This is a genomic window from Pseudomonas sp. OV226 (genome assembly GCF_003148705.1).
Lineage (GTDB): Bacteria > Pseudomonadota > Gammaproteobacteria > Pseudomonadales > Pseudomonadaceae > Aquipseudomonas.
In genome coordinates this window covers 115,344-160,432 of record NZ_QGGS01000012.1, presented here as the reverse complement: position 1 = coordinate 160,432, position 45,089 = coordinate 115,344, and the positions used below count along the sequence as shown (strand labels likewise).

41 protein-coding genes and 2 pseudogenes (1 of these 43 only partly in view) are annotated in these 45,089 nt (G+C 58.8%); 18 read left to right on the top strand and 25 right to left on the bottom strand.

Annotated elements, in window-relative coordinates; genetic code table 11:
* A pseudogene (locus tag C7534_RS19790) lies at positions 1–114 on the top strand (dipeptide ABC transporter ATP-binding protein); the annotation flags it as partial.
* Positions 115–682: 568 nt separating this feature from the next.
* On the opposite strand, the pseudogene C7534_RS32865 reads toward C7534_RS19790, so the two are convergent.
* The 5 genes and pseudogenes from C7534_RS32865 to C7534_RS19765 form a co-directional block, all read right to left on the bottom strand.
* Positions 683–1,139, bottom strand: a pseudogene (locus C7534_RS32865) (transposase); the annotation flags it as partial.
* Between the two features lie 185 nt (positions 1,140–1,324).
* A complete protein-coding gene (locus C7534_RS19780; RefSeq protein ID WP_077431894.1) occupies positions 1,325–2,668 on the bottom strand; it encodes an OprD family outer membrane porin in 1,344 nt (447 codons plus the stop codon).
* 141 nt (positions 2,669–2,809) lie between these two features.
* Positions 2,810–4,078, bottom strand: coding sequence for an MFS transporter (locus tag C7534_RS19775; RefSeq protein ID WP_223524962.1), 1,269 nt, complete (start codon positions 4,076–4,078; stop codon positions 2,810–2,812).
* A 119-nt stretch (positions 4,079–4,197) separates the two neighbouring features.
* Positions 4,198–5,271, bottom strand: coding sequence for a M14 family metallopeptidase (locus C7534_RS19770; protein WP_223524964.1), 1,074 nt, complete (start codon positions 5,269–5,271; stop codon positions 4,198–4,200).
* On the bottom strand, positions 5,268–6,092 hold the full coding sequence (locus tag C7534_RS19765; protein WP_077431897.1) for a gamma-glutamyl-gamma-aminobutyrate hydrolase family protein: 825 nt from the start codon (positions 6,090–6,092) through the stop codon (positions 5,268–5,270). The genes C7534_RS19770 and C7534_RS19765 overlap by 4 nt, the downstream gene beginning before the upstream one ends.
* Before the next feature lie 108 nt (positions 6,093–6,200).
* On the opposite strand from C7534_RS19765, the gene C7534_RS19760 reads away from it, so the two are divergent.
* Positions 6,201–7,130, top strand: a complete 930-nt coding sequence (locus C7534_RS19760) for a LysR family transcriptional regulator (RefSeq protein WP_158283928.1) — start codon at positions 6,201–6,203, stop codon at positions 7,128–7,130.
* 135 nt (positions 7,131–7,265) lie between these two features.
* A complete protein-coding gene (locus tag C7534_RS19755) occupies positions 7,266–7,514 on the top strand; it encodes a DUF2790 domain-containing protein (protein ID WP_223524968.1) in 249 nt (82 codons plus the stop codon).
* 302 nt (positions 7,515–7,816) lie between these two features.
* On the opposite strand, the gene C7534_RS19750 is transcribed toward C7534_RS19755, so the two are convergent.
* From C7534_RS19750 to C7534_RS19725, 6 genes are all read right to left on the bottom strand, one after another.
* Complete coding sequence (locus C7534_RS19750) at positions 7,817–9,376, bottom strand: amino acid permease (RefSeq protein WP_046030566.1); 1,560 nt, start codon at positions 9,374–9,376, stop codon at positions 7,817–7,819.
* Positions 9,377–9,515: 139 nt separating this feature from the next.
* Entirely contained in the window at positions 9,516–10,676 is a 1,161-nt protein-coding gene (locus C7534_RS19745) for an iron-containing alcohol dehydrogenase (RefSeq protein WP_109786758.1), read from the bottom strand.
* Between the two features lie 3 nt (positions 10,677–10,679).
* Entirely contained in the window at positions 10,680–12,071 is a 1,392-nt protein-coding gene (locus C7534_RS19740; protein ID WP_109786757.1) for an aldehyde dehydrogenase family protein, read from the bottom strand.
* Positions 12,072–12,078: 7 nt separating this feature from the next.
* Positions 12,079–13,452 (bottom strand): glutamine synthetase family protein, encoded by a 1,374-nt coding sequence (locus C7534_RS19735; RefSeq protein WP_046030559.1) that lies wholly within the window; start codon positions 13,450–13,452, stop codon positions 12,079–12,081.
* Positions 13,453–13,567: 115 nt separating this feature from the next.
* Positions 13,568–14,092 carry a G/U mismatch-specific DNA glycosylase gene (gene mug, locus C7534_RS19730; RefSeq protein WP_046030556.1) on the bottom strand — a complete coding sequence of 175 codons (525 nt, stop codon included), beginning with the start codon at positions 14,090–14,092 and terminating at the stop codon, positions 13,568–13,570.
* An 8-nt stretch (positions 14,093–14,100) separates the two neighbouring features.
* Entirely contained in the window at positions 14,101–14,724 is a 624-nt protein-coding gene (locus C7534_RS19725; RefSeq protein WP_046030553.1) for a TetR/AcrR family transcriptional regulator, read from the bottom strand.
* 228 nt (positions 14,725–14,952) lie between these two features.
* Between C7534_RS19725 and C7534_RS19720 the strand changes: the two genes are divergently transcribed.
* The 5 genes from C7534_RS19720 (at position 14,953) to C7534_RS19700 (ending at position 21,063) form a co-directional block, all read left to right on the top strand.
* A complete protein-coding gene (locus C7534_RS19720; protein WP_109786756.1) occupies positions 14,953–16,089 on the top strand; it encodes an HlyD family secretion protein in 1,137 nt (378 codons plus the stop codon).
* A complete protein-coding gene (locus C7534_RS19715) occupies positions 16,089–17,573 on the top strand; it encodes a DHA2 family efflux MFS transporter permease subunit (RefSeq protein WP_109786755.1) in 1,485 nt (494 codons plus the stop codon). Before C7534_RS19720 ends, C7534_RS19715 begins: the two co-directional genes overlap by 1 nt.
* 19 nt (positions 17,574–17,592) lie before the next feature.
* Positions 17,593–19,065 carry an efflux transporter outer membrane subunit gene (locus C7534_RS19710; RefSeq protein ID WP_109786754.1) on the top strand — a complete coding sequence of 491 codons (1,473 nt, stop codon included), beginning with the start codon at positions 17,593–17,595 and terminating at the stop codon, positions 19,063–19,065.
* A gap of 31 nt (positions 19,066–19,096) precedes the next feature.
* Positions 19,097–20,047 carry an aldo/keto reductase gene (locus C7534_RS19705; RefSeq protein WP_109786753.1) on the top strand — a complete coding sequence of 317 codons (951 nt, stop codon included), beginning with the start codon at positions 19,097–19,099 and terminating at the stop codon, positions 20,045–20,047.
* 77 nt (positions 20,048–20,124) lie between these two features.
* The gene (locus C7534_RS19700; protein ID WP_109786752.1) at positions 20,125–21,063 is read left to right on the top strand and encodes a LysR family transcriptional regulator; all 939 of its coding nucleotides are present in this window, start codon (positions 20,125–20,127) and stop codon (positions 21,061–21,063) included.
* A 51-nt stretch (positions 21,064–21,114) separates the two neighbouring features.
* On the opposite strand, the gene C7534_RS19695 is transcribed toward C7534_RS19700, so the two are convergent.
* Positions 21,115–21,378 carry a DUF2790 domain-containing protein gene (locus tag C7534_RS19695; protein ID WP_077431903.1) on the bottom strand — a complete coding sequence of 88 codons (264 nt, stop codon included), beginning with the start codon at positions 21,376–21,378 and terminating at the stop codon, positions 21,115–21,117.
* Between the two features lie 226 nt (positions 21,379–21,604).
* On the opposite strand from C7534_RS19695, the gene C7534_RS19690 reads away from it, so the two are divergent.
* The 3 genes from C7534_RS19690 to C7534_RS19680 all read left to right on the top strand — a co-directional run bounded on the left by C7534_RS19690 (position 21,605) and on the right by C7534_RS19680 (position 26,303).
* Positions 21,605–22,615: a helix-turn-helix transcriptional regulator gene (locus tag C7534_RS19690; RefSeq protein WP_046030534.1), complete on the top strand. Its 1,011-nt coding sequence runs from the start codon at positions 21,605–21,607 to the stop codon at positions 22,613–22,615.
* Positions 22,616–22,769: 154 nt separating this feature from the next.
* A complete protein-coding gene (locus C7534_RS19685; protein ID WP_109786751.1) occupies positions 22,770–24,617 on the top strand; it encodes an amidohydrolase in 1,848 nt (615 codons plus the stop codon).
* Positions 24,618–24,890: 273 nt separating this feature from the next.
* Positions 24,891–26,303: a purine-cytosine permease family protein gene (locus tag C7534_RS19680; RefSeq protein WP_109786750.1), complete on the top strand. Its 1,413-nt coding sequence runs from the start codon at positions 24,891–24,893 to the stop codon at positions 26,301–26,303.
* Positions 26,304–26,399: 96 nt separating this feature from the next.
* Here the strand turns inward: C7534_RS19680 and C7534_RS19675 are convergent, their stop codons facing one another.
* From C7534_RS19675 to C7534_RS19665, 3 genes are all read right to left on the bottom strand, one after another.
* A complete protein-coding gene (locus C7534_RS19675; protein WP_077431906.1) occupies positions 26,400–26,801 on the bottom strand; it encodes a GFA family protein in 402 nt (133 codons plus the stop codon).
* A 161-nt stretch (positions 26,802–26,962) separates the two neighbouring features.
* The gene (locus C7534_RS19670) at positions 26,963–27,820 is read right to left on the bottom strand and encodes a TauD/TfdA dioxygenase family protein (RefSeq protein WP_109786749.1); all 858 of its coding nucleotides are present in this window, start codon (positions 27,818–27,820) and stop codon (positions 26,963–26,965) included.
* A gap of 249 nt (positions 27,821–28,069) precedes the next feature.
* Positions 28,070–29,095 (bottom strand): AraC family transcriptional regulator, encoded by a 1,026-nt coding sequence (locus tag C7534_RS19665; protein ID WP_077431908.1) that lies wholly within the window; start codon positions 29,093–29,095, stop codon positions 28,070–28,072.
* A 109-nt stretch (positions 29,096–29,204) separates the two neighbouring features.
* Here C7534_RS19665 and C7534_RS19660 point away from each other — a divergent pair, with 109 nt between their 5' ends.
* Complete coding sequence (locus C7534_RS19660; RefSeq protein WP_218278080.1) at positions 29,205–30,242, top strand: alpha/beta fold hydrolase; 1,038 nt, start codon at positions 29,205–29,207, stop codon at positions 30,240–30,242.
* A 63-nt stretch (positions 30,243–30,305) separates the two neighbouring features.
* Here C7534_RS19660 and C7534_RS19655 read toward each other — a convergent pair whose 3' ends face one another.
* Both C7534_RS19655 and C7534_RS19650 read right to left on the bottom strand, forming a co-directional pair.
* The gene (locus tag C7534_RS19655; protein WP_046030525.1) at positions 30,306–30,785 is read right to left on the bottom strand and encodes a 2,4'-dihydroxyacetophenone dioxygenase family protein; all 480 of its coding nucleotides are present in this window, start codon (positions 30,783–30,785) and stop codon (positions 30,306–30,308) included.
* Between the two features lie 107 nt (positions 30,786–30,892).
* Positions 30,893–31,765, bottom strand: a complete 873-nt coding sequence (locus C7534_RS19650; RefSeq protein WP_218278082.1) for a TauD/TfdA dioxygenase family protein — start codon at positions 31,763–31,765, stop codon at positions 30,893–30,895.
* 502 nt (positions 31,766–32,267) lie between these two features.
* Here C7534_RS19650 and C7534_RS19645 point away from each other — a divergent pair.
* The 3 genes from C7534_RS19645 to C7534_RS19635 all read left to right on the top strand — a co-directional run bounded on the left by C7534_RS19645 (position 32,268) and on the right by C7534_RS19635 (position 35,261).
* The gene (locus C7534_RS19645) at positions 32,268–32,927 is read left to right on the top strand and encodes a hypothetical protein (protein WP_046030522.1); all 660 of its coding nucleotides are present in this window, start codon (positions 32,268–32,270) and stop codon (positions 32,925–32,927) included.
* A 77-nt stretch (positions 32,928–33,004) separates the two neighbouring features.
* Positions 33,005–34,795: a SulP family inorganic anion transporter gene (locus C7534_RS19640; protein ID WP_109786747.1), complete on the top strand. Its 1,791-nt coding sequence runs from the start codon at positions 33,005–33,007 to the stop codon at positions 34,793–34,795.
* A gap of 202 nt (positions 34,796–34,997) precedes the next feature.
* Complete coding sequence (locus tag C7534_RS19635) at positions 34,998–35,261, top strand: hypothetical protein (protein ID WP_052961888.1); 264 nt, start codon at positions 34,998–35,000, stop codon at positions 35,259–35,261.
* 128 nt (positions 35,262–35,389) lie between these two features.
* Here C7534_RS19635 and C7534_RS19630 read toward each other — a convergent pair whose 3' ends face one another.
* The 3 genes from C7534_RS19630 to C7534_RS19620 all read right to left on the bottom strand — a co-directional run bounded on the left by C7534_RS19630 (position 35,390) and on the right by C7534_RS19620 (position 38,643).
* Positions 35,390–36,685, bottom strand: coding sequence for an OprD family porin (locus C7534_RS19630; protein ID WP_109786746.1), 1,296 nt, complete (start codon positions 36,683–36,685; stop codon positions 35,390–35,392).
* Between the two features lie 146 nt (positions 36,686–36,831).
* Entirely contained in the window at positions 36,832–37,272 is a 441-nt protein-coding gene (locus C7534_RS19625; RefSeq protein ID WP_109786745.1) for a type II 3-dehydroquinate dehydratase, read from the bottom strand.
* 15 nt (positions 37,273–37,287) lie between these two features.
* A complete protein-coding gene (locus C7534_RS19620; RefSeq protein WP_046030518.1) occupies positions 37,288–38,643 on the bottom strand; it encodes an MFS transporter in 1,356 nt (451 codons plus the stop codon).
* A gap of 166 nt (positions 38,644–38,809) precedes the next feature.
* Here C7534_RS19620 and C7534_RS19615 point away from each other — a divergent pair, with 166 nt between their 5' ends.
* Positions 38,810–39,694, top strand: coding sequence for a LysR family transcriptional regulator (locus C7534_RS19615; protein WP_046030516.1), 885 nt, complete (start codon positions 38,810–38,812; stop codon positions 39,692–39,694).
* A gap of 82 nt (positions 39,695–39,776) precedes the next feature.
* A complete protein-coding gene (locus C7534_RS19610) occupies positions 39,777–41,168 on the top strand; it encodes an MFS transporter (RefSeq protein WP_109786744.1) in 1,392 nt (463 codons plus the stop codon).
* A gap of 57 nt (positions 41,169–41,225) precedes the next feature.
* Here C7534_RS19610 and pcaG read toward each other — a convergent pair whose 3' ends face one another.
* The 4 genes from pcaG to C7534_RS19590 form a co-directional block, all read right to left on the bottom strand.
* On the bottom strand, positions 41,226–41,828 hold the full coding sequence (gene pcaG, locus C7534_RS19605; RefSeq protein WP_077431911.1) for a protocatechuate 3,4-dioxygenase subunit alpha: 603 nt from the start codon (positions 41,826–41,828) through the stop codon (positions 41,226–41,228).
* Positions 41,829–41,840: 12 nt separating this feature from the next.
* On the bottom strand, positions 41,841–42,560 hold the full coding sequence (gene pcaH / locus C7534_RS19600) for a protocatechuate 3,4-dioxygenase subunit beta (protein ID WP_046030504.1): 720 nt from the start codon (positions 42,558–42,560) through the stop codon (positions 41,841–41,843).
* 122 nt (positions 42,561–42,682) lie between these two features.
* Complete coding sequence (gene pcaQ, locus C7534_RS19595; RefSeq protein ID WP_109786743.1) at positions 42,683–43,612, bottom strand: pca operon transcription factor PcaQ; 930 nt, start codon at positions 43,610–43,612, stop codon at positions 42,683–42,685.
* A gap of 91 nt (positions 43,613–43,703) precedes the next feature.
* Positions 43,704–43,967, bottom strand: coding sequence for a hypothetical protein (locus C7534_RS19590; RefSeq protein WP_046030602.1), 264 nt, complete (start codon positions 43,965–43,967; stop codon positions 43,704–43,706).
* Between the two features lie 258 nt (positions 43,968–44,225).
* Between C7534_RS19590 and C7534_RS19585 the strand changes: the two genes are divergently transcribed.
* A complete protein-coding gene (locus tag C7534_RS19585) occupies positions 44,226–44,567 on the top strand; it encodes a hypothetical protein (RefSeq protein WP_046030500.1) in 342 nt (113 codons plus the stop codon).
* Positions 44,568–44,813: 246 nt separating this feature from the next.
* Here C7534_RS19585 and C7534_RS19580 read toward each other — a convergent pair whose 3' ends face one another.
* Positions 44,814–45,089: the final stretch of a MarC family protein gene (locus tag C7534_RS19580; protein ID WP_046030499.1), read on the bottom strand. Its footprint extends 384 nt past the window's final position; the window shows 276 of its 660 coding nt (coding positions 385–660); the start codon falls outside the window, past its right edge — the gene reads right to left on this strand; the stop codon is at positions 44,814–44,816.

The following is a 45,089-nucleotide window of genomic DNA, read 5'->3' as shown; positions in this document are numbered from 1 at the left end:
TTCCACAAGCGCTGCCCGTATGCCACCGAGCGCTGCAGCACCGAAGAGCCAGCCCTGCGCCCTCTCGATAACCGCCAGGTGGCTTGCCACTACGCGGAAGACATCAGCGACTGAGCCACCGGGGTTGACAGGCCGCGTCCTTGTCCACCCCCCCACGCCAGCCGACGGACTGAGCGCCCCGGGTTTCCTGGACAAATCTGACGGACAACCCTGCGAAAGGAGACCTCCGTCAACGTCCGCTATTGGCCCAGAGTGTGTAAAAACGCTCATGGCCTCATCGCTTTCGATCATCGACGTTCGTTGGCTGAGCGATTGCGCAGTCAACGCCGTGGGTCGCATAAGTCTCGACCTAGAACACGTCAACGCTGTTTTTACAGCCTCAGGGATGGGCCAAAACCAGCCTTTTTTATGCCAACAGCACCTTCATCAAACCGTGAGTACCGTTGATTTTCATGACCCGTTTCAGGTTGTAGGCGAGCACATTCAAACTCATCACCGCGCTCACCCCGGCCCGTTTTCGGGTCAGGGAGTGCGCCGCACCAGATCAGCGCCTCTCCAGCCGGGCAGATGTATTGGTTTTTCCCGCGTCATAGATGAACGCATCGTTATTAAAACGCCCGTCAGCCTTGGCTCCAGAGATCATCGGTTTGGGCACATAGGCGGTGATGCCGGCATCGTGACAAGCGACCAGATTTTCTCCGAACAGTCCCAACTGCTGACACAGCACAACGAACTGGCGACAGAAGCCTCGGATGGCCTTGCTGTTGTCTTTTCGGAAGTTGGCGATGGTCTTGAAATCGGGTGCAAAACGCCCGATCAGCCACATTGGTTCGACGTTGCGCTGGGCTTCTCGCTCCAAACGTCGGCATCGACTGGATGCGGTTGAGATAGCCATAGATGTAGATCTTCAGCATGATCGCGGGGTGGTAAGCGGGCCGGCCAGTATCGGCTGGAACGGCACCTTCAAAACCCAGATTGACCAGATCAAGTTCGTCGACAAAGACGTCGACTACGCGCACCGGATTGGTATCGCTGATGTAGTCGTCGAGGCTCTCTGGAAGTAAGGTGCCTTGGCCTCGATGTTCACCTCGGATAACGCGCTCATGGGCGATCCCTGCGATGAAATCCTCAGAAATCATAGCAAGGGTTCGCGAAGGCGTTTTGACACACTCTGGGCCGATTGCTGCCCTTGGCGAGAGACAGAAAACGGCCAAAAGCAGTGAGTGCTTTTGAATCAAAAGCTACCCTGTTTATACAAAACCAGAATAAGTCCGTACGCGCCTTATTCTCCTCCAGTATTGCTGATTACTGGCATTTGCTCGGGTTACAGAATTTTGAAGGGAACGTTGATAATCAAGCGGAACTCTTCGATATTGTTTTCCAGCTGGAGTGGGCTGGACCGGTGCCAGACATAGCCGCTCATCACACTCGCACCCTTGAAATTACCAGACTGCAAGGTGTAGCTGGCCAGCGTGCCGACTTCATACTCGTTTTCGTTGTCCTGTTTTTTAAAGTCGGCATACATTCCGTTTGAGCCACCATTGTAGTGGGTAGCATCGATGCCCCAGCCCTTGATGTACCAAATAGAGGTCTTCAAGCCTGGCAGGCCGTAAGCGGCAAAGTCGGTCATATAATTAACCTGGAACGACTTTTCGTTTGGCCCGTTATAGTTCGAGAGCCCGAGGTTGGGCAGGTTGATCGCATTCGACTCACCGACAAAGTCGAAGAATTCGTCGCCATCGATTTTCTGCAGTCCAAACTTCAGCGTATGGTTTTTCCAGGTCGGGGCGACGCTCAGGCCGTAGGCCTGCTGGTCGATATAACCCCCTTTCTCGGCTCCACTCGACTGAGTGTTATAGACATCCAACTGCATGTCGGTACTGATCGGGCCCCACTGGTATTTCTTGCCCAGACCGAAGTATTCACGGTCCCAGATATCGTCGAAGCGCGACAGGTAGGCACTGGCGCGCCATCCGCCTTTGGTCACGTAGTCTGCGCCACCGTAGGCAATGAAATCGCCGGTGACGTGCCTGTACGTATAGGTCGGGGTCAGATCCTGAGTGCCCGCGCCGGTCCTGGGGGATGCTCTGTCAAAGTACCCGGACTTGACCGTCAGACCGTCGATATCATGGCTTTCCAGCGAAACACCGTCGAAGGAAGCAGGCAGAGTCCGGGTGTCTGCGTAACCCATGACCGGCGTTCTGGACATCTGCTGCCGACCGACTTTGAGCGTTGTCTGCGCGAGTTTTACCTTCAACGCCGCCACGCCGATTTTGCTCCAGTCGTCGACCACATTGCCGTCCTTGTCCACCAGCACGCGGTTGCTGCCGCCAGCCGTTGCCAGCTGGCTGCGCTCCAGCGCCACTGCCGAATAGGTTGAGACGTCGAGACCAAACCCCAGGGGGCCTTGAGTGAAACCGGATATGTAATCCAGCTTGAAACCCTGCACCCAGGCAGTACGGTCTCGCACCGCGCGGGGGCCTTCATTGGTCTGTGCGCGGAAGTGCACAGCCTTGCTGCCGATTTCATGGGAATACCACTGACGGGTATTGAGCGTCAGGGTGCTGTCTTTGGCAAACCCATGTTCCTCTGCATAAACCGGCGACGCTGAAATAACAGCCGCGAGCATACCCGCCGACCATACTGGCAACTTTTCTGTGCGGTACATTGACTGTGCCTATAACTGTGGTGTTAACAGACAAACGTCTGAAATTATTGTTATTGTTTTATAGGGAGGCCGAAGGCGCTTTTTGAGCGCTTTTCAAACTCCCTCTTCGCAAAAATTCAATCTTCCACGGGGTGCCAGCGGTTATTCCTGAACGTTGGTGTCACGTGATTCAGGCAGCATCCGCATGGCAATAAGGCTAACTATGCTGATACCGACCAAGTACCAGGCGGGGGCCATGGGGCTGCCGGTTGCAGCAATTAGCCAAGTGACGATGAATTGGGTACTGCCACCAAATATCGCGGCACCAATGGCATAGGTAATTGACAGGCCGGTGCTGCGCACAGCGATCGGCAACAGCTCCGGTACCTGGACGATACCCGCCGCGCCAAACATGGCAGTCAGGGCTGCAAGTACCGCATTAACGGTTAGCAACGTGACCAGGCTTGGTGAACCCGTGAGCCACAGGAACAGCGGGACGATCAGCAAGGTCAGCGCGACCCGAGGCAAAATGTTGGTCAGGCGCCGTCCGTAACGATCACTCAGGTGCCCACCAATCAGGGAAAAGGCAAAGGTCACAATCCCACCGATCAGTACACTGCTTTGAGCAACCGCTGCCGGCAGCTTCAGGACCTGTACCGCGTAGCTCACCATGTAGTTGCCAATCTGCGATGCGACCGCGATCGAGGCGAACAGCATCATGCCGAGGATCAAAATCTTTTTGTGGTTACGCAGCACCTCGCCGACTATCGCGCTACCGCTGCGTTCTTGCGTGTCCTGATGGGTTTCGGGCAGGGACTTGCGCATGTACACCACCAGAGGGATCAGCACCAGGCTCAGCAGGAACGGAATCCGCCAGCCCCAACTCGCCAATTGCTCAGTGCTCAGGCTCAGGGACAGCACCACCCCGAGCATGCCACCCACGGCAACGGCCAAGCCTTGGCTGGCGACTTGCCAACTGGCGTAGAAGCCACGGCGGCCGGGGGGTGCAGCTTCAATCAACAGTGAGGTCGCAGGACCCAGCTCGCCGCCCAGGGCCAGGCCCTGCAGCAGACGGCAAAAAACCACGAAGATGGGGGCCGCGATACCGATCGTTTCGTAGCTCGGCGTGATGGCGACGCCCAGCGTGCCGAGGGTGATCAGGGCCGCTGTCAGGATCATTGCCGGTTTGCGCCCGGCCTTGTCGGCAAAGGTGCCGATCAGCACACCGCCCAGTGGCCGCGCGAGAAAGCCGACGCCAAAGGTCGCTGCCGCTGCCATCAGGCTGCCGTACTCGCCTGACACCGGGAAAAAGGCTTTGCCGATGTAGATTGCGAAATACGCATAGATGACAAAGTCATAGAACTCGAGCGCATTACCAGCCACCGCGGCGGCAACTGATTTCTTGCTGAGGGTGGGGTGTGGAATTGCCATTTCAGGACTTTCCTCACTCGGGTTCTCAGTGATCGATACTGTCGAGTAGTTCATAGATCAAGATCTCTGTATTTATTAGAATTAATCTTAAACAAGTCCCTGTTTTCCGATGTTTGCCCTTACCAGTTTTCCAGCCCTTGTAGTGCCTGAGTCACGACATGGCTGGCTTGCGTCCAAACGGGTGTTTTCCAGTCCGCGTGGTTGGGGTAGAACAAATCCTTGAGTCGTTGGGTGATCTCGCTGCTTTGCGCCGTGTTCTGCTTGCCGTGACGGAAAACCCAGTGATCAGCCCGCAGCGTCGTGATTATTTGCTCAATCGGGTAGGTACCAAACTCCAGGCAGATGCCGATGTGTTTAGCCGCTGGGCATTCCTGCGAAATGGCCACCTGAATGGGGCCGCTCATCGGCACGCTGGTAGAGCTGCCGGCATGTACGTCGGTGATCTCACCCCACCAGTTCCTGGCTTTCTCCAGGGTGCAGATGTCGCGGGTGGCGAATATTTTTTCCCCGTAGCCATAGGGGCCGAGTCCGGTATGGACGTCCACAGAAGCGATGACCGTGGCGTTTGCCGCATAGGTACGCAGGATCTGCCGGAAGGTGGTGTTGCTCCAGGTCGGCGTCAGTCCACCAAAGAACATGCCATCCGGGTAATGGTACTGGCCCAGGGAGATGGCGCACTGGAACTTCTTGTCACCGTGGGTCATACGGTATTGCTGCAATACCTGATCATCCTCGGGGGGCCATTGCGCAGGAAGCAGGGCCTCATGAATTTCGTGGTAACCCTCGTTTTCCGGAAGCGGACCGTCGAACTGAATAAAGTTACGGTTCAGGTCTACGTTTTCCTGGGTCACTCGGCGCAGGTGGGAAAAGCCGTGCGGGTTAATCGCGTGAACATAGAGAATCGCCGTGTCGTCCGGCTTGGGCGGATCGAGCTGTAGTGCGCCAGTCTGCACGGCCGATCCAGGGAAACCTTCCACGCCATGGACGCCACTGAGCACGATCAGCACCTTGGAAGCGTCCCTTGGACCGTCGAACACGACATCCGTTGCCAGCGTTTCGTCCCTGCCACCCTTGAGATTCAGCTCATAGCTGTCGATCGACAGGCTTCGCTGGTTGGCAGCCGCAAAAAACTTTTCGCGTGCTTGTGCATACGAATCACTGAATAGATCGTCGATGTGTTCTGCGTTCATCATGAAGTCAAAGTCTCGACGTGTGCAGCGTGTACGATTGAACGCAGGCGCGTTTCGCGGCGGCGTCGGCAGGCATCACCAAATGCCTCGAATATGTCGCGGGACAGTCGGTCATCGTGCACGCGCATCTCCGGATGCCACTGCACCGCCAGGGCGAAGCTGCTGGCGCCAGTGACCGAAAACGCCTCAATCAGCCCGTCCGGTGCGGTGGCCTCGACAGTCAGGCCAGTCCCAAGCCTTGCGATGCCTTGATGGTGCAAGGAGTTGACTTGCGCATCATCCGCGGCGTGCAGTCGGGACAGTAGTCCACCCGCAGCAACCTTGATGCCGTGACTGTACTGATACCACTCGACAATGGGTCTGGAATGGTCACCTTCGCGGTGGTCAATGGCCCCGGGGCGCTGATGAACGGCACTGTCCAGCGTGCCACCCCAGGCAACATTCATCTCCTGGAAGCCGCGGCATATGCCCAATACCGGGACCCCTGCATCCACCAGCCTTCTGACGAGCGGTAGAACCGTTGCGTCTCTGGCCAGGTCCAGCGTCGATATGTCCGGCGTAGCGGTGCCGCCATAACGCAGAGGCGAAATATTTGACGGGCTGCCGGTGAGCACCAGCCCATCGACGTTGGCCAGCAGGCTGTCGAAGTCGATGGCATCGGGATCAGCGGGCAGCGCCAAGGGCAATGCGCGAGCTGTACTCGCCACTGCGTCCACGTAGCCGTGCAGCAAGGTATGCGCAGGATGGCCATAGCGATCCACGCGATCGGTGGCGATGGCAACAAGTGGTCTGGCACCGTCCGCGAATAGTGGCGATCTGGTCATGGTCAAGTCCCGTAGGGGTAAACGAGAACCCAGTCTATGAGATGGTTAAATCATGGTAAATTGCATAATAAATTCAGATTTCATGCATTAACTGCAAGTGAGAAACCCATGAACACCCGACAGTTGCAGCACTTTCTTGCCCTGATGAACACCGGATCGCTCAGCGCTGCGGCTGATGCGGTGCACCTGAGTCAACCGGCGCTCTCCAGAAGCATCAAGGCGCTGGAGGACGAACTGCGGGTGTCGCTCTTTGACCGGACTAATCGTCGCTTGCATCCCACGCCATTCGCGATGGAATACCTCGAGCGGGCAAAGCGCATCGTTTTCGAAGAGCGTGACGGGGCGCGAACGCTGAATCTGATGAAGAATGGGGCCTATGGTCCGCTCGCGTTCGGCTTGGGCTCCTCGGTTGCCCTTGACTTCCTGGCCTCGCTAATCCGGCAACTGCTTGCTACGGGCCCGGGCTTGAAGATCCAGGCTCAGGTACACAGTACCGATGTGCTGCTGGACGCCCTGCAAAAGGAAAAGCTCGACTTCTTCATTGGTGATGTTGGTGCGGCAGCCCGCTACCCGGAGCTAATGGCCGAGCCTTTGTACACATGCAGTTTTGGCTGGTTCGCCCGGGCCGGGCACCCACTGGCCGGGCGCAAGGGCCTGACCATGGATGACCTCAAAGAGTACCCGCTGATCGGCTCGGGATACATCAGTGAGATGTTGGCACTGAAGATGGCCCATCTCTATGGCATGCAGTTGCCCATCGAGACCAACTTTGCCGCGAGCATCAATAACATCGAGACGGCGCACGACCTGATTCTCAGTACCGACGTGCTTTTTCCCACCACCTTCCTCGCCATGATCAAACTGCTCAGGGAAAAGTCCGTCGCAATCCTTAATGTGCAGCCACCCTTTGAACTAGACCTGACCCTGGGCATCGTAACGATCCGGCATCGGACACTGACACCCGCTGCGAAGCAGTCGTTCAGTATCATCCGTTCGTACTTCCAGGAGGCGGAGCAGGAGATCGCGGCTTATCTATAGTCGCGCCTGATGGGGCGCGTTACCCATCACGGGTCCATACTGGTTGATTGCATCGACCACAAAAGTGACTCAGGCAGTCACTCGATCAACTGGACAGGGAATGCGAAGCGCTACAGAAATACTGAGGAAACGAAAATGAAAAAAACATTGTGTTTCGTCATGCTGGTGCTGACTACAGGTCCGGTGCTGGCCGTCAGCCCGTCACCTGTCGCCGACACTCAGTATAAGTATGGGATGCACCTGGATATCGCCGAGGTGGTCTCGGTGACGGCAACACCCGTCGAGGATGCAGTTTATCCGGTGACCATGGAATACATTGACCATCAAGGCCAGACGCAACGGCTTGCGTACATCGTGACGGACACCACCTGGGGTGGTAAGTAGTTCCAGTCAGGGCGCGCGTCGCGATTGATGCCGGGTGTGTGGAGTTGATCGGCAAGGTCGCGGCCGCTTTCTGCCCGTGCTGACCGGCAGCAATTGACCGGCAGCCGGCTGATACAGAGACCACGTCACCACCACCCTTGCGACGTTGCCTACGGGTACGCCAGAATCCGCCGGCTTTGCTAGTTTCCCCGGTCGACTAACCTGCGTACAGCTGCCTCCCTCTCGTTTAGTCATTGATCTATTTACTCGCATAAAAAACGGGACGTTCAGCGTCCCGTTTTTTATGGCGAAGGCGATTAGTTTCAAGCGCGCTTGTTCAACGCCGCCTCAGCCGCTGCAATTTCTGCCTGACGCTTGACGATCATGTCGCCCACCGGCGGCCCCTGGAAGCGGCGGGCTTCAAAGCCGAACCAGACGATGGCCGTCAGCACCAGGAAACCAATAGTGATGTACAGCGCCCAATCGTTCGGTGGCTGGATACCGATGACGAAAATAATGATCATCGACAGCACCGAGAGCAGGGCAAACACGGTGTACCAGAAGCGCCCCATGTTCCACGGGCCCATGGTTGGCCATTTCGAGGTCCCGTAGGTGAACAGGCCCAGCACGATGGGAATGATGAACGAGAAGAACAGGAAGATCACCGTGCAGGACACCACGATCGTATAGACCGGCGTTGCCCCCACCGAGATCACCGACGATCCCCAGTCGAACAAAACGGCGAGGGTGGCACCGGTCCAGATCGCGGCCACCGGGCTGCGAAAGGTCGGCGAGACCGAGGCCAGCGCTTTGGAGCAGGGCAGGCCGCCGTCACGTGAGAACGCGAAGATCATGCGCGAAACCGAGGTTACCGTCGCCAAGCCGCAGAGGATCTGCGAGATGAAGATCGCCACATACAGCGCGATTTTCAGCGTCGGGCTGACCTGCGCGTTCATGGCCCAAAAAAAGACATTCCAGCCTTGTTTGGCCGCCTCGTCCATGTTCGGCAGCATCAGTACGAACGAGCTGAGCATCACCCAGCCGAACAGCAACGACCAGACCACCGACATGACCATGCCGCGTGGCACTGAAACGGCCGCATTGCGGGTTTCCTCGGAGGTGTGCGCAGAGGCGTCATAGCCGGTGATGGTGTAGATCGGCAGCAGCAGGCCGAGCATGAAAATCCAGCCGTTCGACACTTGTGGCCAGACACCGCCGCCGGCATCGCCGGAGTAATTGCTGAAGGTCCACAACCGCGCGACTTCATAGCTGGGCGCCGAGATCAGGCAAACGATGGTCAGCGCCAGCGCTGTGGCGAAAATCAGGTACCCGGAAAAGTCAGTCAGCTTGGCGGTCAGGCCGATCCCCAGGTGGTTGCACAAGGCCTGGAGGCCCGTCAGCACCGCGAGGAAAATCACCCGGACGGTGGTCGTGTCTTCCATGCCCAGTGCCGGTCCGAAGGCACCGAAAAAGAAGTAATAGGTGCCGACGTTGATCGCACCCAGCACGGTGACCAACCCCAAGAGGTTGAACCACGCGGTCAGCCATCCGGTAAAGCGGTTGCCGAGAATCGAGCCCCAGTGATACAGGCCGCCAGCGGTGGGGTACGCCGAGGAAATCTGCGCCATGGCCATGGCGAACACCCCGGAGATCAGGCAGCCAATCGGCCAGCCGATGCCGATGGACGCGCCGCCCGCGCCGGAGGTGCCCTGGGCGAGTGAGTTGATCCCGCCCGAGAGGATGCAAATGATCGAGAAGGAAATCGCGAAGTTGGAGAAAACCCCCATTCGTCGCGAGAGCTGCTGGGCGTAGCCCATGCTGTGCAGCACCTTGACGTCGTCGTCATGCGGCGTGTCGGTGCCGGGTTGGCTTGCTGGATTCATGTTGTGTGCCCCATCAGGTTTTGATACGCATCCATCCGGGGTTCCGGACGGTCTGGCTTTCAACCCCTTGTCGTACTGCTCCTGTCTCCCACCTGTCCGTGCGCTGCATTCAAAAGTCGGGCGCCGACAGTCAACTGCTCTACAGGCGGCCGTGATACGCCGCGTCGAAAATTTCCGCCGCACCGGCCCGCGTCAATGGCAGCGGGTTGCCGCCGGCAGAAGGGTCGACAATCGCCATGTCCGCGATCAGGTCGGCCTGTTGATCATCCACCCCCAATTCGACCAGCGTGTGTGGTACGCCGATGTCTTTGCGCAGTTTGAGGATGAAGGCCAGAAAACTGTCGAAGCTGGGGGAGGGCAGGCGTAAATACGCGGCCAGGCGCGTGATGCGTTCTTCGATGGCCGGGCGATTGAATTTCAGGACATACGGCATGAAGGTCGCATTGGTCATGCCGTGATGCGTGTCGTACAGCGCGCCCACCGGATGCGACAGGGCATGCATCCCGCCCAGTCCTTTCTGGAACGCGGTGGCGCCCATCGCCGCTGCCGCGAGCATGTGCGCGCGCGCCTCAAGGTCGGACGGCATGTGCACGGCGCGCACCAGCGCGTTGGCCACCAGGCGCATGCCTTCCACGGCGATGCCATCGGCCAGCGGGTGAAAGCCGGGGGCGCAGTAGGATTCAAGGCAGTGGGCCAACGCGTCCATGCCCGTGCCGGCGGTGATTTTGGCCGGCATGCCGACGGTCAGGGCCGGGTCGCTGATGACCACGCGCGGCATCATTTTCGGGTGGAAGATGATGCGTTTGGTGTGGGTGCGTTCATCAATGATCACCGCCGCACGGCCCACTTCCGAACCGGTGCCCGCGGTCGTCGGCACGGCAATGACCGGGGCGATGCGGCTTTCGTCGGCGCGGGTCCAGTAGTCGCCGATGTCTTCGAAATCCCAGACCGGGCGCGTCTGGCCGCTCATGAAGGCGATGAGCTTGCCCATGTCCAGGCCACTGCCGCCGCCGAAGGCGACCACACCGTCGTGGTTGCCGGCGCGCCAGGCGTCGAGCCCCCCCGCCAGGTTGGCTTCCACCGGGTTCGGCTTGAGGTCGCAAAACAACGCGACGCCGAGGCCGGCAGCGCGCAGGGCATCCAGTGTGGCGATGGTCATCGGCGCACGCGCCAGGCCGCTGTCGGTGACCAGCAGCGGTCGCTCGATACCCTGGCTGCGGCAAGTGTCGGCGAGTTCGGCGATGCGGCCGACACCAAAGTGGACGCTCGTGGGGTAATTCCAATTCCCGGTCAGGCTCATGGCTCAGATCTCATGGCGCAAATGGAAGGATTTGGCACGGGTCAGGTGTTCATAACCGAGGCGCGACAGGGTGACGCCGCGCCCGCTGTTTTTCACCCCGGTCCAGGCCAGGGCCGGGTCCAGGTAATCGCAGCGGTTCATGAATACGGTGCCGGTGTCGATTTCGTTGCCGATACGTTCGGCGGCGGCGAGGTCTTGGGTCCAGATCGAGGCGCTAAGCCCGAACTCGCTGTCATTCATCAAGGCGATGGCTTCGTCGTCGCTGGCCACCGGCATGATGCCGACCACCGGACCGAAGCTTTCATCACGCATCACCGACATTTGATGGGTGACGTCGACCAGAACCTGCGGCGCGAGGTAAGCACTGCCCGGCGCGTCAGCCGGGAACGTGGTCGGGTCGATCAGTGCCTTGGCGCCCAGGGCCAGCGCTTCGGCGATCTGACCACGAACGAACACCGCAGCGCCCGGTGTCACCAGTGGGCCGAGGGTGGTGGCTTCGTCCAGAGGATTGCCGAGCACGTATTGGCGAGTCAGCGCGGCGAAGCGCTCGACAAATACCGGGTAGATTTTCTCATTGACATAAATGCGCTCGACGGCGCAGCAGCTCTGCCCGGAATTGAAAAAGCTGCCGTCCACCAGGTTTTCCACCGCGTGGTCGAGGTGGGCGTCTGCCCGCACGTAGGCCGGGTCTTTTCCGCCGAGCTCCAGGCCCAGGCCGAGGAAGCGCCCGGTGGCCGCGTTTTCCATCGCGTGGCCGGCGCCCACCGAGCCGGTGAAGTTCACCTGCTGCACGCGTGCGGAACCGATGATCGCGGCGGTCTGGTCGTGATTCAGCAACAGATTATTGAACAGGCCGGCGGGCAGATGGGCGCGGGCCGCCGCTTGCGCAAAGCGTTCACCGACCAGCAGCGTTTGCGAGGCGTGTTTGAGGATGACGCTGTTGCCGGCCATCAACGCCGGAATGATCGTGTTCACCGCCGTCAGGTAAGGGTAATTCCAGGGTGCAATGACCAGCACCGTACCCAGCGGTTCACGCTGGATAAGCCGACGAAACCCCGCGACCGGTGTGGGTTCAATCGCGGCCAGCGCTTCGGGGGCAATGGCGATCATGTGGCGGGCGCGTTCTTCGAAACCACGCAATTCCCCAGCGCAATATCGGACCGGGCGGCCCATTTGCCAGGCCAGTTCCGGGACGATGTCGTCTTTCATCGCCAGCATTGCGTCCACCACGGCGCTGCACAGGGCGGCGCGCTCGCTCAGAGGCCGGCGTTTCCAGTGCGCCTGGGCGTCTGCGGCAGCCGCCAGCGTGTGTTCGATCTGCGTCGCGTCGGCGTATTGGCGTTCGGCATAAATCCGGCCATCGACCGGTGAGATGAGTTGGATCATGGCGGTCATGCTCTGCTCAATAGCGCTCGAATCCGCGCTGCAATTCCCAGTCGGTGATCCGCCGGTCGTACTCTTTCTGCTCCCATTCGGCGGTGTGCACGTAGTGGTCGATCACCTCATCGCCGAACGCTTCACGCAACATGGTGGAGGTCTGGAGCGCGGCGCTGGCTTCGCGCAACGTCTTGGAGACTTCAGGCAGGTGTTCGTCGAGGTAGGCGTCACCTTCAAAGGGCGGCGCAAGGTTGAGCTGCTCGTCGATGCCGGCCAGGCCCGCCGCGATCAGGGCCGCAAAGGCCAGATAGGGGTTGAGGTCGGCGCCGCCGATGCGGCATTCGATGCGGATGGATTTGCTGCTTTCGGCACACAACCGGAAGCCGGCGGTGCGGTTGTCGCGGCTCCACACGGCCCGCGTCGGAGCAAAGGTGCCAGCCTGAAAGCGTTTGTACGAGTTGATGTAGGGCGCGAGAAAGCAGGTGATGTCGTTGGCGTACTTGAGCTGCCCGGCCACCCAGGATCGCATCAGTGTCGACATGCCGAACTCGGCCTTGGCGTCGAAGAACAGCGGCTTCTTGGCGTTCTTGTCCCACAGCGAGTTATGGATGTGGCTGCTGGAACCGGCGGCGTCATAGCGCCACTTGGCCATGAACGTGATCGCCTTGCCTTGCAGTTGCGCTATTTCCTTGCAGGCGTGTTTGATGATGACGTGGTGGTCGGCCATGGTCAGGGCATCGGCGTAGCGGATGTTGATCTCTTCCTGCCCCGGGCCCCATTCACCCTTGGAATTTTCCACCGGGATGCCGCAGGCCTGCAGATGCTTGCGAATCGCCCGCAGCACCGGCTCTTCGCGGGTGGTCTGCAGGATGTTGTAATCCTCGATGTAGTGGCCGGCGGTTTTGGGCTTGTAGTAGTTGCGCTTGTGGATGGACTCGTAGGTCTCGTCGAACAGATAGAACTCAAGCTCCGAGGCGAACATGCCGGTATAGCCACGCTCGCGCAGGCGCTCGACCTGCTTTTTCAGGATCGCCCGCGGGCTGTGCGGCAAGTCGCGTCGATGGTGGTGATCGAGCACATCACAGAGCACCAGCGCCGTGCACTCCAGCCACGGCACCTTGCGCAACGTGCTCATGTCGGGTTTGAGCACGAAGTCGCCATAGCCCTTGCTCCAACTGGCGGCGGCGTAACCCGGCACGGGTTCCATGTCGATGTCGTCGGCCAGCAGGTAGTTGCAACAGTGGGTTTCTTCATGGCCGCTGTCGATGAAAAATTCGACCTGGAATCGTTTGCCGACCAATCGGCCTTGCATGTCGACCATGCAGACCAGGACGGTATCAATTTCGCCGGACGCGGCGGCACGCTTCAGTTCATCAAAGCTGAGTTGGGGCTCGGTCATCACGTCAGTCCTGCGTGAATAGTGTGGGCCTGTCTGAAATAGCTGTTGCAGACGCTCTTCAGAAAAACCCAAACCCTGCCGGAGCGAGCATCGTGCGCAATAAGCTGCCCTTAGCTTAGCCTACTGTCGATTTGTGCAAGTTTTGATGGAGTTGGCGATACGCGCCCACCAGTTGATCAAGCGAGAACGCAAGATTTCGCCCGCTCGGATTGGGCAAGACCCAGACCTGTGCATGACCGAAGGTGTCGGGTTGTAGTCCCCAGGGAATGTCGCGCCGGCCCGATAGCGCGCAGTACGCCGCTTTGCCGAGAAACGCCACAACGCGCGGCCCGTAGCGGGCGATCTTCTGTTCGAAGCTTGCCGCGGCGGCCATGAACTCATCGCGCGACAGCTGATCTGCGCTCGCTGTAGGCCGTTCGACCACGGCGGTCAAGCCGCAGCGATACTGCAAAATCGTCCGGTCGTTTTCCGGGCGCACCTGCTCGGGGGTGAACCCGGCGAGATGCAGGGTGCGCCAGAAACGATTGCCCCGGCCTGCAAAATGATGCCCTTGGGCGGCGGCCGTCAAACCCGGATTGATCCCGCAAAAAATCACGTCGAGCTGTTCGGCCAGAATGTCTTCGAGTCTTTCGCCCGCCATAAAATCTCTCAACCGCAGATCACGTTGACGGCGTTGCGTGCCAGTTCAGTCAGTTCTTCGCGGGATTTTCCCGCCCGTGCCCGTATCGAAATGCTGTGCAGCAGGGAGGAGGCGAGGACGGCGAGGGCTGTCGGGTCGACGTCGTCTTTCAATTCTCCGGTGGTGATTGCGGTTTGCAGGCGTGCTTCGAGATCGGCATCGAGTCGGCTCAGGCGATCTGACAATACCTCACGGATTTCAGAATCTTCCACGGCTTCGGTCGTTGCGGTGCCGATCGCAAAGCAGCCACGGGGTTGGCCTTCGCCCGAGAAGTAGATCGACAGCTGACCTTCATAGAAACGCATCAACGCTTCACGCAGGGTCAGTTGCTGGTCCGTCAACGCCTCGTGCATGGCGGCGGCGGCAAATTCCCAATATTGCTCAAGCGCTTTGATGTAGAGCGCGTGTTTGTCACCGAAAGCGGCATAGAGGCTGGGGCGATTCATGCCGGCCGCGGTGGCGATGCTGTCCAGGGAAGCGGCGGCATAACCGGTACTCCAGAACACACCAAGCGCTTGCTGCAATGCGGTCTGCGGGTCATAGGCGCGGGGTCTTCCCCGGACTTTTGCTTCGGTAATCTTTTTTTGTGCCATGGCGTACAAAATCCTTGTGCGGAGGTGAGTCGAGGAATATTCTTACACCATCGCACAAAATTAAGGAACCAGAAGTTCCTGATTTCAAGGTTTGTTGTAGCGGAGCTCGAACTGGGTATTGCGGCGACGAAACACGGTGCGGCGGAGCGATCCTTCTGACTGCGCACGGCATGGCTGTTTCTTTGTGGGTATTAGCCCCCGACTTCCCGGTTAAAGGTGTATTCGATCATGACCAAACAGTTCGACATTCCAGCGACACAAACCTTTGAGCACCCAGGGCCGAACCCGACAGGCACGCCTGCCAGGAAACTGCTTAAAGCGACACTGCGTCCCCTGCTGATGGTGGGCCTGCCGGCGCTCTTTGCGGCGATTGGCTACGCACACTACATGGCCGGCCAGCCTTTCATGTCGACCGATAACGCCTACGCCCGTGTGGCGAAGGCCTCGATCAATGCGCGCACGTCCGGCCAGGTGATCGACATTGCAGTCGAGGACAACCAGCCGGTTCGCAAGGGCCAGGTGTTGTTCCGCATCGACCCCAAGCCATTGCAAATCGCCGTTGACCGCGCACAAGCGCAGTTGAGCGTTGCCCGGTTGCGCATCGATGGGCTCAAGGCCAGCTACCGCCAGCAACAGGCGGAACTGCAATCGGCCAAAGAGTCGGCCGATTTCGATCAAAAGGAGTTTGGCCGCAAGAAGGCGTTGGTCGCTTCCGAGTTCGTTTCGAAGTCCCTTTATGAACGTGCAGACACCGACCTGAAAGTGTCACGGCAACGAATCGTCTCCATCGAACAGCAGATCGCGAGCACGGTGGTTGCCTTGAACGGCAACCCGAACATCAACGTCGACAGCCACCCGACCGTTCGCGAGGCCCAGGCGCAGCTTGATGAAACGCAGCTCAATCTGTCCTACGCAACGGTGTATGCACCGGACGATGGCATCGTGGCCAAAGTCGACGATTTGCAGGTTGGCAACTATGTGAACAACGGTGCGCCGGCGTTTGCGCTGCTGTCTGATCGCCAGGTGTGGATCGAGGCCAATTTCCGTGAAACGCAGGTGGCGCACATGCGCCCGGGCCAGAGTGCGACGATCCGCATCGATACCTATCCGGATCACGAATTCAAAGCCCACGTGGTCAGCATGAGCCCCGGCGCCGGTTCGGATTTCGCACTGCTGCCGCCCGAAAACGCGACCGGCAACTGGGTCAAAGTGGTGCAGCGGGTACCGGTACGCCTCGAACTCGAAGAGGTCGACCCGCAGATGCCGCTCTACTCGGGGATCAGCGCCACGGTCAAGGTCGATACCGGGCATCGCACGTCGTGGTGGTATCCAATCAAAGCATTGTTGACCGCAGGTGCCTCCTGATGAACGCCATTCCTGCCAGACCTCAAAATGCGCGCGCGTTAAGGTTTGCCGCGTTGCTTGCGACTTATATGCAATCGGCCAACCTGCCGTTGCCCAATGCCGTGCTCCGGTTGATCCAGGGCAGTATGTCGATGACCGACGACCAGGCTGGGTGGATCTTCACCTCGTACCTTGCCGCCAGCGCGATCACGATGCCGATTGCTCAATGGCTCGCCGGGCGCTATGGCTTGAAGCGGGTTTACCAAACCGCGTTGTTCATGTTCATGCTGGGCTTATGGCTTGCCACCCTGGCGACGACGCCGCTGGAATTCATCGGCGCGCGCATCATTCAGGGCCTGGCGAGTGGCGTGCTGGCACCGCTGTCGATGGCGATTGCCATGGAAACGCTGCCACTGGAGAAACGCGCGAAGTTTGGCGCGACGTGGACCGCCATCGTGCTCTTGGGCATCGTCAGCGGCCCGAGCATCGGCGGCTGGGTGGCCGAACATTTCGACTGGCGCCCGATCTTCTACATCAGCCTGCCGCTGTCGGCGTTTATCTTCCTGGTGATGGCGCTGCTGCTTGCCGAGAAAAAGGCCGAGAAACGTCCCACGTTCGATTTCTTTGGTTTCGGCACCTTCACGCTGTCGCTGATCAGCCTGCAGATGTTGCTCGATCGCGGTGAACGCCTGGACTGGTTTGCCTCCCCCGAGATCTGGCTGGAAGCGATCGGCTGTGCACTGGGGTTCTACCTGTTCGTGGTGCATGTGCTGACCGCGAAGGTGCATTTCCTCAACAAGCGCTTGTTCAACGACCGCAACTTCATGCTGTCGACCGTGATCTTTTTCGCCGTGGGTTTCGTGCTGCTGTCGACCATGGCACTGACCTCGCCGATGCTCGATGAAATTCTCGGCTACCCGCCTGACACCACCGGTGCCCTGACGATACCGCGTGGCATGGGACTGGTCGGTGCGTTTCTGTTGATGGGGCGAGTGCCCGAGCGTTTCGACCGTCGGCTGTTCGTGGCAGCAGGTGTCGCCATCGTGGCGTATGCCAACTGGATGATGCTCGGCTATTCGCCGCTGATGGACGCGTCGCCGGTGGCGGTGGCCGGGGCGGTGCAGGGCATTGGAATCGGCATCTTGATGCCGTCGCTGACCAAGGTCGCGTTCAGCACGCTCGACCCCGCGTTGCGCCCGGAAGGCACCGGTTTTTTCAATTTGTCCCGCGTGTACGGAAGCACCCTGGGCGTTGCGATTGTGCAGCTGTTTTTCTTCAACAACATGCACGCGATGCACATGGCACTGGCCAGCAATATCACGCTCTACGGCGCCGTCGCGCATTCCGCACCGGGCTCGCTGCAAGCACTGGCGGGGCTTAACGAAATGATCACCGGGCAAGCGGCGTTTATTGCCGTGATCGACCAATTCAAGATTTTGATGTTCGCGATGCTGGTGGTGAGCCCACTGGTGATCTTTCTTCGCAAGCCCGTTGCGACCAACTAGTTTTCGTGGAGTTTGCCTCATGAAATCCAATGCGCGCTTCATCAATGCACAGCCGTTGAAAACCACGTTTGGCGCAGTGTCGGTGCTGATGTTCCTGTCCGCCTGTGCGGTAGGCCCCGATTATCAGATACCGCCACCCAGCCAGTCGCAGCACTTTGACCAACAGGCCGAGCAGCGTCTTGGCCAGAGCGGCAACATTGATCTGGGCAAGAAGGTCACTGGCGATTGGTGGTCTGCGTTTCGCTCGCCAAAACTCGATCAGGTAGTGCGCCGGGCCATCGACGGCAATCTTGAACTTGTGGCTGCCGATGCCACGATCCGCCAGGCCGCGTCCTCCGTCGCGGCGGCGCAAGGTGCGCTGTATCCGCAGGTTGATTTCGGCGCTCAGGCCGGTCGCGTACGCACCCACAACGGGCCGGAGCCGGTTGTCTCGAACTTCTATGCCATCGGTCCACGGGTTGGTTTTGACCTGGACGTGTTCGGCGGTAACAAGCGACAGGTCGAACAGCAGGAAGCGCTGACAGCCTTCCAGAAACATCGCTACGAAGCGGCGTACCTGACCCTGACGGGAAATGTCGCCAGCCAGGTTTTGTTGATGGCCTCTGCCAACGCGCAGATGCAAGCCGTGGAAAAACTGCTGGCCAATGACATCAAGAACCTCGAACTGGTGCGCATGGCGCATGCCAATGGCGCCACCACGCAGATCGACGTGTCGCTGGCCGAAACCCGGCTTGCACAGGACCGCACGCTGCTGCCGCCCCTCGCTCAACAGAGCGATTCGGCCCGGCATGCGTTGTCGATTTTGACGGGCAAAGGCCCGGCCGACTGGATCGCACCCGACTTCGACCTTGGCGAGTTTGCCTTGCCGTCGGGCGTGCCGGTCAGTTTGCCCTCGGAAATGGCCCACACCCGGCCGGACGTGCTGCAAGCCGAAGCGCAACTGCACATGGCCAGCGCCGCCGTCGGTGTCGCGACCGCCAACCTCTATCCCCATGTGGAGCTGACCGCGTTTCTTGCGCAGTCGGCATCCGGTAATGGCGGTGCCGCACTGTGGGGGTTCGCCGCCGGGGTGGCGGGGCCGATCTTCAATGGGGGCACACTCAAGGCTGAGCGCCAGGCGGCGGTCGACGGCTACAACGCGTCGCTCGCTGACTACCAGCAAACCGTCATCACATCGTTCGGTCAGGTCGCCGACACGCTGCAAGCCATCAACCATGACGCCGAGGCAAACCTGGCCCAGGAGGACGCCTTACGTGCCGCCGACAGTAGTTTTCGCTTGAACCAGCAAGCGTATGCCCAAGGCGAAAACAGCATTCTCCAGGTGCTGGAAGCAGAGCACGCCTATGAGCAGGCGTTGCTTGGGCACATCCGGGTGAAGACCGCGCAGTACCTCGACACCGTTCAGTTGTTTGTGGCGCTCGGCGGCAATTCCGTTGGCGTTTTCGAGCAACGGGTGGCCAGTCGTGAAGCACCGAAACGTTCATATCAGTAACGGCTGCGGCCAGAGAGAGTGGAGTCAAGACATGTCATATGAAGCCTTTCACGATGAACTTCGCGAAACAAAATTTGCGCTCAATCATGGATCGGTAGCGATGCCAGCCGTTGGGTTCGGCACATTGTTCCGGGACCTCAGCGTTACCACCCAAGCCGTCACTCACGCGCTAGAAACAGGCTTTCGTCATTTCGATTGCGCCGAGCGTTATCGAAACGAGGAGGGCGTGGGCGTGGCGATCAAAGCGTTCCTCGACACGGGCAAAGCCCGGCGCGAGGACCTGTTCATCACCACCAAGCTGTGGAACACCAACCACCGTCCGGAGCGCGTATTGCCGGCGTTCGAGGCCAGTTGCCGACGGCTTCAGGTGGATTACATCGATTGCTATCTGATCCATACGCCTTTTGCCTTTCAGCCCGGCGATGACCAGGACCCAAGGGACATCTACGGCCACATCATTTATGACGGGGGCGTGACGCTGATCGAAACCTGGCAGGCCCTTGAACGCCTGGTGGATGAAGGACGCTGCAAGACCATCGGCTTGTCCGACATCACCTTGCCGGCGCTTCAGAAGATTGTCGAAGTGGCGCGGATCAAACCTGCCGTGGTGCAGGTGGAAGCCCATCCGTATCTGCCGGAATGGGAGCTGCTGGAGTTTTGCAAGCAGCATGGAATTATCGTCCTCGCGTTTGCCCCACTCGGCCACGGCATGGAGCCCGCCGTACTCGAAGACCCGGTGATTACCGGCATCGCAAAACACGTGCACAAAACCCCGGCGCAAGTCGCGTTGGCCTGGTCGGTACAGCGTGGCGTGGCGTTTCTGACCACCTCTGCAACACTGAGCCATATCCAGGAAAACTTTGATCTTTCCACGTTGCCGCATCGGGCCATGCGTGAAATTCAGGACGATATTACGACCCGGGTGCGCTTCAACTCGGTCGTTGAAACGGGAGTCCCCGGATTCATCCCGCGCCAAAAGTAATGCACGCCAAAGCGCCGGCCTGATGCCTGGCCGGCGCTATTATTCCTGCACATCAATCTTGCGCCGAGGCGAAAACGATGGACGTTTTCCAGACCATGCGATGTTTCATAGCCGTTGCCCAAAGCGGCAGCTTTACGGCGGCGGCCAAGACGCTGGACACCACGACCACCCATATTTCCAAAGCCGTCTCCAGCCTGGAGGCCAGGTTGCAGGCACGCCTGATCAACCGCACGACCCGGCGCCTGGCCCTGACCGAGGCGGGGCTGCGCTATTTGCAACGCTGCGAGAAGATCATCGACGAGATGCGTGATGCCGATGAGGAAGCCGGGACGGCGAAAATCAGGCCCATGGGCCGCCTCAAGATTCATGCGATGTCCGCCATTGGCAATCACTACGTGATCAACGCCATCGCCAAATACAGAGAAACCCACCCATCGGTGATGTTCGATTTGACCCTGACCAATCGGCTGCCTGATTTGCTGGAGGAGGGCTATGACATGTCGATTGTGTTGGCACGGGATCTGGCCGATTCCGGGTTTGTCGCGCAGAGGCTGGGCATTACCTACAGCATCCTGTGCGCCTCGCCCGCGTACTTGAAAAAACGCGGCGTGCCCGACACGCCAGGTTCACTGGGCGAACATGATTGCCTGCGGATCGTGAATACCGTGATGCCGACTGAGAACTGGGTATTTGAAGGGCCTGAAGGCGTGGTGACAGTGAGTACGCCGTTGTCTCCCTTTCACGTCAACACGGCCGATGCGATGACGGTTGCCATTACTCAAGGGATGGGCATCGGGATTCAACCGATTGCTTCTGCAGTAGAGGGTTTGAAAGCGGGGACGTTGGTGCGGGTGCTGCCTGAGTATCACTTTGAAGAGCTGAATGTCTTCGCCATTTACCCGTCACGAAAGTTCGTCGATGCGAAAATAAAAACCTGGGTAGAGTTTCTTAAACACTACATTCCGGTCTTGCTGGCCTCAGATGAAAAAATCGTCGGCTCGGCAATCAGCAGATAGTCGCCAGTGCCGTCGGTATGGAGTGTCGACCCTCCATCGCCTGCACCTGTCTCAACCGTTTGAACACCCGGTGCCCATCACTTGATATTGAAGGACGTGTTGTTGACCGTGGGAGTCTTCATACGTCATTTGCGCGGGACCCGGGCCGCACTGGTCTCCGACGTCGCTCACGCTAATCACCCGTTTGATGTCCAGTTGAGTGGCGTAGGTATAGGTTTCAACCGAGAGCCTGGTAGTTGAAGCGCTATCGTCGGCCCAAGCCTGTGTTCCGGCACTGGCAAACGCCAGCAGGATTGCGATTTTCGAAAGGTTCATGGTGTTCACCGTATCGTTTGAGGATGACCGGATTGATCATCCCTTTGCTTCCTGTGAGCACAGGCTGAATGCTCATCGGGTAGGGACGATGCTAGGGGTTTGTCCAACCCCCAAACAGCGGCTCGCAAGACAAACACTGTTGCCGGATGGCGCATGAATACAGGGCTGCTGGACGCCATCGCGACCGCTGTGGCATGGTCGGCGAAAAACCAACGGGATCAAGATGATGGAGGAGGGTGTAGAGCTCGGCGGCACACCGTCGATGGCGATGCTCAAGGCATTCAATCGTTGTGTGTTGCACCTCGGGCGGCTGGCTCGGGAGCGTGGTGCCTCGCAATTCATCGAAGACGGACTGCAAGCCTTTCGCCAACTGGTGCCATTTGCTTCCGCCTGGTGGGGCGAGATGTCCACGTCGCACGCCAACGTGGCGCCCAAAAGCTGGATGCACGGGCGCATCGACCTGCCTGAATCGTTTGCTGCTGAATGGCACAAGAGTGCGGGCAGCGACAAGTTTTCCCATGACACCTTGAACCAGCCCGGCGAAGTGGTGCGCGACAGCGGGTTCACCGATCCCGATGAAGAGGTCGACGCATTCGCTCGCCGTCACGACCTCTACCACCCGATGTGCATCACCTTCGAGCTGCCCGAAAGCGGCTTGATGTTTTTTGTCTGCCTCTATCGCGGTGCACACGCCCCCGGATTCAACGACAGTGAAGCCGCGTTGTTTTCAGCGTTCTGCGACCACCTGTTGCAGTTATGGCGATTCCAGGTGCAAGACATGATCCGCTTCGACACCGGTAACGGCGCCAGCGACTTCGGGGTCGCGCGGCTGGACGGCACGCTGCTGTACGTGGGCGCCAATCTCTGCGCTGTCATTCAGCGCGAGGTGGCGGGGTGGCACGGTTCAATGCTGCCCGCGCCCGTGATCGCGCAACTGCAAAAGGCACCGTGTGTCATGCGTCTCGGGCGGTGTGCGCTGACCCTCACCCCGAATGCCGAGCACGTCATTCTGTCTCTCGAAGCGCAGTCGCGCGGGGCAGTACTGGCCCCACGCGAACGAACGGCGGCGATGCTGTTCGCCGCCGGGCACTCCTACAAGGAAATTGCCAGGATCCTGGGCTTGAGCCCCTCGACCGTGCGCACCTATCTGCGCAACTGCTATTTGCAACTCGGGGTGAAGAGCAAGATCGAGTTGGGGTCTGTCCTGTCAGTGCAGGCACGCCGCGAATCACCGTGACGCCCCCCGATTTCGCCTGATCAATCACTGACCCCTCCTCATTTGCAGAGGTCCATATAACCGCCGCGCGCTATAGGGTATGCCCTGCATATCAAGGGCTTGTGCGCAGGCTGTTCGGGCCACTTCGAAAACTATAAAAACAGAGGTGAGGCAGTTGAAATTTTCCAGGCTTTTTATCGCCATGGCGGCGACAACCGCAGTGTCCGGTATGGCGTTGGTGGGGTGCCAGACGCAGGGTTCCCATCCGGCCGACATGGTCATGCGCAACGGTTATGTCTACACCGTCGATGGGCAGAATTCGGTGCAGCAAGCGATCGCCATCACGGGCGGGAAGATTGTCTATGTCGGTAACGACGAAGGGGCGGCCTCGTACATCGGCCAGCAAACGCAGCTGATCGATCTGGCGGGGCGCATGCTGATGCCGGGCTTCATTGATGCGCACATGCACCCGGGGGACGGCGGCCGCGCCATGACCTTGTGCGACCTGAAATATCAGACCATGACCCGCAAGGTGTTCCAGGAAACCATTCAGGCATGCCTGGATGCCGACAAGGGCAAGGGCCCCGATGTCTGGCTTGAAGTGGGCAGCTGGGATCGCATGGGCATGGATGGCCTCGACGGTGACCCTGACAAGTCGACGCTGGACGCACTCAAGACGGATCGGCCGATTCAGGTCCGCTCCACCGATTTTCATACCGTGCTGACCAACTCTCGCGGCCTGGCGGTCGCCGGCATCAACAAGCACACGGCCAATCCAGGTGACGGCAAGTACGTGCGCGACAGCGCCGGCAACCCGACCGGCATCTGCGAAGACGGCGCTGCCGATGCCATGGCCGCCGTGGTGCCACCCGCCACCGACGCAGAAAAACTCAACCAGACCCGCGCCGCGCTCGATGCCATGCGCCAGCAGGGCATCACCAGTTTCTTCGATGCCTTGTCGGGGCCGGAGAATGGCAAGGCGTTCACCACGTTGCAGCAGTCGGGTGAACTGACCGCGCGGGCCTTGCTGGCGATCAAACTGGACCCGGCTGCGGCAGCGGCGGATCCGGCCAAGACCATCGCTGAGGCCAAGGCAATGGCCGCCACCTACGATCAGGGCGAAGCCAACGTCGCGCCGGGTGTGAGCATGCGTCACGTCAAATTGTTCATGGACGGCATCATCAATGCCCCGGCGGACACCGGTGCGATGTTGGCGCCGTACCTGCACAACGCCGGCACCGACAAGGCGCCGAAATGGGCGCCGGGCAAAAACGTCGGCGAGCTGTATTTCCCGCCGCAAGTGCTCAAGCCGCTGCTGTTGCAAGCCGTGCAGGCCGGTCTCGACCCGCACCTGCACGCCACCGGAGACCGCGCCGTGCGTGACTCGCTCGACGGCATCGAATACGTGCGCCAGCAATTGCCCGGCAACGGCTTTCGCCCGGCCATTACTCACAACGAGTCCGTGGACCCCGCCGACTACGGACGTTTCAAGGCGCTCGACGTGACCGCCAACATGTCCTTCCAATGGGCGCAGCAGGCGCCGTCCACAGTCGACGGCACCAGCGATCACCTCGGCCCTGCGCGTTTTGCCCGCATGGAGCCGTCGGGCAGCATCGCCCGCGCTGGCGGCCGTGTGGCGTATGGCAGCGACTGGCCGGTTGACCCGCTCGATGAGTTCCTGGCGCTGAAGATCGGTGTCACCCGTTCAGGCGACCCGCTGAACCCGCACAGCTATGGCCCCAAGTACGCCGGCCGACTCAACGCCGCCCCGGCGCTGTCGCGTGCCGAGGTACTGCGCACCATCACGGTCAACGCCGCCGAGCAACTGAAACTGGAGAAAGTCGTGGGTTCGGTCGAGGTCGGCAAGTTTGCTGACGTGATCGTGCTCGACAAAAACTTCATGCAAGTGCCCGAGGACGAGTTGGCCCGTAACTCGGTGCTGATGACGGTAGTCGGCGGCAAGGTGGTGTGGGCCAAGGCGCCGTTCGCGGGACAAGTGGCCATGACCGAACAACAAAAATAGCCCATGCCGGCTAATGCCGATCAGCTAAGCAATTTTTGCTGTAACGCAATGTCTGTAGCAGCTGGCGAAGCCTGCGTCCGGCTGCGCAGCAGTCGTTAATCTTGAGTTTGCGTTCTTCCTGAAACACCGCATCGTCTGATTTCACGACTGCTTCGCAGCCGGACGCAGGCTTCGCCAGCTGCTACGGATCGCGTCATGGCTTAGCTGTTCGGCATTACCCATGCCCACATTGGATTGTGTGGATGCCTTTTACCTTTGAAGAGAATAAAAATAATGACCCAGGTCCGCGATAGTCAGCAACGAAGTCCCCTGATCGAGACACGCTCGATCGATTACATTCCCGAGGCCGAGCGTCATGGCAGCCTCTACAGCCAGTTCACCCTGTGGCTGGGTGCCAACCTGCAAATCACCGCGATTGTCACCGGGGCGCTGGCCGTGGTGTTGGGCGGTGATGTGTTCTGGTCGTTGATCGGCTTGCTGATCGGCCAATTGCTCGGCGGTGCAGTTGTCGCGCTGCACGCCGCTCAGGGACCGAAGCTTGGGCTGCCGCAGATGATCTCCAGCCGTGTGCAATTCGGGGTCTACGGCGCGGCGATCCCGATTGTGCTGGTGTGCCTGATGTACCTCGGTTTCAGCGCGACCGGCGCGGTCCTGTCGGGGCAGGCGATTGCCCAGTTGATCAGTGTCAGTGACAGCACCGGCATCCTGATATTTGCTGCTTGCATCGCGTTCCTGACGATCTTCGGCTACCGGGTGATTCACCTGGTCGGACGGGTAGCGAGCGTGCTCGGCATCATCGCCTTCGCTTACCTGTTTACTCGGTTGATGACCCTCAACGACATCGGCCTGCTCCTGGAAAACCGCCACTTCGGTTGGAGCACATTCCTGCTGGCGGTGTCGTTGTCGGCCTCTTGGCAGATCGCCTTCGGCCCGTACGTGGCTGACTACTCGCGCTACTTGCCGAGCAAAACGTCGTCCTGGAAAACCTTCGCCGCCGTCGGCCTGGGAACCGTACTCGGCGCCCAGGCTTCCATGGTGCTCGGCGTGTTCGCTGCCGCGTTGGCCGGCGCCAATTTCCGCGGTCACGAAGTGGCGACTATCGTCGGCCTGGGCAGCACCGGGGTGATGGCATCGTTGCTGTACCTGAGCGTGGTGTTCGGCAAAGTCACTGTGTCCACACTCAACGCCTATGGCAGCTTCATGTGCGTGGCCACCATCATCAGCGGTTTTCGCAGTCGCCTGGAAATCACCGCCCGCCAGCGCATGCTGTTTGTGCTGCTGATCGTCGCGGCGTCCACCACGCTCGCACTGGTCGGCCAGTACTCGTTCCTGAATTCGTTCAAGTACTTCATCCTGTTCTTGCTGACGTTCTTCACCCCGTGGAGCGCGATCAACCTGGTGGACTACTACTTCATCAATAAAGAGCGCTACGACATCCCGGCGTTGTCCGACCCGGCGGGGCGTTATGGTCGCTGGAACGTGTTGGGGATCAGCGTGTACGTCAGCGGCGTATTGATCCAGCTGCCTTTTGTCGACACGCATTTCTACTCCGGGCCGATGGTCGCGCAACTCGGCGGGGTGGATATTTCCTGGATCGTCGGGTTGGTGGTGCCGGGTGTTCTTTACTATCTGCTGGCCAGGAAGTCAGTGGTGGCGGTGCCGGTTGTACGCAGCACCAAGGCCTGACCGAGGGGCGACAGTGCATTGATCTACGCTGCACTGTCGCCGTTGCCTGAGGGCACTTTGATCTTTGAGGTACAGAGCATTTCCGACCCATTGCGATCACTGGTGTTGCGGCCATTGATCCAGAATTTCGTACCACGAAGCCTTGGACATCACCTGAACGTGTTTTTGTTTGGCCGAGGGCAGTGTTGTATCCAAAGTCCCTAGCGCTATCGAGATCCAGTCAGAGTATTCGCCTTGGCTCGCTGACCAGAACAGCGACGAGCCGCACTGATGGCAAAATTGCCGAAGTACGGATTCAGAGGACGGGTACGACTTGAGGCTATCGGCGCCTTGAATAAGTTGCAGATCATCGCGCAACACACTGCCATAGCTGGCAAAGGCTGCCCCATGGCTTTTGCGGCATTGGCTGCAATGGCAGTGAGACAGCGCTTTAGGTTGTGACAAGACCCGATACTTGACGGCGCCGCAAAGGCAGCTGCCCTGGAAGGCATCAGTCATTCAGGGGGGATACCTTGTATTGAGAAGGCCGCAAATTTAAACAGCCAGTGTTGTCGTTGTCGACCGACGCTTTCTGGTTGTTTTCTGCCTGTCGTAAAAGGCTATAGTCGGCCCAAAGTAGACACTCTGAAGCATCTCTCGTCTCTGGGCCGCTTTACTTGTCAGTAGGGTTTGTCGCCGATGATGGCCGCGCGCTCCATCTTGCGATGGCAGGGCGGATAGTCCATCACTGCATAGTGCTGGGTGCAACGGTTATCCCATATCGCCACGCTGTTTTGCTTCCAGCGCCAACGGACTTGGTACTCGGGGTTGTAGGCCTGGCTAATCAGGTACTTCAGCAGGTCGACGCCTTTTTGGTTGTAGTCCTGGCCGACACGGACGCGTCCCTGGCTGTGGTAGTTCACGAAGTGCGTCGCGTAGGCATTGACGAAGAGCACCTTTTCGCCGGTTTCGGGATGGGTACGCACTACCGGATGCTCGGCATCGGGGTATTGTGCCTTCATCGCCAAGCGCTTTTCCTTCGGCATGGCGGCAGCGAAGGAAGCGTTGAAGCTGTGGCTGGCGATCAAGCTGTCGATTTCCTGCTTCACATCGATTGGCAGTTTTTCATAAGCCAACACCATGTTGGCCCACATGGTGTCGCCTCCGGTGGGTGGGCATTCGATGCAGCGCAACACAGCGCCCATCGGCGGCGACTCCCGCCAAGTGGCATCGCAGTGCCACGCATTCTCGTAGCGATCCGCCGGATTCTCCGGGGTCTTGTAGATTTGCACGAGACCGGGGGCCTCCGGGTGGCTGGGGAGCATCGGATGGGTTTCGAGCTGGCCGAGGCGCAGGGCAAATGCTTCGTGATCGCGGCGTGAGAGCTTGTCCAGATCCTGATCGCGCAGGAACAGCACCTTGTATTTCAATAGTGCCGCATACACTTCGTTGAACAAGCCGTCGTCGCGCACTGCGTCGCCCAGATTCACGTTGTGCAGTTCCGCGCCGATGGCACAGGTCAATTGTTCGACTCGCATTGCGTCTCCATTTCGATGGTTCTTGGCCGGGTCGTGGGCAGGCAGGAGAAATCGTGCCTTGATAGACGGCGGCGCTTGTTATTGTTGATCCGGTCTTTGCAGGTGCGGCAAGGCGGGAGATGGGTATCCGGCGCATGAACTGGCCCCTCTCAGTTAAGAAGGGACCGCGGACCCATAGTAGGAAGCGCGAGAGTCACGCCATGGGCATGGCGGGACATTTTCTTCGCTTATTGGGACACAGCAGGCGGGTTAAAGCGGTGGTGTTGCCTTGCTCTCTCGATAGCGGGCAGCCCAATCGGAAGGTGTCTTGCCAAACTGACTGCGAAACCAGCGTGAAAAATCACCGGCAGAGGAAAAACCGAGAAGTTCGGCAACTTCATACAATCGGCGTTTGCTGTTAGCCAGATACTCTTCGGCGAGTTCAGCACGCACAGCATTGATGATCGTTGTGACACTCTCTCCCTCGGTCGCCAGGTGTCGGTTAAGGGTGCGTCGATGCATGCCAAGATGCTGGGCAACCCCGTCGACAGAACACAGTCCGCTTGGCAGCAGCATCTTGACGATCTGGCGTACGCGCTGCGCCGGTTCGTCGCGCAGGTTAGCCAATTGCATGTCCAGCGTTCGCTTCACCTCGCGATGCAACGCGGGGTCAGCCGCGGGAATGGGCATGTCCAGGTCGCGCGCGCGGCAAACAATGGCGTTGAATTCCTGGGAAAACTCGATAGCGGCACCCAGCACTCGTTGGTGCACTTCAAGGCTGGAAGGGCGCTCGTGAGTAAAACTGACCCTGACCGGGCGAAACGTATTGCGCGTCAGTACGCTCAACGTCCGCAGGCCAATACCTGTCGACTGTTCGATAGCCTGGCGCCAGACACCGTGCCCACCCTGCATATTCACACCCACATGTAGCAGCACCAGGTCGCCTGCGTCTTCAAGTCGCAACTGCACCCCGGCGTTATGCAGACGCATGTACCGCGCACACGATTGCAAGGCGGCACGAAGTGTTGGTTCTTCGCGGATGAGCAACGCCAGCATGCCGAAGTTGGACAGGTGTCGCGTTTCCGCGAGCAACAACCCGAAGGCTTCCTGACCGGACAGGCGGGCTGATTCCTCCAGCAGCCAACCCACCGAATCGATGCTGATCATGATATTCGGATCGTCGAGGACACTGGCCGGCAACTTGGCCAAACGCAGCATACGAAAGGGATCGAGCCCCACTGAACGGGCAACCTGCTCATAGTCGGTAAGGCTGGCACTTCGCGTCAGGGTATACATGTGTCCCCGTGTCCCAATTTCACAAGATTGTGTCCTGCGCAGCTTAGTGCAGGACGCCTTGTCACGGCTACCTTCAGGCCAACAACCAAAAAAGGATGGAGGTAGATAAATGAACAAGCGCACCGCTATGCGCGTCGGTCAGAAGCAAGTGGCAATAGAGCGATCGGACGCCGACGATCCCGATGCATTCAATCACTGCTTTGCCGAACTCAACGGTATTCGCATGCATTACATCGACGAGGGGCAGGGCCCGCTCGTCATTCTGCTGCACGGTTTTCCTTATCTTTGGTACATGTGGCGGCGCCAGATCGGGGCGTTGGTCGAGGCCGGGCATCGAGTCGTGGTCCCCGATCAGCGGGGGTTTGGGCAAACCGATCGACCCGATGCCATCGAAGCCTATGACATGAGTCAGGCAGTCGGCGACATGGTGGGCTTGATGGCGACTCTGGGCGAAACGTCAGCGGTGATCATTGGGCACGACTTGGGTGCCTGGGTGGCCCAGGCGGCGGCCATGCTGCGGCCGGATCTGTTCCGTGGCCTGGTGATGCTCAATACGCCGGTGCCACCGCGTGGCAAGATCAAGCCGACCGTAGCTTTGCAGGCAATGGCCAAGGGCAGGGTGTATCACCACCTGTATTTCCAGCAGCTCGACAAGCCGGATCGCGAATTGGCCTGCGACCCGCGCAAGACCTTGCGTAGTGTTTTCTATTCGATTTCCGGCAGTGCTGTCGGCGCTGAACGCTGGCGTCTGTTCGTCGAGCCAGGTGAGCCCATTCTCAACGCCTTCACGGAACCGAAGGGCGAGTTCCCGTCATGGCTGAGCGCGCGGGCGCTTGATTACTACGTCGCCGAATATTCCCGCACCGGATTTAGCGGTGCCCTAAACTACTACCGCTGTCGCGACCGGAACTGGGAAATCACCGCGTTTCTCGACGGTGCGGTGGTGCGCCAGCCAAGCCTGTTCATCGGTGGTGCTGCCGACCCTTCACTGGAACCGGTCGAAATCCGCGGTCTCTACGACCAGCTCGACACTTATTTACCCGGGCTGCAGAACAAGGTGCTGTTACCCGGCGTGGGTCATAGCGCCGCGGAAGAAAGCCCCGAACAGGTCAACGAACTGCTCCTAACGTATCTCGAACAGTTCTAACGACGAGGGCGAGCGCCTTGGCGCGCCCGCCCGATTCGCGATGTTCGCGGCAATACCTGTTACTCAGTTGAATGCCGTGAGGTCTTTCGGCGCGATGTCATGTTGCTCGCACCAGGCGAGATAACGCTTCAACCCGGACTTCCAGTTTTCGAGCGCGACGATGTTGTCGTTCCCGTCCAGGAACGCCAGATCGCCGGTCACGTGAACCAGCGTGAGCACATACCCATCTGCGCTTCCCGTGCTGACGACTTCAGGCGTGTGAGTCGATGCCGCCGTCTCGTACACGATGCTGCCAGGGCCGGCGATCCAGTCATGCTCCTTGTATTTCCACTGGCCTTCGATCGTGTAAACCATCACCGTCCCGGTGTGGTGATGCTTGGGCAGTTGCATGTCCAGCGGTGCCTTCATCATGACGATCCATTCACCCCGGATCGGGTCAAGTTTGAAGTACTTCAGCAGGACGTTTTCCGCATAGGGCGTAAAGGGTATCCACGGCAGCGATTCGCCATCGATGACTGCGGTGTCGACGTGTTCGTAGAGCATGTCTTTCTCCATTGATGCGGTTCAGGTCGAGTATTCGTCGGCAGCCAAAGCCGCCCGACCATCTCTGATGGTCGGGTGCTCCGGATTTTCTGAAGGGGGTGTCGGGATCAGGTGAGCGGGGTGCCCGCGAGAGTCGCGCGTAGCATCTTTCTTGGCGCATTGCCGTAGTCAGCAACTGCGTAGTGCTGGACTTGCAAGTTGTCCCACATGGCAATCGTGTTGGTTCGCCACTTCAGACGTACCTGGTACTCGGGAATCGCGGCCTGCGACGTCAGGTAGTTCATCAGGTGATGAGCCTCGGGCATGAAGTCCTGGCCGTAGCGGATATCCTCGAAGTTGAAGAAATTCGAGAAATGGGTGGTGAACGCGGAGTTGACGAACAGCACCTTTTCGCCTGTTTCGGGATGAACAAGCACCACAGGATGTTCAGCGGCGGGATTCTTCGCGGCCATGGCGTGACGTTGTTCACGTGGCAACTGGGCACCAAAGGAATGCTCGGCACTGTGCTTTGCGTACAGACCTTCGATCCGTTGTTTGACCGCTTCGGGCAGGTTTTCGTAAGCCATGACCATGTTGGAGAACAGGGTGTCGCCGCCGGATTCAGGGCCCTGCTCGCAGCGCAATATCGCTCCGCGAGGCGGCGCTGGCTTGAAGGTGACATCCGTGTGCCAGAGGTTTTCTCGGCTGGCCTTTTCGACAAAACTCTTGGGCTTGTTCGGGTCAAGGTTGCGATAAAGCATCAGCAGCTTGTCCGCCTCCGGATGGCTCGGCGCCAGGGGATGACCTTCCAGTTCGCCGAATTGCGCGGCGAAGTGCTGTTGCTCCAGGGGAGAAATGTCCTGATCGCGAAAGAACAGCACTTTGTGCTTCAACCACAGCGCCCGGATTTGTGCGATCAGTTCGGGATCCCGGGTAGCGTCGGCCAGGTTGATGTTGCTCAGTTCGGCACCGATGGCGGGGGAGCAAATCTCCACCTTGATCGAATGCTGACGCACTGACGACCGAATAATGGCGGGTGCCGAGTGGGGAAGTGGTGAAGGAGTGTCTTGGGTTGTGGCGACTGTTGTCATTGTTGTCTCCAATCCGGGCTTGTACAGCGGTGCGCAAATGTGTGCATCCGGCATAAGTAACTGGCCCCTGCCAGCGGGGCAGAGGTACCGGTCCTATAGTAGGTAGCGCGGGCGCAATACCATGGGCTTGGCGGGACAGTTTCTTCGCATGCTGGGACACTGGCAGAGAGGACATCGAACAATAGTGCGATGGAGGGCGCACGGTGTAGTTGCATTCTGCTACGCAGGGTGTCGCTTCTTGACTGATCGATATCAGGCAAGCATGCCGCCATTGGAGATTCGCACACGATGGCGGCGACAATTATTTTTGTCACTACAATGAAGTGAAATCGAAAGGAGCTCCGCCCGAACGCGTGGTGCTCTGGCCCAGGAAGTTTGCACCCCGCAGGTACTTTTCAGCGAGGAAGGACGTATGCCAACCCCCGTAGAACAGAAGCGGGCGCGGATTCTCGACCCCGTCGACCGCGTCACCGAGGTGATCTTCGGCCTGCTCATGGCGATGACGTTCACGGGGACGATCAGCGTGGCGACCTCGGGCCAGGAGGCCGAACGTACGATGATGTTCGCCGCGCTCGGTTGCAATCTTGCCTGGGGGCTCGCCGACGGGGTGATGTATCTACTCAGGGCATTGGTCGACCGCACGCGCAAAAGCACGTTATTCGAAAAACTCGCCAGGGCGGACGCGGCCACCGGGCAGGCGCTGGTGGCGGGGGCATTACCGTCGCACGTGGCGGCAGCCGCCAAGACAGAGACCCTTGAATTGTTACGCAGCCGCCTGGTCGAGTACCCGGCCACGTCAGTGCAGTCGGGCCTCGGCTGGGAAGATTTCAAGGGGGCATTGGGCGTTTTTCTGCTGGTGGTGTTATCGACCTTTCCACTCGTCATACCTTTCCTGTTACTCGAACAGACGGCGCTCGCCGTTCGTTTATCCAATTTGATCGGGCTCGTGGTGCTGTTCATCGCGGGTTGGATATTGGCGCGGTACGCAGGCGCAAAGCCGTGGCAAGGCGGGATTGCGCTGGCGGTCACTGGCGCATTGCTGATCGCCGCGATCATCGCACTCGGCGGATGAAGACGAGAGGCGGGCACGGCCAATCCGCGGCTGCCCACTAAGCCAAATTGTGCTGTACACCAAGGGGTTACAGTTCTATGAGCGATTCGAACTCTTCACCTTCCACCCCGGAACCGGGTCGTATTGCCCGTCGGGAAGCAGGCGCCAATCAGAGCGCCTGGATCCGCTGGCTGCCGGGGCTGAACACCCTGCGCCACTATCAAATAGCCTGGCTGCGAAATGACATCGTCGCCGGGCTCGTGCTGACCACCATGCTGGTGCCGGTGGGTATTGCTTACGCTGTGGCCTCGGGCGTCCCGGGCATCTATGGCCTCTACGCGACGATCATTCCACTGCTCGCCTATGCGTTGTTCGGCCCCAGCCGGATTCTGGTGCTGGGACCGGATTCCTCGCTGGCCGCAGTCATCCTTGCCGTCATCCTGCCGCTGTCGGGCGGCGACCCGTATCGGGCCGTCGCCCTGGCGGGAATGATGGCGATTGTGTCGGGGCTGGTCTGTATCCTGGCGGGCATAGCGCGCCTGGGCTTCATCACGGAGCTGCTCTCCAAACCGATCCGCTACGGGTACATGAACGGTATCGCACTGACCGTATTGATCAGCCAACTGCCGAAAGTCTTCGGTTTCAAGATCGAGTCCGCCGGGCCTCTGAGGAACCTGTGGGCGATCGCCTCCGGGGTGATGGAGGGAAAAAGCAACTGGATCACGTTCGCGGTCGGCGTCGCCACGTTGGTGGTGATCCTGTTGCTCAAGGGGCACAAACGCATTCCGGGTATTTTGATCGCCGTGGCCGGCGCAACCATCGTGGTCGGTGTGCTGGAGCTTGGCACGAAATACGGCGTATCGGTCCTCGGCACGCTTCCACAAGGCATGCCGGCGTTTGCCATTCCCTGGATCACCCAGGCCGATATCGTCCCGATCGTGATCGGAGGCTTCGCCGTGGCGATGGTTTCGTTTGCTGACACTAGCGTGCTGTCGCGCGTCTATGCGGCGCGCTCGCGTACTTACGTTGATCCGAACCAGGAGATGGTCGGGCTCGGCGTTGCCAATCTGGCGGCGGGGTTTTTCCAGGGCTTTCCCATCAGCAGCAGTTCGTCACGCACACCTGTAGCCGAGGCCGCCGGCGCTAAAACCCAGTTATCCGGGGTCGTCGGAGCGCTGGCTGTGGCCTTGCTGCTGATGGTGGCGCCGAACCTGTTGCAGGACTTGCCCAACAGCGCGCTGGCCGCGGTGGTGATTGCATCGGCCATCGGCTTGATCGAGGTCGCTGACCTGCGCCGTATCTATCGCATTCAGCCCTGGGAGTTCTGGCTGTCCATCGCCTGCACCGTCGGCGTTGCTGTGTTCGGCGCCATTGAGGGTATCGGCCTGGCCATCCTGCTCGCGGTGATTGAATTCCTGTGGGACGCCTGGCGCCCGTACTCAGCCGTGCTGGGGCGTGCCGATGAGGTTCAGGGTTACCATGACATCACGCGCTTTCCCGATGCGCGACTCATCCCCGGCCTGGTCTTGTTTCGCTGGGATGCACCTTTGTTTTTCGCCAACGCCGAGTTGTTCAATGAACGGGTGCTGGACGCGGTGGCGACGTCGCCGACGCCGGTGCGCTGGATTGTCATTGCGGCAGAACCGATGACCAGTGTGGACGTGACGTCTGCCGATATGTTGGCGGAATTGGACGAAACCTTGCGCAACGCGAGCATCGAGTTGTGTTTTGCCGAGATGAAAGACCCGGTCCAGGACAAACTGAAGCGATTCGGGATTTTCACGCAGTTTGGCGCCACCGCGTTTTTCCCCACGATAGGCACTGCCGTCAACAGCTACCTGGCGACGTATGCGGTGGATTGGGTCGTCCGCGAGGACGAGGAACACTGAGCGTAACGCTTGATTTTGGCGGCTATCAACGACCGTCTCGCCTTGCAGGACGGTCTAAGTGGTCCTATCGTCGGATTTCAGGTGCTACACCGGTTGGGTGGTTGAGAATGAAGGATGCAAGAAGACTTTCCCCTGGACATCCTCGGCGAGCGGACTGATAGGCGAGCGAGACGACCGAGTGTTTTTGAATTGGAGGAACATCATGATTCGCAAGCACTGCTTGATGGCCCTGGCGACACTGGTTGTCGCCGCTGGTGTGCAGTGGGTGTCGGCGCCCGCGTACGCAACTGAACAGGGAGAGCAACGGCGCGAAGCGCGGGATACCAGGCAGACAGGGCGCTCCGATGCACGTCAAACAAAATATGATTGCCGCAAGGACAATGACAAGAGCAATGCAAACTGTCGCCAGGACAAGCGCAGCAGCAAGCAGGACACACGCCGCACGGCTCGGGACATCAAATATTGATGGCTGAGATAAATCCCGTTCTCAACGGGATTTATCAGGGATGGATTTGTGGTTGCACTTGAAGCGGCTGCTACTGGCGGGTTTGGCTTGCCAAAACGGTCAGTTGCAGCGCGTTTATGTGTGTCGCCTTACAGCAACGATATCGGGTAGCTGACAAACAGCCGGTTTTCGTCAAATTCATTGGTGCTGAAATTTTTCCGGATACTGGAGTTTCGCCATTTGACGCTCAGGTTTTTCAAGGCTCCAGACTGAATGACATAGGCCAGTTCCGACTCCCGACCCCATTCCTTGCCATCGGTGAAAGCCCCCGTGTGCACGTTATCGCCACTCAAATAACGATTCATCATGGTGAGTCCGGGGATGCCGACGGTGGCGAAATTGAAATCGTGACGAACCTGCCAGGAATGCTCTTGGGCGTTATCGTAGCTGGAGTTATAGCTGTCGTTCGCCAGCGTGCCGCCACTGGCACCATTGACTCGCATCCACGCGGTATCTCCGGTCAGTTTTTGCAAGCCTACATAAAACGTACTGCCTCCCAGCTTTGCAGATAACAGGCCAAACATTGTTTTGTTGTCCATGTCTCCGGCCAGGCTGGCACCGTTTTCCTTGCCGGTGAAAAAGCCCAGATTGGCGCCCAGTGTCCAGTCACCCACAGGTTGGCTGTGATTGAGGCTGAAGTATTGTTGCTGATAGATGTCCTTGAGTTCGTCGTACCAGAGCCCAACCGTAGTGCGCTTGTCGTTGAAGGTGTATTCACCGCCGCCGAAGTTAAAACGGTCGGAAGTAAACGCCGCTTTGCCGTTCATGGACATGTCTTCCATGCTGGCGTCGTTGCGCGGGCTGTTTTGCCTGATTTGACCGCCATACAACGCCAGCCCGCCGATTTCCTGGGAGGTGATCTGAGCGCCACGAAAGGTTTGCGGCAACGAACGGCCATCATCTGAACGCAGGATGGGCAGCGTACTGACCCATTCGCCGACTTTGACCACCGTTTTTGAAACCTTGGCCTTGGCGGCAACGCCCAGGCGTCCAAAGTTGTCAGCAGGGCGCCCATCATCATGGATAGGCAGAAGTTGCGTGCCGCCCGTGCCTTTGCCTCCGTCGAGCTTTTGCGAATAAAGCCCCAGTACATCGACACCGAACCCTATGGGGCCTTGGGTATAGCCGGAGCGGGCATCGAGGATAAAGTTTTGCGTCCACTCCTCGGCTTTGTTCTGTGGCGCGGCCCTGTTTGGGTAGGCGGGATTGACGAAGTTGCGATTGATGTAGGCGTTGCGCAGATTGAGGGTAGCGGTAGCACCCTCGACAAAACCGCTATTTTCGTCGGCATGAACGACTGCTACCGAGCCGGCGCTGAGTGCCAGGGTCAGGCTGATCAATGAGTAATGAGCAGGTACGTTGCAGCGAAAAATAGTGTGGCGCATGGTGGTTTTCTCGCAGTGAATTATTATTTTTTTTGGCGGTTTTTGTGGCCCACACCTGAATTTCAGGCGCAGGCGGCCCTGGCAACCATCAGCCGGGAGGCCGCCGTGTAAGCGTCTAGCGATCAGCTGTGTCGGGGCGTGGGCAACTAGCGACGCAGCAGGTCATCAATGGCGCGGAGTGCGAGGGGATAACCGTCCGCACCCATGCCGCAAATCACCGCGTTCACTACGCCAGACATGATTGAGTGGCGATGCAGTTCGTCCCGTGCATGGATGTTCGACAGGTGCAGTTCAATCAGTGGTGCGTCGATCAACTTCAGGGCGTCCAGCACCGGAATCGAGTGAAACGAAAAGCCGGCCGGGTTGATGATCAAGGCCGCGCCTTGCTCGAAGGCCTCCTGAATCCAGTCGACCATTACGCCCTCATGGTTGGTCTGGCGAAAGTCGCATACCAGGCCAAGTTCCTCGGCGAGCATTTCTGTACGTTGCCGGATTTGATCGAGCGTGGTGTGCCCGTAAATGTGCGGCTCACGACGACCCAGCAAGTTCAAGTTAGGGCCGTTAAGGATGAAGACGGTGCGGTTCATGGTCGTCCTGGTGCGTTATTTGGAAAGAATGACGGCAGAAGTGGTATCGACAGCGTCTGATGCGGCGACGGCATTGAGGTCGACGCCGCGGGTTTCAGGGCCGATGACGATCATTGCCAGCGAGATCAGGTTGATCACGGCGCACAGCGTCACCAATGGCCACGGCGAGTTGTTCGACTGGCTCATCAGCCAGACCGCGATCATCGGCATCGGGCCACCGATCACCAGGTTGGCGCCGGTGTAGGCCAGGGCGGAGCCGGAGTAACGGACCTGGGTCGGGAATGCTTCGGCGAATGCCACCGGCTGGATGCCGCTCTGGAACTGGGTAAAGCCCAAAAACAGCCCCATGATCGCCATGATCGCGGTGACGTTTTGCGTGTTGAGGATCGGGAAGTAGACGAACAGGATCAGCAAGGTCATGCACGAGCCCAGGGCCAGCGCCTTTTTACGGCCCCAGCGATCCGACAGATAACCACCGGCTAGCGCACCGAAAATTGCGCAGACGTTGGCGACCATGAGGGACATGAAGCCCATCGATTGGCTCATGCCCAGATGCTTGGTCAGGTAGCTCAGGGAAAAAATCACGATCAAATAGAACAGCGCAGCGGGCGAGCAGAAAAACAGCATCAAGCGCAGGATGGTTTTGTAGTGGCTGCCCAGTGCGGATTTGAGCGGGCTTTTTTCTTTCTTCGCTGGCGTCTTTTTCAGAGCCACGAACGCCGGGGTTTCATCGACCTTCAACCGGATGAAAATCGCGACCACCACCAGTACGAAACTCATCAAGAAGGGGATTCGCCAGCCAAAACTTTCAAACTGCTCACTTGAAAGCGTCGCTGCCAGGCCCATCAACACGCCGTTGGCCAATATCTGGCTGAGCGGTGAACACAACCCGAGCATGCCGGAATAACGCCCTCGGCGTTCGGGGGATGCGTGCTCCAGGGCCATCAGTTGCGCCCCGGTGGACTCACCGCCCAACGCGAAGCCTTGAATGATCCGCAGCAGCACCAGCAGGATCGGCGCCCAGATACCCACCTGGCCATAAGTAGGCAACAGGCCCATCAATACCGACGCCAACCCCATCATGGTCACTGTAGCCAGCATCAGGTTGCGTCGACCGAGTTTGTCACCCAGGTAACCGCAGGTGATGGCACCCAATGGCCGCGCGGCCAGGCCAACGCCGAAGGTCGCCAGCGAAGCCAGCAGCCCCGCGGTCGGCTCCATGGCCGGGAAGAACAACTTGGGCAAAATGGTCGCCGACACCGCGCCATACAGCGTGAAGTCAAACCATTCCAGGGCGGTGCCAATGGTCGCGGCGGTCACTGCTTTGCGAGGCATGCGCAAATCATGAGTCTCGTTACTGGTCGTGCTCATAGAGGTGCTCGTCATTGTTTTTATGGTTATGGATTACCCACACGATCCTGCTCGGGCAAAGGCTTTGGCAGGACGCGTCGAAGTGAGTAGACGTTAGCGCATCCTGCTTGCAGAATAATTATCGAAATCCAGATAAATTAATAAGCCAGCCTTATGGATAAGCCTTATGGAACTGCGTCACCTGAAAGCCTTTGTCGTGGCGGCCGACCTGCAACACTTCAGCCGGGCTGCCGAGCAGTTGGGCATTGCCCAACCGGCACTCAGCCAATTGATGCGCACGCTTGAGTCCGAACTGGGCCTGGCACTGTTTCGCCGGGAAAATCGCGGTGTGACGTTGACGGCTGCTGGCGAGGCGTTTCTGCCTCACGCGCGCCAATCCATCGATTCCAGTGAACTGGCGGCGGCAGCGGCGCGACGTGCCCGGCGTGGAGAAGTGGGCGAGATCAACATCGGTTACCACTCGGCGTTGTTCGAGGCCAATTTGCCGCAACTGCTGCGCCATTACTTCAGCTCGTTTCCCGAGGTCAAAGTGTCGCTGGTGGATGCGGGTATTCGTATGCAGTTCGACATGTTGCTCGATCATAAACTCGACCTGGCCTTTGCCAGGGTGTTCAAGGATCACCTGCCCGACCGGTTGCGCACCCACCATTTCAGCCAGTCCAGGCTCGTTCTGTTGATCCCGGACAACCATGAATTGGCGGAAAATTTTACCGGTGAACTCGCGACATTGCGGCACGAGAAGTTCGTATTTCTTCAGGACGTTGCCGGCATTGGCCTGACGTCTCACACACTCCAGGCCTGCCGGCAAAATCAACTGCATCCCAAAAACATCATGTACGTACCGTCGCTGATGAGTATTCCTGGACTGGTCGCAGCCGGCATCGGCCTGAGCATCGTGCCGGAAACCATGACCCGGTTAACCATGCCTGGCATACGGATAGTGCCGCTGGATCAGCCGGAGATGGTCAGTGAACTGTCGCTGATTTCCCGAATTGACGAGCGTTCCAGTGCGGTGCTGCATTTTATCGAGGAGGCTCATGGGTGGGGGTAACCTTGCCCTAAGGGCCTTTCGACTTTCATTCGTTTTCGATAGTAAAGTGTCGGCCAATGCCTTGGCTGATCCGGGATGACCGATGTCTCAACGCCGCTCAACGTTGATTGCCCTGTTGGTAGCGGTCACGTTCTTTATGGAGAATCTCGACGCCACCGTGATCGCGACCGCGCTGCCTGACATGGCCAGGACGTTTGGTGTGCCGGCGGTGGATGTGAACATTGGCATGAGCGTCTATATGCTCGCGGTTGCGGTGTTCATCCCCATCAGCGGCTGGCTGGCTGATCGCTTCGGTTCACGCTTTATATTCAGTTCGGCGATCGTGCTGTTTTGTCTGTCTTCATTGCTGTGTGGGTTGAGTGACAGCCTGCCAACCTTTGTCGCTGCGCGCGTGCTGCAGGGAATCAGCGGAGCGATGATGGTACCGGTCGGGCGCCTGGCAGTGCTTCGTACGACCGAGAAGAAAGACCTCGTGCGAGCGATCTCGGTTATTACCTGGCCCGGTCTGGTCGCACCGGTTCTTGGCCCCCCGTTGGGTGGTTTCATCGTCACCCACGCTTCCTGGCCGTGGATTTTCTACCTCAATCTTCCGCTGGGCGTGTTGGCCATGATTGCCGCGCTCGTCTTGATTCCCAAGCGAGACCCTGTCATTGCCCGGTCTTTCGATTTCAGTGGTTTTCTGCTCGTTGCTGGCGCCAGCGCCGCGCTGCTGTTTGGTGTCGAGCTGCTGGGGCAAAGCCGTGCCAATGTGTGGCCGGCACTGTCACTCGGTTGCGCAGGCGTGATGCTCGGTGTCTTAGCCTGGCGACATCTGCGTCGGCAGGACCAACCGTTACTGGCGCTGGATGTCTTGGGAGTCCGCACCTTCAGTGTCTGTCTGTGTGGCGGGTCGATTTTTCGGATCGCCATCAGCACCTTGCCGTTTCTCCTGCCGCTGATGTTTCAACTGGCCTTCGGTCTTTCTGCGTTGGATGCGGGGTTACTGGTGTTGGCTGTCTTTGCGGGCAATCTGGCCATGAAGCCGTTCACCACGAGGGTGATGCAACGCTTCGGATTTCGCCCGGTGCTGATGATCAACGGCATCCTCGGCGTAATGGCCATCGCGGCCTGTGCGTTGCTGGATGAGCGCATGAGTTGGGCGTTGGTCTTGTTCATTCTGTTTGTCGGTGGCTTGTCACGGTCCATGCAATTCACCGCGTTCAACACGTTGGGTTTTGCCGATGTCCCAAAGGAGCAGATGAGCGATGCGTCGACCCTGTTCAGTATGTTCTTCCAGCTGAGCATGGCGATGGGGGTTGCCACGGGGGCGCTGCTGCTACGGCTCGCGATGAACATTCATGGCAATAACGGCCACGCAGAGACGGTCGACTTTCAGCTGACGTTCCTGTGTGTGGCGGTGATTGCAGGGATTGCTTTGCTGGACAACCGGCGATTGCCACCGAAGGCGGGTGAGGCGGTGTTGCAGCGAGCATGAACAGGGGAAAATGCCCACGGTGTTGAGCGTTTGCATCTCAACACCGTGCCTGCATCGTTAGAAGTCGAAGAACACCGTTTCCGATTCGCCTTGCACATGAATGTCGAAGCGGTAGGCCAACTTGCCATCAACGGTACAGCGCCTGGCAATCAGGGATTCGCGCCGATGGGGTTGTTCGATCAGATTCAATACGGGGTCCACGGCATTCGCCTCGGGTTCATCGTCGAAGTACAGGCGGGTCTGCAAGTGGATGTTGATACCCCGGGCAAACAGCGCCACGTTGATATGCGCGGCCATGGCAACGCCTGAGGCATTTTTCAGCGTGCCCGGCTTGATGGTTTTGATCGTCCATTCACCGATATCTGTCGTGGCGGTGCGGCCAAAACAGTTGAAGGGTTTTTCCAGGTCGTAAGCCGTGTCGAAGTCGCCTTCGTGATTCGCCTGCCAGAACTCCAGAAACGCGTCACGAATCAGGTGGCCGTTGCCGTCATACACCTGGCCCATCAATAAAATGTGCTCACCTGGCGCGTCAGGTTTAGCCATGTGGTTCCAGATTTCCTGTTCGCGCGGCGCGTTGCCGGCAGCCTCCAGCGCCAAGCCGATATGGACATAAGGGCCGGCCGTTTGCGACGGGGTTTCAGGCAGAAGTTGAACGGGCATGTGCAGGCCTCCTCAGCGGTTTTCGAAGTGGGTCTTGCGCTGGCCGCGCAGGACGATATCAAAACGATAAGCCAGGCAATCCATTGGATTGGCCATGCTCATATCCAGCTTGGCGATCAAACTCTGCACCGCTTCCTGATTCGAAATCGACTTGACGATGGGGCACATCGGGATGAGCGGATCACCTTCGAAATACAGCTGAGTAATCAAACGCGTGGCAATTGACGGGCCACTGATGGAGACGTGGATATGGGCCGGTCGCCAATCGTTGGGGCCGTTGCGCCATGGGTAGGGGCCGGGTTTGACGGTGCGGAAACTGTAGTTGCCATCGCGGTCCGTCAACGCTCGGCCAACCCCGCCGAAATTCGGGTCAAGGGGGGCCAGGTAACTGTCTTTTTTATGCCGATAACGGCCGCCGGCATTGGCCTGCCACATCTCCACCAACGTGTGAGGGATCGGCTTGCCGTACTGATCACACACTCGACCTGCGACGATGATTCGCTCTCCGATCGGCAGGCCACCATGATTGAAGTTCAACAGCAGATCGTTATCGTGCTGACCCAGCTTCAGATGGGAAAAATCCGGGCCGCTGGTTTCGGATAATGACTGGGGGATGCTTACCAGTGCCTGGCGGGGAGATCGCAGGATGGATGTCTTGTAGTCCGGTGTCAGGGCTTTGGGATGCCAATTACGGTCACGGATGACGAAGCGGCTGTCATGCGCATCAGACATGTCGTTTTTCCTATTGTTATGGTTGGAGGCAGAGACTGCGTTGGCAGCGACTCGACACCCAGTTTCCGCTGATGCGGCCCAACCCAAAATTGAAAAAAACGACCTTATTCATGTCCAAATGGTTATGGATATTCTCCGTCACGATATTCCTGGCCAACCTCGCGCAAGGCCTCCACGCACCATTGCGCCGCGGGTGTCACCGGCAACGCAGGGTTTGTGCATAGCCCCACGGAACCGCCTGGCTCACGCATCCCCAGATCCAGCTCCACCAACTCTCCTTGCCGCAAATCCTGCCTGACCGCATCAAGTGGTGCGACCCAGATGGCCTGGCTGCATTGTACGTAGCGCCGGCTCAGGGCTATCGACAAGGTTTCCAGGCGTTGGCGTGAAGGCGTTATCCCGTGTTGCACAAACAGACTGTCGGCGAACTGTCGGATGGTGGTCCCCGCCGACGGCAATACCAGCGGATAGCGTTCGAGGTTTTGATGCCCCGCTGGATCGGCGAGCACCGGATGGCCAGTGCGGACCACCAGGGTCATGGACTCGCTGTAGAGATGTTCGAACGCCAGCCCGGAAATAAAGGGGCTATCGGTCATTCTGCCCACCACCAGATCCAGTTCACCGACACGCAGTCGGGACAGCAAATAGGCACTTGGCCCGGTCACGACACTGACCACCAATGCGGGGTGCCTGTCGTGTAAACGGCAGACAACTTCAGGCACCAACTGACTTTCGACAGTGGACAGTACGCCGAGCTGCACGGTAATGGGCTCATGTACACCAGAGCGCAAACTGTTAACCCCTTCGCGCAGCGATTGCACACTCGGTCCTGCGTATCGCAAAAAAGCCACGCCGGATTCGGTCAGCGTCGAGCCTTTTTTACCCCGTTCAAACAGTGTGGCTTCCAGCAGGGTTTCCAGTTCCTTTAGCGTCTTGGACAGTGCCGGTTGGCTGATTGCCAACTTGTCGCAAGCACGTGCGAGGCTGCCCTGGCGCGCCACCTCGAGAAAACACACCAGATGACGGAATTTGATGCGGGTATCGATGTTCAATCGGGGTGCTCTGCCTTCTTGGTATGGCACCCATTAGTGCTGGATGCGAAGCGTTAGAGCAGCTATACGGAGCTGCGCTGTTTTAATGTCGCTATTCGAGCCCGTGTTTGTCCAGTTGCTGAAGCCACGTATTCACCACCCTGCGATCCAGCTCCTCCCAATCCGCCATGCCCAACACCCGCATGGTGTTCAACCCGCGTAAATAACCGCGCAACTGATGGGCGGTGTCTCGGACAAGCTCCGGGTCGGACGCGTTTTCGCCCAACAGAACGCTTTCGTACTGGATCAGGTAGTCGGCCACCCGGTCACGGAAGTCGGGCAAAACGGCATCGCGAATCAGGTCAAAAGTTCTCAAGGAGAGATCCTCATCAATCTTTTCCAGTTGTGATTGAGTGCGCATTCGTCTGCCCGGCGCACAACTATTGTTAGAAGTAATAGTGACCATTACGAAACGCAAGTTCTGATTTGTCGGAAATAGTCGGAAAATCGCGTCCATCGAACACGCCGCTCAAGAAATTCAGGCGATGAGACATTGACCCGATGGCAATGGCGGCGCCCTTGAGGCTGTTCCGTTGCTGGATGAACTGAACCTTTTATTTTCAGGATGAGCCCGATGCGCCGTTTATTCGTACCCGTCATGGCGTTTGCCTCTTTGTTGCTCGCCGGTTGTGCGTCGGCGCCGAACGATCCGACGCTGACCTTGCAGACCAGCAAGACCCCAGCTCAATACGCTGACTGCGTCGTGCCGAAATTGCAGGGCAATGCGTTGACCCCGACTGTCTCGCAGACCCAGCGCAGCTACCGGATCGTGGTGCCGAGCAAAATCTCGACGGATAACGTACTGGAAGCCTACAAGGCCGGGAACGGCGGCAAGGTGTTCATCTACGAGCGGCATCTACTGGCTTCGAACTTGCTGCCTTCGAGTTTTCAACGCGCTGCACAGGATTGCATCTGACCCTGACTCGTAAACGCTTTTCACCGTGCTCCTTTGGTTGGCCGCAACCAACCAATTCTTTGCCCCGCACCGCATTCGGTAGCGGGGCTTTTTTTGTCTGAGAATGCTCATGGTGAGTTCAAACCAGTCAATTGTCTGTTGGGCCGAACTCAATGCTGAAGATTTTTGATGAACCGCTTAAAGGCTGTTTTGATCGTGACGGGGCGGGAAAGCTATGGATTAGATCAACGACCGCCAAGAACGTGCCTACTTCGCCACCGCATTGAGGAGCACGCCGTACGACTGGAGGAACTCCACCGTGCCGTGGAAGATAAGGCCCACGCCCATGGCCGAGACAAAAAAACCGACGATGCGGGTCGCGGCATCGATGCCTTGCGGGCCGATCTTTTTCAATATGCCCTTGGCGTAGACCAGTGACAGGTAGGTGGTGAACATCGTGGCGCAGATGGCCAGGGCCACGACGGCGAACGACATCACCGCGCGATTGGAATCCTTGATGGTGCTGGTCAAGCCGATAACGGT

Bases quoted from the DNA above. Each gene is read 5' to 3' on its own strand.
- C7534_RS19770 (WP_223524964.1), bottom strand. From the start codon at position 5,271: ATGATGAACGCAGAACACATCGACGATCTATTCAGTGATTCGTATGCA.
- C7534_RS19725 (WP_046030553.1), bottom strand. From the start codon at position 14,724: ATGGCACAAAAAAAGATTACCGAAGCAAAAGTCCGGGGAAGACCCCGC.
- C7534_RS19620 (WP_046030518.1), bottom strand. From the start codon at position 38,643: ATGAGCACGACCAGTAACGAGACTCATGATTTGCGCATGCCTCGCAAA.
- pcaH (WP_046030504.1), bottom strand. From the start codon at position 42,560: ATGTCTGATGCGCATGACAGCCGCTTCGTCATCCGTGACCGTAATTGG.
- C7534_RS19700 (WP_109786752.1), top strand. From the start codon at position 20,125: ATGGACGTTTTCCAGACCATGCGATGTTTCATAGCCGTTGCCCAAAGC.
- C7534_RS19780 (WP_077431894.1), bottom strand. From the start codon at position 2,668: ATGTACCGCACAGAAAAGTTGCCAGTATGGTCGGCGGGTATGCTCGCG.
- C7534_RS19695 (WP_077431903.1), bottom strand. From the start codon at position 21,378: ATGAACCTTTCGAAAATCGCAATCCTGCTGGCGTTTGCCAGTGCCGGA.
- C7534_RS19765 (WP_077431897.1), bottom strand. From the start codon at position 6,092: ATGACCAGATCGCCACTATTCGCGGACGGTGCCAGACCACTTGTTGCC.
- C7534_RS19680 (WP_109786750.1), top strand. From the start codon at position 24,891: ATGACCCAGGTCCGCGATAGTCAGCAACGAAGTCCCCTGATCGAGACA.
- C7534_RS19750 (WP_046030566.1), bottom strand. From the start codon at position 9,376: ATGAATCCAGCAAGCCAACCCGGCACCGACACGCCGCATGACGACGAC.
- C7534_RS19720 (WP_109786756.1), top strand. From the start codon at position 14,953: ATGACCAAACAGTTCGACATTCCAGCGACACAAACCTTTGAGCACCCA.
- C7534_RS19660 (WP_218278080.1), top strand. From the start codon at position 29,205: ATGAACAAGCGCACCGCTATGCGCGTCGGTCAGAAGCAAGTGGCAATA.
- C7534_RS19665 (WP_077431908.1), bottom strand. From the start codon at position 29,095: ATGTATACCCTGACGCGAAGTGCCAGCCTTACCGACTATGAGCAGGTT.
- C7534_RS19645 (WP_046030522.1), top strand. From the start codon at position 32,268: ATGCCAACCCCCGTAGAACAGAAGCGGGCGCGGATTCTCGACCCCGTC.
- C7534_RS19755 (WP_223524968.1), top strand. From the start codon at position 7,266: ATGAAAAAAACATTGTGTTTCGTCATGCTGGTGCTGACTACAGGTCCG.
- C7534_RS19635 (WP_052961888.1), top strand. From the start codon at position 34,998: ATGATTCGCAAGCACTGCTTGATGGCCCTGGCGACACTGGTTGTCGCC.
- C7534_RS19735 (WP_046030559.1), bottom strand. From the start codon at position 13,452: ATGACCGAGCCCCAACTCAGCTTTGATGAACTGAAGCGTGCCGCCGCG.
- pcaG (WP_077431911.1), bottom strand. From the start codon at position 41,828: ATGCCCGTTCAACTTCTGCCTGAAACCCCGTCGCAAACGGCCGGCCCT.
- C7534_RS19585 (WP_046030500.1), top strand. From the start codon at position 44,226: ATGCGCCGTTTATTCGTACCCGTCATGGCGTTTGCCTCTTTGTTGCTC.
- C7534_RS19615 (WP_046030516.1), top strand. From the start codon at position 38,810: ATGGAACTGCGTCACCTGAAAGCCTTTGTCGTGGCGGCCGACCTGCAA.
- C7534_RS19715 (WP_109786755.1), top strand. From the start codon at position 16,089: ATGAACGCCATTCCTGCCAGACCTCAAAATGCGCGCGCGTTAAGGTTT.
- C7534_RS19630 (WP_109786746.1), bottom strand. From the start codon at position 36,685: ATGCGCCACACTATTTTTCGCTGCAACGTACCTGCTCATTACTCATTG.
- C7534_RS19675 (WP_077431906.1), bottom strand. From the start codon at position 26,801: ATGACTGATGCCTTCCAGGGCAGCTGCCTTTGCGGCGCCGTCAAGTAT.
- C7534_RS19710 (WP_109786754.1), top strand. From the start codon at position 17,593: ATGAAATCCAATGCGCGCTTCATCAATGCACAGCCGTTGAAAACCACG.
- C7534_RS19745 (WP_109786758.1), bottom strand. From the start codon at position 10,676: ATGAGCCTGACCGGGAATTGGAATTACCCCACGAGCGTCCACTTTGGT.
- C7534_RS19670 (WP_109786749.1), bottom strand. From the start codon at position 27,820: ATGCGAGTCGAACAATTGACCTGTGCCATCGGCGCGGAACTGCACAAC.
- C7534_RS19740 (WP_109786757.1), bottom strand. From the start codon at position 12,071: ATGACCGCCATGATCCAACTCATCTCACCGGTCGATGGCCGGATTTAT.
- C7534_RS19655 (WP_046030525.1), bottom strand. From the start codon at position 30,785: ATGCTCTACGAACACGTCGACACCGCAGTCATCGATGGCGAATCGCTG.
- C7534_RS19625 (WP_109786745.1), bottom strand. From the start codon at position 37,272: ATGAACCGCACCGTCTTCATCCTTAACGGCCCTAACTTGAACTTGCTG.
- C7534_RS19690 (WP_046030534.1), top strand. From the start codon at position 21,605: ATGGAGGAGGGTGTAGAGCTCGGCGGCACACCGTCGATGGCGATGCTC.
- C7534_RS19705 (WP_109786753.1), top strand. From the start codon at position 19,097: ATGTCATATGAAGCCTTTCACGATGAACTTCGCGAAACAAAATTTGCG.
- C7534_RS19760 (WP_158283928.1), top strand. From the start codon at position 6,201: ATGAACACCCGACAGTTGCAGCACTTTCTTGCCCTGATGAACACCGGA.
- mug (WP_046030556.1), bottom strand. From the start codon at position 14,092: ATGGCGGGCGAAAGACTCGAAGACATTCTGGCCGAACAGCTCGACGTG.
- C7534_RS19610 (WP_109786744.1), top strand. From the start codon at position 39,777: ATGTCTCAACGCCGCTCAACGTTGATTGCCCTGTTGGTAGCGGTCACG.
- C7534_RS19775 (WP_223524962.1), bottom strand. From the start codon at position 4,078: ATGGCAATTCCACACCCCACCCTCAGCAAGAAATCAGTTGCCGCCGCG.
- C7534_RS19640 (WP_109786747.1), top strand. From the start codon at position 33,005: ATGAGCGATTCGAACTCTTCACCTTCCACCCCGGAACCGGGTCGTATT.